The organism is Kitasatospora sp. NPDC056184, assembly GCF_042268405.1.
Lineage (GTDB): Bacteria > Actinomycetota > Actinomycetes > Streptomycetales > Streptomycetaceae > Kitasatospora.
Genome location: NZ_JBHJUI010000002.1, coordinates 611,974 through 654,989 on the forward strand (window position 1 = coordinate 611,974; position 43,016 = coordinate 654,989).

Genomic DNA, 43,016 nt, shown 5'->3' on the forward strand with positions numbered 1-43,016 from the left:
CCGGCCTGCCGGCCCAGCCCGGTGCGGGTGGCGGCTACATGGCGCCGAGCCTGGTCAGCCAGTCGTGGAACGCCTTCAGCGGTTCGCTGAAGGGCCTGATGACCTGGTCGATCAACTGGGACGGCTCGAAGGGCTGGTCCTTCGGCGACAACGTCAAGGCCCTCCAGCGCCGCTGACGACCCGCTGAGGTCCTCGATCGCTCCCCGGCCGGGGAGGGGGCACGCCCGCCCCCTCCCCGGCCGGTTCCCGTGTCGGCCGCCCTCGCCCTCGGCCTGCTCGCCGGGCTCGCCCGACCGGGTGGCAGGGCCGCCCGAACGGCGGCGGCGCGGAGGCCGGGCGGAACGCGATCCCTACGATCCGCTCATGACACAGCACGCACTGTCACTCCTGGCCGACGGTCTGAAGATCGACTGGGCCAGGATGCCGACCTACAACACGATCATGTCGGTGGCCGCCGGCGCCGGACTGCTCCTCGTGGTCGCGCTCGGCCGCAGGTTCCTCACCCCCGGGCCGATCGCGACCCTCGACGGCTGGGCGCTGGCCTTCAGCGCCCTCGGCTTCACCCTCGTCGTCACCGGCCTGCACATGACCCTGACGTGGCCGCTCGCGGGGCAGGGCTTCCCCTTCGACAACATCATCTTCGGCGAACCCGCCCTCGCCTTCGGCGTCTTCCTGCTCTCCGCCGCCTTCTACCTCTGGAAGCGCGGCGCCGAACTGCTCGGCGAGGAGCGGGTGGCCCGCACGGCCCGGATCGCCGGGCCCATCTCGCTGTTCGTCTTCGGCATGGGCCTCGCCTGCTTCGGCATCGCCGCCGCCGGCTGGAAGTACACGCTCTTCGCGGCCCCGCCGGAGGAGCCCATCTCGGGCGAGTTCTCGGACTGGCCATGGCTGGAGGCGAGCTTCATGTCGGGGCTGTACGTGCTGGTCGGCATCGGCGCGCTGCTGTTCCCGTTCGCGCTGCGCCGCCCCGCCGCGTGGCCCGTCCCGGTGGTCGGCGTCGCCTGGGGGCTGTCCGGGCTCGCCTTCCTCGTCTTCGGCGGGCTCAACTACTTCACGCACATCGGCCTGATCGTCAACACCATGTGATCCGCCCGTCAGGAGCCCGCGACTCCTGACGGGGGGACAGGCCCCCGGCCCGCTCCGGCGGCTCGTGCGGCGGCGGGGGCTTGGGGGCCGGTTCCCTGAACCTCTACAGTCCTGTAGATTTCGTCTGGTGGCGGAGGGTGGTGCGGGCCCGACCGAGCCACCCTGGGGTGCTCGATCGCGGGCCGCCCCGCCCGTGGATCCGGTCGCCCGGATCCCGGCCGCCGGCCGTACCGGCAGAGACGACAGAGACGACAGGAGTCACAGTGAGCTCGCGCGTGATGGCGAAGGTCGCCCCCGCCCTCCTCCTGGTCGGGCTGGTGCTGGGCACGCCCGGTGTCGCCCAGGCCGTGCCCGCCGCCGCCCGGGCCGCCGCGGCGGTCGAGGCCGCCGCCCCGGCCGCGGCGCCCGTGGACGCCGTGCGGCCGGCCGAGGACCGCGCCGCCCGTCCCGGTATCCCCGCCGGCTCGCTGGCGTCCGGTGAGAAGAAGGAGAAGAAGGGCGGCTTCTTCAAGAAGCTCGGCATCGCCGCCCTGGTCATCGTCCTGCTGATCGTGCTGTTCTTCATCGGGCTCGTCGTGGCGATCGTGTTCGCCGTCCGCCGGATATTCCGCCGCCGCCGCGAGGCGTGACCCGGCCTCCGGGCGGGGCGGGGTCCGCCCCCGCCCCGCCCGGATTGCGCAGGGCCTGCGGTCAGGCCTCCTTGATGTCCGAGATGAGTTTGGTGCTCAGGTCGCTCTGGACCGCCAGCCGGGTGTGGCGCGCGTCCGGGCCGGTGCCCCAGGTGAGGGTGACCGTGGTGAACAGGTGGCCGGCGCCGGAGTCGTGGTAGCCCACCGCCCAGGCCGTGGGCACGTTCTGGGCGCGCAGGACGCCGTCCGCGTGGTTGGCCTCCTCCCAGGCGGCCAGCCGCCGGCGGAGGTCCTCGGTGAGGTAGTGGGCGCGGAGCTGCTCGCCCAGGTCGTCGGTGCCGTCGGAGACGGCGTCGATGTAGCCGCCGTAGAAGTCGGCCACCCGGTCGACGGCGGAGTCCGGGCTCCCGCCGCGTACCGGGTCGGACGCTGCGGTCTGTCTGTCGGTCATGGATCGTTCTCCGAATCGGCGTGGTCCGATGCCCGCCCCGGATCGCGCACGGGCGGGACCTCCGAGACCTGCCCCGGTCGCCCGCGGGTGACGCGCCGCGCCGCCGCGGCTCACCCGATCGAGCGAGCGCTGTCTCCGGTGGCCGCGCCGCTCCGGGTGTCGGCGCCGACCGGGGCCGGTCGGCTGGCGGGGGTGCTGGGATCCGGCGTGGCTCGTCGGTCCGGAGGGGCGCCGCTCCTATCGTCCGTGTGCGGACAGTGAGCTCCGGGGCGGCGGCGTGATCGACGGGGATACCGGGTCCGGCCGCCCCGCGCTCCCGGTCCGGTCCCGGCCCCGCCCACCCCAGGAGGACCGCGTGTCCCAGCATCCCCATGACCTCGCCCCCGACGCCGCCGCGGCGATGCGGCGGCTGTGGCCCGAGTACCGGCTCACCAGGGACGAGGGAACCACCGAACTCGCCGCCTGGTTCCTCGGCCCGCTGGGCGAGAACGGTCCGGTGCTCAAGGAGCTGGTCCAGGCCGCCCTGGACTCCCACCTCGCCGACCGGCGGGAGGTCTACCCGAACGACCCCCCGTACGTCACGGACGACATGAAGAGCTCCGGCGCCTACCTCGACGCGGTCAAGCGGACGAGGGCGCACCTGGACGACCTGCTCGACCGGCTGCGCGGCTCCGTCCCCCAGTTCAGCTACCGCCACCAGGGGCACATGCTCTGGGACATGACGCTGCCCGGCATCGCCGGCTACTTCGCGGCGATGCTGTACAACCAGAACAACGTGGCCGCCGAGGCCTCCCCGGTGACCACCCTGCTGGAGAAGGCGGTGGGGGAGAGCCTGTGCGAGCTGGCCGGCTACGACCCTGAGACCTCCTGGGGGCACGTCGCCTGCGACGGGAGCATCGCCAACCTCGAAGCGATGTGGTCGGCGCGGAACCTGAAGTACTACCCGGTCGCCCTGGCCCGGGCCGTCGCGAACGACAGCGGGCTCGCCGTGGCCAGGGACGTCACCGTCGTCGACGGCGCGCACCGGCGCCACCGGCTCCTCGACCTCGACGACTGGGCGCTGATCAACCTCCCCGTGGACACCGTGCTGAAGGTCCCCCGCGATCTGGGGGCCGTCCTGGAGGAGCACGGCCTCGGGCTGGACGCGCTCGAATCGATCAACGAGTACACGATCCAGCAGCTCGGCTTCGAGGCCTTCCGGCAGCAGCTGGACGAGACCGTCCTGGCACCGGTGGCGCTCGCCCCGGCCACCATGCACTACTCCTGGCCGAAGGCCGCCTCGATCCTCGGCCTCGGCCAGCAGAGCCTCCTCACCGTCGAGGTGGACCGCGACGCCCGGGCCAGGCTCGACCACCGCAAGGAGATCCTGGACCGGTGCAAGCGCGAGCGGCGGCCGGTCATCATGGACATCGCCGTGCTCGGCAGCACGGAGCTGAGCTCCGTCGACCCGCTGAAGGACATGCTGGCCCTGCGGAACGCGTACGCCGAGCAGGGCGGCTTCTTCTACCCCGTGCACGTCGACGCCGCCTGGGGCGGCTACTTCGCGGCGCTGCTCAGGAAGCGCGGGGGCCCGGACCCGGAGGACCGCGTCCTGCGGGCGACCACCACCCCCGAGCTGATGATGAGCGCGTACGTCAACGAGCAGTACGGCGCGCTGCCGCACGCCGACTCCATGACCATCGACCCGCACAAGGCCGGATTCATCCCGTACCCGGCCGGCGGCCTCTGTTACCGCAACAAGAACCAGCGCGAGATGGTCACCTTCACGCCCCGGTACCTCGTCCACGCCAAGGACGACCCGAGCACCGGCCTCTACAGCGCGGAGGGGTCCAAGCCCGGCGCGTCGGCGGCGGGCGTCTACCTGAGCCACAAGGTCATCACCCCCGACCAGGACGGCTACGGCCGGATCCTCGGGCAGTGCCTGTTCAACAGCAAGCGGCTCTACGCCGGGATCACCACGCTGAACCTCACCAGCGAGCCGACGGGCGGTCCGGGGACCTACCGGGTGACACCCGTCCAGTGGCTCCCCGCCGAGCGCGAGCACGGGGACGTGCGGACGCAGCTGGAGAAGATCCACGACCTGGTCGTCACCCGGACCAACGCCGAACTGGTCGCCGACGCGGAGGCGATGGAGCTGTTCACCGAACTCGGCGCCGACCAGGTCATCATCGGGTACGCCTTCAACCCCTACCTCGGAGGCGGGCTCAACACCGACATCACGGTGGCGAACACCCTCAACGAGGCCGTCTACGCCAAGCTCAAGGTCGACTTCGAGAAGGCCGGCGCCAAGAACGGCTCGACGAAGAAGGCGCCCCCGCTGATCCTGATGCAGTCGAGCTTCGTCGAGGAGACCTACGGGCACGCGTTCATGGCCGAGTTCGGCCGGCGGATGGGCCTGGACGTGTCCGCCGCCCGGCTTCCGCACATCAGCTTCATGATCTCCACCACCATGGACCCGTGGATGAGCGACACCGCCAGGGGCGACTTCACTCCGGAGATCGTCGAGCAGCTGGACGCCACCGTGCGCGAGACGATCGCCGAACTGCCGGGCCGCCTCACCGAGGGGGCGGCCCCGTGACGGGCGGCGGCCCGGCCCGGCTGCGGCGGGGCGTCCCCGACGGTGGTGTTCTCCCCTTCGACGACCAGCGGCTGTACGCCTGACCCCCCTCACCTCACGGAACGGAGCATGCCCATGCGTCTTCGCTCGATGCTCACCGTCTCCCTCGCCTGCGCCCTGCCGTTCACCGGCATCGCGGTCGCCGGAGACGCCGCCGCCCGGCCGGCCGGTACCGGAGCCGTCCGATCCGACGAATGCCCGGGCGGTCCGGTGGACCCACCCCACCCGGAGCTGTACTACTGCGGGCAGGCCCGCCTCGGTCCTGCCGCCCTGCCGAACACGGAGCCGGTCGCCACCATGCTGAGGGGCTATCAGCGCTTCGGCGGGCTCAGCGCCACGCACTTCGTGCAGCTGTACGCCAACACGGACCCGCAGCAGAGCGGCAGGTGGATCTACCCTCCGGACCGGGGCTTCCAAAGGATCAACGACGTGGTCGACAAGACGCGGTGGACGGTGCCGCAGGGCACCAAGCTGGACCGCTTCGGCGCGCTCCACGGCGGCTACTTCTCCGATCCCGGTACACCGTTCAACCAGCGCTCGGTCACGCCGGATTCGCTCAACCCCGACCCGGACCGCGGCAAGGCCTACTTCTGCCTGTCCGTGCTGAAGCCCTTCGACGTCTGGCGCGGACACACCGCGGCCTTCTACGGGATGCCCGGTGGCGGAGTGCAGGAGTGGCTGGACCGGGACCTCAAGCCCGCGGAGCTCGGCGACAAGGACTACAAGATCGACGTCCTCGTCAATGAGAAGTACCTCGCCGTCATCGGCGACGACGAGTGCGCGGTGACACCCACCGGAGCCTGACGGTCGATCGCGTCGGCGGCGCGGACGGCACAGCACCCTCATGCTGTGCCGTCCGCGCCGCGGCGACGTCGGGCCGGGGGCGGTCAGCCGAGCTGGTTCTTGTGGATCCGGCCGCCCTTCATGACGAGGGCGAGGTTCTTCTCCGGATCGGCGAGCAGGCCCAGGTCCTGGAGCGGGTCGCCGTTGACGAGCAGCAGGTCGGCCCAGGCGCCGGGCTCGATCACGCCGAGCCGCGCCGCCTTGTACGGGTCGCGCTCGCCGGAGAGGCGGAACAGTTCGGCGTTGCCCCAGGTCGCCATCCGCAGGGCCTCCGCCGGGCTGAACCCGAAGTGGCTGTTGAGGCGGACGAGCATCTCGATCTGCCGGTGGGTCTCACCGCCGGAGAACACCAGGTCGGTCCCGAAGGCGAGCTTCACTCCGTAGGCACGGGCCCACCGGTAGGTCTGCTTGACGCCCTCGCACACCCGGTGCCACTTCTCCCGGCTCTCCGCGGTGGCGTGGTGGCTGTCCGATTCGAGCCACGGTTGGGTGCTCAGCCACACCCCTCTCCTCGCGAGCAGCGCGATGGTCTCCTCGTTCGCGAGGTGGCCGTGCTCGATCGAGAGGATCCCCGCGTCGACCGCGCGGCGGACGGCGTCGGACCCGTAGACGTGCGCGGCCGCGTAGGTGCCCCAGTCGGCGGCCGCCTCCACCGCGGCCCGCAGCTCGTCGAGCGTGAACTGCCGGGTGTCCAGCGGGTCGTAGGCGGAGGCCACCCCGCCGCCGGCCAGCACCTTGATCTGACTCGCGCCCTTCTTGAGCTGCTCGCGCGCCGCCGCGAGGACCTCGGCCCGCCCGTCGGCGACGCGGAAGTACCCCATCGCCTCGCCCCGCGACCGCGGCCCCCCGAAGGCGGTCGCGGGGTCGTACACCCCGGAGAAGTCGCCGTGTCCGGAGGTCTGGGAGATCATCGCCCCGCTGGGGTAGATCCGGGGCCCCGGGAAGCGGCCGGCGTCGATGGCCTGCCGCAGCGCGCCGGTGTCCCCGCCCACGTCGCGGACGGTCGTGAAGCCGCGCAGGAGCGTCCGCCCGGCCTCGGCCAGCGCGTTGTAGTAGGGCAGGCCGGTGGCGCCGTGGAAGAGCTCCTCCTCCGTGCTCCCGGCCAGGAACAGGTGGGTGTGGGCGTCGCTGAGCCCGGGGATCAGGACCCGGCCGTCGCCGTCGACGACCTTGGTCTCCGGGGCGGGGGAGTCCTCGGCGGCGGCGATCCTGCCGTCCGCCACGTACACCGAACGCGGGTCGCCGACCAGGCCGTTCCGGCTGTCGAAGACCCGTACATCGGTGATCAGGACCGGCTGCGGAGGCTGTGGGGAACTCATGGCTTCCCTCCTGTGCGTATACGCATCGACCACTGGGCACGATAGGGCGGTGCGGGTCGCGACGCAGGGCGTTGGGGCCTGTCGTGCGAACGGCGGTACCGAACGGGCCAGTTTCCGTCGCCACCGCGGGCGGAAGTGCCGTTCGTGTGCGCGGCGGACACCCGGAGCGGCGTCGACCGCGACGAGCGCGGGGCCGGGCGCCTTCCCGTCCGGTCGGCCTGCGGGCCGGAGGTCCAGGACGAGCGGGGCGAGGCTCATGCGTGTGTTCTCCTCGGTGCGGCCGGTGCGGCCGGTGCGGCCGGTGTGCGGCCGGTGTGCGGGCGCGTCATGCGCGGCCGGGGGACGGTGCCGGGGCGGGCAGTGGCGTCCGGTCGTGGCGGGGAAGCAGGAGCGGGCTGGCCAGGATGAGCAGTCCCGCCACCGCGATCGCGGTCCGCGGGCCGGTGGCGTCGGCGAGCAGCCCGCCGAGCGCGGTGAGCGCGGCGATGGCGGCCTGCTGGCCGATCGACCAGGCCGACAGCGTGCGGGCGACGAGTTCCTCGGGCGTGCGTTCTAGCCGGTAGGCGGCGAGCACCGGGTTGAACAGGCTCATGTTGACGATGATCGCCAGCTCGACGGCGATCACGGTGAGGAGGCCGACCGCGCCCGGGCGGACGAGGACCAGGCCGATCAGCCACACCGCGCGCAGCGTGCCGACGGTCCGGAACACCCGGTGGCGGCCGTGGCGGGCCACCACCCTGCGGGCCAGCCGGGAGCCGATCAGCCCACCGAGGCAGGGGACGGCGAAGGCGAGGCCGTACTGCCACGGCGCGAACCCGAGCCGGCCGAGCAGCAGCACGGCCAGCAGCGGCTCGGTGGCCATGATCAGGCCGGACACCAGCACGCTGTTGAGGTACAGCGCCCGCAGCCCGGGGTCGCCCAGGAGGTGCCGCCAGCCGTCGAGCAGGGCGCCCGCCCGGGCCCGGCCGCCGTCGGCCGGGCGCGGCGCCTCCTCCCGGCCCCCGATCGCGCCGATGCCCAGCGCGGACAGCAGATAGCTGCCCGCGTCGGCCAGCACGGTGGTGACCGGCCCGAACAGGCCGATCGCCGCTCCGCCCAGCGGCGGCCCGACGGCGATCGCGCTCCAGTTCGTCGACTCGAACCGCGCGTTGGCCACCAGCAGGTCCTCCGGCCGGACGAGGGCCTTGAGCTGGGCGCCGCTCGCCGCGTTGAACGCGATCCTGGCGGCGGCGACCACGGCGGAGACGGCCAACAGCTGCGCGAACCCGAGCCGGCCCAGGGCGTAGGCGACCGGGATCGACGCCATGGCGGCGCACCGGACCAGGTCCATCGCGATCATGACCGGCCGCTTGCGCCGGAACTCCACCCACGGCGCGAGCGGCACCGCGATCAGCGCGCCGACCGCCGGACCCGCCGCGGACAGCGCGGACACCTCGGCGGGACCGGCGTGCACCACCAGGACGGCGATCAGCGGTAACGCCCCGAACCCCAGCCCGGACCCGTAGGCGCTCGCCGCGTAGGCCGCCCACAGCCAGCCGAACCGCCGGCCCAGCGCTCTCCTGCCCGTCATGCCTCGTACCTCCCCGCACAAACGGCTGTTGACCGGTGAGAGCCAACCGGACCGGAGAAGGCGTGGTCAAACAACCGGACCGCCGGATCTCCACAACCACTGGTTGTTCACTAGGGTGGGTCGGCATGGACCTCGAAGCCGTACGCACCTTCGCCGCCGTCGCCGAGGCGGGCCAGTTCCAGAAGGCCGCCGCCGACCTGTCGATCACCCAGCAGGCCGTCTCCAAGCGCATCGCCGCACTGGAGCGCGACCTCGGTGTGCGGCTGTTCGACCGCACACCCCGCGGCGCCGAGCCCACCATCGACGGGCAGGCGTTCCTGCCGCACGCGCGCGAGCTGCTGCGCGTCGCCGAGCGCGCGGTCGCGTCCGTGCACGCCGGCCGGCGGCCGCTGCGGGTCGACGTGATCAGCTCGCGCGGCGCCGGCTCGGGCCTGCTGCGCGACTTCCACCGGGCCCACCCCGGGACCGAGCTGGACGTGCTGATGCTGCTGGAGATCGACGCCGCCGTGGCCGCCATCCGGTCCGGGGCGATCGACGCCTCCTTCCGGGCCGTCGCCATGCCCGGCCGGCGCCTGCCCGAGGACATCGAGGCCGTCCGGGTGGTCGACGAGCCGCTCCAGCTCCTCACCGGCCCCGGCCACGCGCTGGCGGGCGCCCGGTCGGTGACCCTCGCCCAGCTCGCGGGGCACCGGATCTGGATGCCGGGTCTGCTGCCCGGCAGCGAGTGGGCGGCCTACTACGACGACCTGGTCGCCGAGTTCGGGCTCACCATCGAGGCGACCGGGCCCAACTTCGGCTCCGACGCGCTGCTCGACACCGTCGCCGACACCCCGGCCCTGGCCACCTTCATGGGCGGGCTCACCCGCCTCGTCTGGCCGGCCGGCCACGGGCTGCGCCTCATCCCGGTCACCGACCCCGTGCCCGTCTACCCGCACGCCCTCCTGTGGCACCGCGACAACCCCCACCCGGCCCTGGCCGCCCTGCGCGCCCACCTCGCCGCGGCGGCACCCGCCCCCGACGCCCCCGGCACCTGGCGTCCGGCCTGGGTGGTCGAGCGCTGAGCGGACCGCCGGTCCGCCGGTCCGCCGACCGCCGGGGCTCACTGGCGGCGTATTCTCCGGCCGGTTTCCACCCGTACGGTTGACCGTCGGCCGCCTCCGGCGCTTGGCTCTCCCCGGGCCCGCCGGCACGGGCAGCAGCGGCGGGCAGCACCGACCACCAGGGGAACCGACCGGGGAGGACGCATCACCATGGAACCGACGAACCGAACGGCCCGCACCCGCCGTCTGGCCCGCGCCGCCTGCGGGCTCGCGGTGGCCGCGGCCGTCACCGCCACCGCCGCACCCGCCCAGGCCGCCCCGGCCTGGGGTCCCATCGTCCAGGTCGACCTCGGCCCGGACGGCGCCCGGGCCGACCAGCAGTCGGCGAGCCTGGGCATCAGCGAGAACGGCCGCTACGCGCTGTTCGGCTCGTCCGCGACGAACCTGCTGGCGGGGACCGAGGCCCCCGCCTACGGCCTGTACGTGCGCGACCTGCGCACCGGCCGCACCGAGCTCGTCAGCCGCGCCGAGGACGGCGCCCCGGTGGCCAACACCGGTGAGACGGCGGGGATCAGCGGGGACGGCCGCTACATCGCGTTCTCCGGCGAGGCGAACGGGGTGTTCAACGTCTACGTCCGCGACCGCGTCAGGGGCCGCACCCAGCTCCTCACCGCCGGCACCGCCTCCGGTCCCGGCGAGGGCGACCACGGCGCCTACCAGCCGGCCATCAGCGCCGACGGCCGCCGCGTCGCCTTCATGTCGGCCCGCGCCGACGTCGTGCCGGGCGCCCCCGTCACCCCGGACACCCGGAACGTCTACGTCACGGACCGCGTCACCGGTGCCACCCGGCTGGTCAGCGCCGGAGCCGACGGGCAGGCCGCCGACGGCCCGTCCGAGAACCCGGTGATCAGCGCGGACGGCCGGACGGTCGGCTACAACTCCAAGGCGACGAACCTCCTCCCGCCCGCGGACGGGGGCACCGCCGACCTGCTCCGGCGGCGCTACACCACGCTCTACGCCACCGACCTGCGCCGCGGCACCACCGTCGTGGCGAGCGTCGCACGCGACGGAACGCCCGCAGTCGGCTCGGCGGACCGGGTGTTCACCCTCAGCCCGGACGGCCGCTACGCCGCCTACGCGCTCGGCGCGGCTCCGCTGCCGGGCGGCAAGTCCCGGACCGAGCTCTTCCTCCACGACCTGCGGACGGGACGGGTGACGGCCGTTCGGACGTCCGCCAACCCGGACGCGATCTGCTGGGCGGACCCGTCGGCGGCGATCACCGCCGACGACCGGTGGATCTACTTCTCCGGCGGCTGCTCCGACACGATCATCCGGGCGAGCCAGGCACGCTACGACCTCTACCGCCAGAACCTCGACACCGGCCGCACCGAGCCCGTCAGCACGACCCCCGACGGCACCCCGCAGGACGGCGCCGCGGTGACCCCGTACGTCACCGCCAACGGCCGCACGGTGCTCTTCGCCGACAGCAGCACCAACCTCCTCCCCGGAGACCCCGGCGCCTACGAGTGGCACATCTACCTCCGCTCGCTGACCCGCGGCTGACGGACCACCGGCGGGCCCGACCCGGCGTCGGGCCCGCCGCCCGCCCGGCGGCTACCCCGCCTGCCGGGCGGCGGCGCGGCCCGCCTGGCGGCCGCTGAACAGGCAGCCCCCGAGGAAGGTGCCTTCGAGGGCGTTGTAGCCGTGGAGGCCGCCTCCGCCGAAACCCGCGACCTCCCCGGCGGCGTAGAGGCCCTCGACGGGGCGGCCGTCGGGGCCGAGGGCGCGGGAGTCGAGGTCGGTCTGGATGCCGCCGAGCGTCTTGCGGGTGAGGGTGTGGAGCTTCACCCCGATGAGGGGCCCGTTGGCGGGGTCGAGGACGCGGTGCGGCGCGGCGGCGCGCCCGAGGCGGTCGCCGAGATAGCGGCGGGCGTTGCGGATGCCCTGGATCTGGGCGTCCTTGCTGTAGGGGTTGGCGATCTGCAGGTCGCGGGCCTCGACCTGGGCCCGGATGCGGGCCGGGTCGAGCAGGGGTTCGGCGGTCAGCCGGTTCATCCCGTCGACCAGCTCGTCCAGGGTGCGGGCGACGACGAAGTCCTCGCCGTGGCGCTTGAACGCCTCGACCGGGGCGGGCGCGCCCTTGCCGAGCAGGCGGGTGCGCAGGAAGGCGGCGCGGTCCTTGCCGGTGATGTCGGGGTTCTGCTCGGAGCCGGAGAGGGCGAACTCCTTCTCGATGATCTTCTGGGTGAGGATGAACCAGGAGTGGTCGTGGGCGGCGATGTCCTCGGTGGTGCGCAGGTGGCGCAGGGTGGCGAGGGTGTCGTAGCCGGGCAGGCAGGGCGCGGGCAGGCGGCGGCCGAGGGCGTCGAACCACAGGGGGGAGGGGCCGGGCAGGACGCGGATGCCGTGGCCGGGCCAGATCGGGTCCCAGTTGTGCAGGCCCTCGGTGTAGTGCCACATCCGGTCGCTGTTGACCAGGCGCGCCCCGGCCTCGGCGCTGATGCCGAGCATCCGGCCGTCGACGTAGGCGGGGACGCCGGTGACCATGTGCGCGGGCGGGGTGCCGAGCCGGGCGGGCCAGTGGCGTCGGACGAGGTCGTGGTTGGCGCCGATGCCGCCGGTGGTGAGGACGACGGCCTGCGCGGTGAGCTCGAACCCGCCGGTGACCTCGCGGCTGGTGGCGACTCCGCGCGGGGAGTCGTCCGCCGCGAGCAGTGCGCCGCGGACGCCCTGGACGGTGCCGTCGGTGACCACGAGTTCGTCCACCCGGTGGCGGTGGTGGAAGGTCAGCAGCCCGGCGGCGGCGGCCTGCCGGGCGCGGCGGACGAAGGGGGCCACCACGCCGGGGCCGGTGCCCCAGGCGACGTGGAAGCGGGGCACCGAGTTGCCGTGGCCGTCGGCGCGCAGTCCGCCGCGCTCGGCCCAGCCCACCGTGGGCAGGAGGGAGACGCCGTGTCCGGCCAGCCAGCCGCGCTTCTCGCCGGCGGCGAAGTCGACGTAGGCCTCGGCCCAGCGCACCGCCCAGGCGTCCTCGTCGTCGAGCCGGTCGAACCGCGCGCTGCCGCGCCAGTCGTTCCAGGCCAGGTCGACGGAGTCCTTGACGCCCAGGCGGCGCTGCTCGGGCGAGTCGACGAGGAAGAGACCGCCGAACGACCAGAACGCCTGTCCGCCGAGGTCGGCGGGACCCTCCTGGTCGACGAGGGCCACGCGGCGGCCGCGGGCGGTCAGCTCGTGTGCGGCGACGAGGCCGGCGAGGCCGGCCCCCACGACGATGACGTCGGTGTCCATGGGCGGTGTTCCTTGTGTCGGGGGTGAGGGGGAGTCACGGCCGGTCCCCGTCGTCCGGGCCGTCCACCGGCGGGCGCGGGCCGCCGGGGTGAGGGAGCGGCCTGCCGGGACCCGGCCGTGACGGCCGCGCAGGGGTGTCCCGCTCCTCGGCCCGGCTGGTGAGCTATGTACGTTAGAACATAAGTGCCGAGGGCGATAGACCCAGGCCGACACGAGAGGGACCCGCGCATGACCGACCCCACCGCGCCCGCCCGCTGCTGCATGCCGTCCGGGGGCGGCGCACCCGCACCCGCCCTGCTCCCGGTGCCCGCGCCCTCGCCGCACCGCCCCGGCGACGAGGGGATGGCGCTGCTGCCCGGGGGCGAGTTCCTGATGGGCACCGAGGACGCCGAGGGGTTCCCCGGCGACGGGGAGGGCCCGGTGCGGCCGGTGCGGCTGAGCCCGTTCCGGATCGACACCCGCGCGGTCACCAACGAGCGGTTCGCCGCGTTCGCCGCCGACACCGGGTACCGCACCGACGCGGAGCGCATCGGCTGGTCCTACGTCTTCGCGTCCTTCCTGCCCGCCGCGCTGCGCCGCGGTGCCCCGCGCCCCGAGCGCACCCCCTGGTGGTGCGGGGTGGAGGGGGCCGCGTGGAACCGGCCCGAGGGGCCGGGCAGCGGGCTCGGGGAGCGGGGCGACCACCCGGTGGTGCACGTGTCCTGGAACGACGCGGCGGCGTACGCGGCCTGGGCCGGCAAGCGGCTGCCCACCGAGGCGGAGTGGGAGTACGCGGCGCGCGGCGGCCTGGAGCAGGCGCGCTACCCGTGGGGCGACGAGCTGGACCCGGCGGGGGAGTACCGGTGCAACATCTGGCGCGGCACCTTCCCGGCCCGCAACACCGCCGCCGACGGCTTCCGCGGCACCGCCCCCGTCGACGCCTTCGAGCCCAACGGCTTCGGGCTGTACAACGTGTCGGGCAACGTCTGGGAGTGGTGCGCCGACTGGTGGGCCACCGACCACCCGGCCGACCGTCCGGCGGTCGACCCCGCCGGCCCCGCGGGCGGCACCGACAAGGTCATCCGGGGCGGCTCCCACATGTGCCACCGCTCCTACTGCAACCGCTACCGGGTGGCCGCCCGCACCGCCAACAGCCCGGACAGCTCCAGCGGGCACGCGGGCTTCCGCTGCGCGGCGGACGCGTGAGAAGTCCGGACCGGACCTTGACATCCGCCGAACCGCGGGTGAATCTTTCCGCCATAAGTTCCTCAGAACATAGGTGCCGCCCATGCAGCTCGACTATGTGATCCTCGGGGGGTTGGCACTGCGCCGCCTGTCCGGCTACGACCTGCGCCGGTGGATGGAGGGGCCGGGCCGCTACCTCGGGTACGGCGTCCAACTCCCGCACATCTACCGCCGCCTGGCCAAGCTCGTGGAGCGCGGCTGGGTGGACTTCGAGGTCGATCCGCGCGAGGGCCGGCCGGACGCCAAGGTGTACCGGCTGACGGAGGACGGCCGCACGGCGCTCCTGGAGTGGGCGAAGTCCCCCTTCGTCCCCTCGTCGCGCGCCAGGGACCCCGACTTCACCCTGCGCTTCGTCTTCGCCGGGCAGCTCGACCCGGCGATCGCCCTGGACATCGTCACCACCGAACTGGAGCTCCGGCTCCAGCAGCACGCGGAGCCGGGCGCCCTGCCGTTCCCCGACGCGTACGACCCGCAGATCCCCGAACTCGACGCCGCCTGGGCCGGCGAGGTCCACACCATGGCCCACGAGTACGGCTACGCCTACGGAGCCTCGTACATCGCCTGGCTCCAGCTCACCAAGGCCCGCCTGGAGGCGCGGCTCGGCCGCTGAACCGCGGCCCGCCGCCCCCCCCCGCGGCCTACCCCCACCCCCCTCGCAGTGACCGGTCCGCCCGGCGTCCCCCCGCCGGGCCGGACCGGCGTGCGCCCCTGCCCGGCTCCCCCCTCGGAGTTCCCCCGTGCGCATCATCTACGTCGACGTGGACACCCTCCGCGCCGACCACACCACTCCCTACGGCTACCACCGCCCCACCACCCCCCACCTCCAGGCCCTCGCCGAGAAGTCGGTCACCTTCGACCGCTACTACTGCTCCGACTCGCCCTGCCTGCCGTCCCGAACCGCGCTGACGAGCGGTCAGTTCGGCATCACCAACGGCGTGATCGGCCACTTCGGACCGGCCGCGCAGTTCCGGCTGGACTCCGGCCACGGCCCCGAGCCCGACCGCCCGCTGCTCGGCCAGGTCCTCGGCTTCGCCGGCCACCGCACCGCCGCCGTCTCGGTGTTCGCCGAACGCCACCGCGCCTACTTCTTCCACGCCAACTTCCGGGAGTCGATCCGCGCCACCGCCCGTCTCGGCGACGAGGAGGCCCAGGACGTCAACCGCGCCGCCACCGACTGGATCCGCCGGCACGCGGCGGACGAGAACTGGTACCTGCACCTCACCTACTGGGACCCGCACACCAACTACACCCAGCCCGCCGAGTGGACCGAGCGGATGGCCGCCTCGGGCCCCGTGCAGGAGTGGCCCGACGAGGAGACCATCGCCGCCCACGCCGAGGTCTACGGCCCGCGCAGCGCCCTCGACCTGCACTACGCGCTCACCGGCGACGGCACCTCCCCGGTCCCGCACAACATGCCCGACGCCATCCGCTCCCGCGCCGACTTCGAGCACCTGATCAACGGCTACGACGGCGCGGTCCACTACTGGGACCACCACTTCGGCCACCTCATGGCCACGCTGGAGGAGTTGGGCATAGCCGACGAGACCGCCGTGATCGTCAGCGCCGACCACGGCGAGTCCTTCGGCGAGCAGGGCTCCTACGCGGAGCACGGCCTGGCCAACGAACCGACCCACCGGCTGCCGCTGGTCGTGTACTGGCCCGGCGTCACCGACCGGCTGCCCGCCGAGGCGCGGCGCAATGACGCGCTGCTCTACAACATCGACCTCGCGCCCACCCTCTGCGAGCTCCTCGGCCTGCCGGCGCCGGCCGGCTGGCAGGGCACCTCCTTCGCCCCCGCGGTGCGCGGCGGGGCCATCGAGTCCCGCCCGTACCTGGTCCTCGGCCACGGCGCCCACACCTACCAGCGCGCGGTGCGCACCCGCGACCACCTCTACATCCGCACCTACCACCCCGGGGCCTTCCGGGCCGAGTGGGAGCAGCTCTTCCACGTCACCGAGGACCCGCACCTGACCCGGGACCTGCTCGCCGACGAGCCCGAACTCGCCGCCGTCATGCGCTCCCACCTCGCCGAGTGGTGGAACGAGTACGCCGGCCGACCCGGCTGCCTGCCCGACCCGATGCAGGCGACCCTCCAGACGGGGCCGACGTACTACAGCGACCCCGTGCGGTACGCCCGGCACCTGCGCGACACCGGCCGCGAGCACCTCGCCGAGGACCTCGAAGCCCGCCTCGCCTCCCTGAACGTGCCGGTGTCCTGGCACGCCCCCGACCGCCCGCGCACCGCCGAACTCGCGGCGCGCTGGGCGGCCCTGCTGCAGACCCGTGACGAACGCTCCGTCCGGTCCGACTGACCCGCGGCACACGAAGGGAGTCCACGATGCCCACCGATGCACCGCCGCCGCCCACCGCGGCGACCACCCCGCCCTCCGCTTCCGCGGGAAAGGGCGCACCGGGCCGCTGGCGCCAACTGGGCCTGCTCAGCGCCGCCATGGCCACCGACAACGGCGAGCAGGGCGCCGTCTCGGTGCTGTTCCCCGCGATGCGTTCCGCCCTGAACCTGCCGCTGTCGGCCCTCAGTCTCCTCGTTGCTCTGGGCAAGATCATCGGGGTGGTCTTCGGGCCGTTCTGGGTGAGCCTCGCGCAGCGCTTCCCGCGCAAGTACATCCTCGCCGTCAGCTCCGGCCTGTGGGGCGGGTGGACCATAGCCACCGGATTCGCCCAGAACTACCTGCAGCTCGTGGTGCTCTTCGGGATCGCCGCCGCCGGCGTCGCCGGCAGCGGCCCCCTGATCAACGGCATCCTCGCCGACCTCTTCGACGACCGGTCCCGCGGCCGGGCCGCCGGCGTCCTCTTCGGATCCGTCGCCCTGGTCACCGCCCTCCTGGGCCCGCTGCTCGGGCAGCTGTCCCGGGTCGACGGCGGATGGCGCTACGGGTTCTTCGTCGTCGGCGCCCTGCAGGTGCTGGCGGGCTTCGCCGTCCTGCTGTTCTTCCAGGACCCCGGCGTCGGCGGGGCCGAGCCCCAGCTCGCCGCGCTGAAGGCCGGATCCGGCACGCCGCGCGGCCGCGCCTTCGACCGGGCGAACCTGCGCCGGCTGGCCGGCATCCGCAGCTTCCCGCTGATGTGCCTGCAACGCGTGCTCAGCGCCCAGTTCGTGATGGTCGCCTTCGGCGTGGTGTTCCTGGTCGACGTCCGCGGGTTCAGCAACGCCCAGGCCTCGCTGGTGATCTTCCCCTCCGCGCTGTCGTACCTGATCGGCACCCTCGGCGGCGGGCTGGCCGCGGACCGCGTGCAGCGCCGCTTCCCCGGCTCGGGCCGGATCGCCGTCCTGCAGATCGCGCTCCTCGGGTACGGGGTGGTCGCCTTCGTCGCCACCCAGATCGCCTGGACCCACCTCGGGATCTACGCCGTCCTCCTCTCGGTGCTGGGCCTCCTCCAGGGCCTCCAGCCGTCGGTCAACCGGCCGGTCGTCATGGCCATCACGCCGCCGGAGCTGCGCGGTGCGGCCTTCGCCGTCTTCCTCGGCCTGGAGGGGATCGGCTGGGCCGTGATCACCCTGCTGGTCGGCTTCCTCGGGGACGCCATCGGGCTGCAGGGCACCTTCCTGTGGATGGTGGTCGTGGTCGTCCTCGCGAACGGACTCCTCACCACGCCGCTGTACCGGACCTACGCCCGGGACGTCGCCGCCGTCCAGGCCGGCCTGGACCGTCGCGCCGCCGAGGGCCGACCGCTTCCGAACGCAACGCAGAACTAGGAAACGCACATGACCCACCGTCCCAACTTCGTCATCCTCATGCCCGACCAGCTGCGGGCCGACGCCGTCGGAGCCTTCGGCAACCCGCACGTGCGCACGCCGCACCTGGACGCCCTCGCGGCCCGGGGCACCACCTTCAACCAGGCGTACGTCCAGCACCCCGTCTGCTCCCCGAGCCGGGCGTCCATCCTCACCGGCTGGTACCCGCACACGGCCGGGCACCGGACCCTGACCCACCTGCTCAAGGAGCACGAGCCGAACCTGCTCCGCATACTCAAGGACGCCGGCTACCACGTCGCCTGGGCGGGCGCCCGCGGCGACACCTTCGCCCCGGGCGTCACCGAGGCGAGCGTCCACGAGTACGGCTTCTCGACCATGCCCACGATCGGCTACGGAGGGGAGTACCCCGACGGCGTCTGGTCCCGCCTGTTCTACCGGGGGCCGGTCCCCGACGACGGGCGGATCGACCCCGACGAGGCCGCGGTCCGCTCCGCCGAGCGCTGGCTGGCGAACCCGCCCGAGCAGCCCTGGGTGCTGTTCGTCCCGCTGGTGGCGCCGCACTGCCCGTTCCAGGTCGAGGAGCCCTGGTTCTCCCAGGTCGACCGGGACGCCGTCCCCGACCCCGCCGCCCCGGGCGACCCGTCGGGCGAGCCGCGGTACATGGCGGCCGTCCGCGAACGCTACGGCCTCGGCGAGGTCACCCCGGAGCAGTGGCGCGAGGTGATCGCCACCTACTACGGGATGATCGCCCGCCTCGACGACCAGCTCGGGAGGGTGATGGGCGCGGTCGAGGACGCCGGCGCGGCGGACGACACCGTGACCCTGTTCTTCGCCGACCACGGCGAATACCTCGGCGACTACGGGCTGATCGAGAAGTGGCCGTCGGCGATGCACGACTGCATCACCCGCGACCCCCTGATCATCAGCGGCCCCGGCTTCGGCGGGGGACGGGCCAGCGACGCCATGGTCGAGATGATCGACGTCCTGCCCACCGTGCTGGAGCTGGCCGGCGTCGAGGCGCCGCACCGCCACTTCGGCCGCAGCCTGGTGCCGCTGCTGCGCGACCCGGCCGCCCCGCACCGCGAGTACGCCTTCACCGAGGGCGGCTTCACGGTCGAGGAGGAGCCGCAGATGGAACGCCCGGGCTTCCCGTACGACCGCAAGGGCGCCCTCCAGCACGAGGACCCCGCCCTGGTGGGCAAGGCCGTCGCCGTCCGGGACCGGGAGTGGACGTACGTCTGGCGGCTCTACGAGTCGCCGGAGCTGTACCACCGGGCGGGCGACCCGCGGGAGCGGGTCAACCTGGCGGGCCGGGCGGAGCACGCCGGGGTCGAGCAGCGCATGCGGGAGGCCCTGCTGCGGTGGCTGGTCGAGACCGCCGACGTCATCCCGGCCGAGGCGGACCCCCGGCTCCCGCAGGTCGCGCTCCCCGGGCCCGGGGCCGACGCGCGGTAGCCGGCAGGCCCTTCGCCGGTCCCGGCGCGGAGCGATCGGCTCCCGATCGCTCCGCGCACCCCTCCGCCCGCCCCCGCAGGGAGCCCGCCATGCCCATCGTGTCCCGCACCGACCGCACCCCGCCGTGGTACGAGGAGGGCGAGGAGCCGGACTACCGCTTCTCGCTGGCCAACGAACGGACGTTCCTCGCCTGGTTCAGGACCGGACTCGCCCTGATCGCGGCCGCCCTCGCGGTGGCCCAGTTCGTCCCCCCGCACGCGCGGGGAACGGCGGGCACGGTGCTCGGGGCCGTCCTGGCGGTGGTGGGCTCCCTGCTGTGCGGCACGGCCTACTTCCGCTGGCGCGCCGTCCAGCGGGCCATGCGCCACCGGCGGCCGCTGCCGGTGCCCCGGCTGCTGCCGGTGCTGGCCGCGGGCGCGGCGGTGGCCGGCCTCGGCCTGCTCCCGCTGATCACGAGGACACCGTGAAGCCGCGGCAGGAGGCCGGGCGGGCGGCGGACCCCGGCCTGCAGCCCGAACGCACCGCGCTCGCCCGCCGCCGTACCGCCCTCTCGGCGCTGGTCACGGCCGTCCTCGCGCTGCGCTGCGCACTCACCCACCGGAGCCCGGCCGACACGGCCGCGGGGCTCCTGCTCGTCGCGGTGGCCGCGCTGTGCGTCGCCCCGGGGCTCGGCACCCGCGCCGGGCGGGCGGCGACGGCCGTCTGCGCGGGCGCCGCCGGCCTCCTGATCGCCGTGCAGGGCGCGGTGCGGGCCTGACCGCCGGCCGGTCAGACCGCGTGCAGGCCGTGCGCGGTGAACACCGCGCGGGCCGCGGCGGTCTGCTCGGCGGTCGGGGCCGGGGTGTCGGCGAGCGGGAAGTCGAGGCCGAGGGCGCGCCACTTGGCGGCGCCGAGCTTGTGGAAGGGCAGCACGTCGACCCGGCTGACGTTGCCGAGCGAGGCGGCGAAGGAGGCGACCCCCTCGACGTTCTCGGCGGGGTCGGTGAGGCCGGGGACGAGCACGAAGCGCACCCAGACCTCGGTGCCGAGCCCGGCCAGGCGGCGGGCGAAGTCCAGGGTGGGGGAGAGCCGGCGGCCGGTCACCTGGCGGTAGAGGGCGCGGTCCCAGGACTTGATGTCCAGCAGGACCAGGTCGGTGTCGGCGAGCAGGGCGTCGTCGGCGCGGGCGCCGAGGTAGCCGGAGGTGTCCAGGGCGGTGTGCAGGCCGAGTTCGTGCTTGAAGCGGTGCAGGAGTTCGCCGGTGAGCGCGGGCTGGAGGAGCGGCTCGCCGCCGCTGACGGTCGCGCCGCCGCCGGAGACGCCGATGAAGGCGGCGTACTTGGCGGCCTCCCGCACGATCTCGTCGGCGGTGACCGGGCGGCCGTCGCTCAGGTAGCGGGTGTCGGGGTTGTGGCAGTACTGGCAGCGCAGCGGGCAGCCGGCCAGGAAGGCCACGAAGCGGGTGCCCGGGCCGTCGACGCCGGTGGACAGGTCCCAGGAGTGCAGCATGCCGGTCGCGGGGGCGGCGGGGGCGGGGGCGCCGTCGGTCATCGCGGTTCTTCCTCTCCAGCGGTACGGGGCGCCGCCGGTGCCCGGGGTTCCGGGGCACCGGCGGCGCGGGGGCGGGTGGCGGCGGGCTACAGCGCGTCGTGGAAGGTGCGGTTGATCACGTCGAGCTGCTGCTCGCGGGTGAGCCGGACGAAGTTGACCGCGTAGCCGCTGACCCGGATGGTCAGCTGCGGGTAGTTCTCCGGGTGGGCCATGGCGTCCACCAGGGTGTCCCGGTTCAGGACGTTGACGTTCATGTGGAAGCCGCCGACGGCGGTGTAGCCGTCCAGCACCCCGACCAGGTTGGCGACCCGCTCCTCCGGCGTGCGGCCGAGCGCGTCCGGGGCGACGGTGTGGGTGAGCGAGATGCCGTCCTCGGCCTCCGCGTAGGGGAGCTTGGCGACCGACAGGGCGCTGGCGACGTAGCCGTGGCGGTCGCGGCCGTTCATCGGGTTGGCGCCGGGCGAGAACGGCTCGCCCGCCCGGCGGCCGTCCGGGGTGTTGCCGGTCTTCTTGCCGTACACCACGTTGGAGGTGATGGTGAGGACGGACTGGGTGTGCTCGGCGCCCCGGTAGGTGGGGTGCTTGCGCACCTTGCGCATGAACTCCTCGACCAAGTGGACGGCGATGGCGTCCGCGCGGTCGTCGTTGTTGCCGTACGCCGGGTACTCGCCCTCGATCCGGTAGTCGGTGACCAGCCCCGTGCCGTCCCGCACCGGGGTCACCTTCGCGTACTTGATCGCGGACAGCGAGTCCGCCGCCACCGCGAGGCCGGCGATGCCGCAGGCCATGGTGCGGCGCACGTCCCGGTCGTGCAGCGCCATCTCCAGGCGCTCGTAGGCGTACTTGTCGTGCATGTAGTGGATGACGTTGAGCGCGTGCACGTACGTCCCGGCGAGCCACTCCATCTGCTCGTCGAAGCGCGCCATCACCTCGTCGTGGTCGAGCACCTCCGAGGTGATCGCCGCGGTGGCGGGGCCGACCTGCTCGCCCGACTTCTCGTCCCGGCCGCCGTTGACGGCGTAGAGCAGCGTCTTGGCGAGGTTGACCCGGGCGCCGAAGAACTGCATCTGCTTGCCGACCGCCATCGCCGAGACGCAGCAGGCGATCGCGGTGTCGTCGCCGAAGCGCGGGCGCATCAGCTCGTCCGACTCGTACTGCACCGAGGAGGTGTCGATCGACACCCGGGCGCAGAACTCCTTGAAGCCCTGCGGCAGCCGGGGCGACCAGAGGACGGTCAGGTTGGGCTCGGGCGCCGGGCCGAGGTTGTACAGGGTCTGCAGGTACCGGAAGGAGGTCCGGGTGACCAGGGTGCGGCCGTCCGCGCCCATGCCGCCGATCGACTCGGTGACCCAGGTCGGGTCGCCGGAGAACAGCTCGTCGTACTCCGGGGTGCGCAGGAAGCGGACGATCCGCAGCTTGATGACGAAGTCGTCGATCAGCTCCTGGGCCTGCTCCTCGGTCAGCAGCCCGGCGGCGAGGTCGCGCCGCAGGTAGACGTCGAGGAAGGTCGAGGTGCGGCCGAGCGACATGGCCGCGCCGTTCTGCTCCTTCACCGCCGCCAGGTAGGCGAAGTACAGCCACTGGACGGCCTCCCGGCCGGTCGTGGCCGGCCCGGAGACGTCGTACCCGTAGGCCGAGGCCATCTCCTTGAGCTCGCCCAGCGCGCGGATCTGCTCGGCGAGCTCCTCGCGCAGGCGGATCGTGTCCTCCAGCCGCGCCGGGTCGGTGGGGGCGGCGTCCAGCTCCGCCTTCTCGGCGAGCTTCGCCGCCACCAGCCGGTCCACGCCGTAGAGGGCGACCCGGCGGTAGTCGCCGATGATCCGGCCGCGGCCGTAGGCGTCGGGCAGGCCGGTGACGACGCCGGCCTTGCGGGCGGCCCGGATCTCGGGGGTGTAGGCGTCGAACACCCCGGCGTTGTGGGTCTTGCGGTACTCGGTGAAGACCTTCTCCAGGCCCGGGTCGACCGGGTAGCCGTAGGTCTTCAGCGCGCCCGCGACCATCCGCCAGCCGCCGTTGGGCATGATCGCGCGCTTGAGCGGGGCGTCGGTCTGCAGGCCGACGATCAGCTCCCGCTCGCGGTCGATCCAGCCGGGGGCGTGCGCGGTGATGGTGGAGGGGACGTCGTACGCGACGTCGTGGACGCCCTTGGCGCGCTCCTCGGGGAAGCGCTCGGTGATCCGCCGCCAGACCGCGAGGGTCCGCTCGGTGGGACCGGCCAGGAAGCCGGCGTCGCCCTCGTACGGGGTGTAGTTGCGCTGGACGAAGTCGCGCACGTCGACCGCGTCCTGCCAGGGGCCGCCCGCGAAGCCGTCCCAGGCTCCGGCCGGGGCGGTGGCGGTCCGCGGCTGCGTCTGTGCCTGCGTCTGTGTCTGCTGCGAGGTGGTCATCTCGGGGTGTCCCTTCTCAGGCCCAGGGCTTCTCAGGCCTGGTCGCCGTAGTAGGCCTGGCGCATCAGCCGCTGCATGTCGGCGAGCAGCGGCATCCGGGGGTTGGCGGGGGCGCACTGGTCCTCGTAGGCGTTCATCGCCTGCTGCGGCAGCGCCGCCAGGAAGGCCTCCTCGTCGACCCCGGCGTCCTTGAAGGAGCGCGGGATGCCGACCCGGTCGCGCAGTTCCTCGACCGCCGCCGCGAGCGACTCGACGCCCTGCTCCGGGGTGGCGGCCGGCAGGCCGAGCGTCCGGGCGATCGCCTGGTAGCGCTCCGGGGCCACGTAGCTCTGGTACTTGGGCCAGCCGGTGACCTTCGCCGGGGCCGAGCCGTTCCAGCGGATCACGTGCGGCAGCAGCAGCGCGTTGGTCCGCCCGTGGGCGACGTGGAAGGTGGCGCCCAGGGTGTGCGCCATGGCGTGCACGGCGCCCAGGAAGGCCGAGCCGAAGGCCATGCCGGCGATCGTCCCCGCGTTGTGCATCCGCTCCCGGGCCTCCGGGTCGTCCGGCCCGGCGGTCACCGCCCGCTCCAGGTTCTCGAAGACCAGCCGGATGCCCTGCAGCGCCAGGCCGTCGGTGAAGTCGTTGGCGTAGACCGAGACGTAGGTCTCGATGCAGTGGGTGAGGGCGTCGAAGCCGGTGTCGGCGGTGACGTGCGCGGGCAGTCGGGTGGTGAGCGCCGGGTCGACGATCGCCACGCTCGGGGTGAGCGCGTAGTCGGCGAGCGGGTACTTCTGGCCGGTGGCGGTGTCGGTGATCACCGCGAACGGGGTGACCTCGCTGCCGGTGCCCGAGGTGGTCGGGATGCACACCAGCTTGGCCTTCTCACCCAGGTCGGGGAAGGTGAAGGCGCGCTTGCGGATGTCGAAGAACTTCTCCTTGAGGTCCGCGAACTCCACCTCCGGGTGCTCGTACATCAGCCACATCACCTTGGCCGCGTCCATCGGCGAGCCGCCGCCGAGCGCGATGACGGTGTCCGGCTCGAACTCCCGCATCAGCTCCGCGCCCCGGCGCACCGTGTCGATGCTCGGGTTGGGCTCGACGTAGTCGACGACCCGGACCTCGACCGGCTCCCGGCGCCGGTCCAGCACGCCCCGGATCCGCTCCAGGTGGCCGATCGCCACCATGGTGTGGTCGGTGACCACCACGACGCGGTGCGCGTTCGGCATGCTCGCCAGGTACTTGACGGAGTTGCGCTCGAAGAAGATCTTCGGCGGGACCTTGAACCACTGCATGTTGGTGTTGCGCCGCCCGATCCGCTTGATGTTCACCAGGTTCAGCGCCGACACGTTGCCCGCCACCGAGTTGTGCCCGTAGCTGCCGCAGCCCAGGGTCAGCGAGGGCGTGAAGGCGTTGTAGACGTCGCCGATGCCGCCCTGCGAGCTGGGCGCGTTCCAGATGATCCGGCAGGCCTTGACCGCGTGCCCGAACTCCTCGGTGAACGCCGCGTCCTCGGTGTGCACCGCCGCCGAGTGCCCGAGCCCGTCGAACTCCACCATCGTGGCGGCCAGTTCGACGCCCTCCCGGCGGGATCCCGCGGTCAGCACCGCGAGCACGGGGCAGAGCTTCTCCCGGGTGAGCGGCTCGGCCGGGCCGACCCGCTCGCAGTCGGCCAGGATCACCGAGGTGTCGGCCGGCACCTCGAAGCCGGCCGCCGCGGCGATCTCGGCGGCGGTGCGGCCCACCACCTCGGCGTTCAGCTTCGCACCCGCGCAGGAGACGCCGTCCCCCACACCGAACAGGTGCCGCTCCAGCAGCGCCTTCTCCTCGGCGCTCGCGTGGTGCGCCTTCAGCTTGCGGAACTCCGCGAGCGCGGCGTCGCGGATCTCCGCGTCCAGGATGACGGCCTGCTCGGAGGCGCAGATCATGCCGTTGTCGAAGGTCTTCGACAGCACGATGTCGTTCACCGCCCGGCGCAGGTCCGCGCTGCGCTCGACGTACGCCGGCACGTTGCCCGCGCCGACGCCCAGGGCCGGCTTGCCGCAGCTGTAGGCCGCCCGCACCATGCCGTTGCCGCCGGTGGCGAGGACGGTCGCCACGCCCGGGTGGCGCATCAGCGCCTCGGTGGCCGCCATCGACGGCTCCTCGATCCACTGCACGCAGTGCTCCGGCGCCCCGGCCGCCACCGCGGCGTCGCGCACGATCCGGGCCGCTTCGGCCGAGCAGCGCTGCGCGGCCGGGTGGAAGGCGAAGACGATCGGGTTGCGGGTCTTGAGCGCGAGGAGCGCCTTGAAGATCGTGGTGGAGGTGGGGTTGGTCACCGGCGTGATGCCCGCGACCACGCCGACCGGTTCGGCGATCTCCACGATGCCGTCGATCTCGTCCCGGCGCACCACCCCGACGGTCTTCGTCCGGGCCATCACATGGGTGACGTTCTCGCAGGCGAAGACGTTCTTGACGGCCTTGTCCTCGAACAGGCCCCGCCCGGTCTCCTCCACCGCCAGGACGGCGAGGCCGGTGTGCTGGGCCAGTGCGGCCAGCGAGGCCTTCCTGACGATGTGGTCGATCTGCTCCTGGGTGAAGGAGGCGTACGCCTCCAGGGCGGTGAGGGCGGCGGCGACCAGCCCGTCGACGCTGACGGGTGGGGTGGGGAGAACGCTCGTGGGCGACGGCTGCGCGTCGCGCTGCGGGCGGGTCGTCATGCTGGACTGCCTTTCCGGTCATCGTCCGACATCGGGCGCCGTGGGCGCCTTCGATTCCAGGTTCCTTGCTCGGGGGCCGGCGGGGATCCGCCCAACGGGACCCTGTCCGCGGTCCGAAGGTCCCTGCCGCGGCGGGTGGTTGGTCCCGTGCGGCCGGCTCAGTGGTGCGGTACGACCGCGACCGGGGCGTGCGCGTGGTGCAGCACCGACTGCACCACCGGTCCGAGGTGCGGTCCGGTCAGCGGGACCCTGGCGGTGCGCCGGCCGAGGACCACCAGCGAGGCGCCGCGGGAGGCCTCCACCAGCGCCCGGCTCGCGCTCCAGGGGCACACCTCGACCTCCACCCGGACCTGCGGGAACTTGTCCTGCCAGCGGGCCAGCGCGTCCTGCAGCCGCACCTGCTCGGCGGCGGCCAGCGACTCCCTGATCTCCGCCTGCTCGACCGGCGCCTGCGTGGTGTAGACGTCGTGCGAGGTGGGCCGGCTCTCCAGCGCCCGCAGCCGGGCACCGAGGTCGGCCGCCCGCTCGAAGGCGAACTCCAGCACGGCGTCGCACGGCCGGTCGCCCTCCACGCCCACCACGACGTCGCCCGGCGCGGCGTCGGCCGGTGCGCCATCGGCCGACGTGGCATCGGCCGACGTGGCAGCGGCCGGCGCGTCCGTCCGGCCGGACTCCGCGCGGACCAGGACGACGGGGGCGAGGGAGCGGGCGGCGGTCCGCAGCCCGACCGAGCCGACCAGCAGTCCGGTGAACCCGCCGAGCCCGCGCGAGCCCAGGACCAGCAGCTCCGCCCGCCCGCTCGCGGCGGCCAGGGTGTAGGCCGGGTGCCCGGGCTGGACCTCGCAGGTGACGTCCAGTCCGGGCCAGGCCGCGGCGATCCCGTCGCAGATCTCGGCCACCCGCCCGGGCAGCTCGGCGCCGCCGCCGAGCTCGCGCTCCAGGGCGTCGGCCTCCGTCCCCGCCACATGGATCATCCGCAGGGCGAGCCCGCGCCGGTGCGCCTCGCGCGCGGCCCACTCGGCCGCCGCCGCGCTCTGCACCGAACCGTCGATCCCCACCGTCACGTGCTGCGTCATCTCCGCGACCTCCCCGCTCCAAGGCGGCCCGCGTCACCGGTTGTGAGCGATCCCGTCCGGCCTCCAGCCTCCCGCTCCGGCGGCGGCCCGCCCCAGGGACCGAGCAGCCCCATCCGGCCGCCGAAGGTCCCAGGGCGGGTGCGTCCTTCGGGCCGCGCCGCGGGCGCCCGCCGAGGCGGCGAGCGGCCGGGACGGGCCACCCGGGACCCTCGGGCGGTCCGCACCGGGACCGGTGGCGGCCGGGAGAGGGTCCTCCGGCCCTGCCTCCCCGGCGCCCGCCCCGGGAGGATCGGTGCCGTGAACACGGCGACGCGGTCGGCGTGTTCACGTCCCGGCTCCTTCCGGAAAGGACGTTCCGATGACCCAGCTCCAGAGCCCGCCCACCGTCGGGATCACCGTGGCCACCCGCGGTCCGGTCTCGCTGGCCGCGCCCGACTACGCCCGGGCGAAGGTGGAGGCCGTGCTCCGCCGGATCCACGAGCCGGTCCTCGCGGTGCGGGTGAAGCTGACCCAGGAGCCGCACCACTCGGTGGTCCGCCCCTCCGTCGCCCAGGCCGTCGTGGACCTGAACGGCCGTCCGGTCCGGGCCCAGGTCGCGGCCGCCACCATGCAGGAGGCCGTCGACCGGCTCCAGGACCGCCTGGGCGCCAAGCTCGCCAAGGTGGGCCGCCGCCACCACACCGGCGCCTGGGTCGGCCGCGGCGGCGAGGAGCACAGCCCGCAGCACGTCGAGCGGGCGGCGGAGGAGCGGCGGATCGTCCGGCACAAGACCTACGGCCTGGCCCGGCAGAGCGCCTGGGCCGCCGTACTCGACCTGGAGGCGATGGACTACGCGTTCCACCTGTTCACCGACGCCGGGAGCGGGGCCGACAGCGTGGTCTACCACGACGCCCGCACCGGCAGCCACCGGCTCGCCTCGGCCGGCGCGGCCGCCGAGCCCGTCCCCGGACTGACGGTGAGCCCGGCCGCCGTACCGGAGCTGACGACGGACGGGGCGGCGGAGCGCCTCGACCTGTCGGGCCTGCCGTTCGTCTTCTTCACCGACGCGGCCACCGGACGCGGAAACGTCCTCTACCACCGCTACGACGGCCACTACGGGCTCATCACGCCCGCCCGCGACTGAGCGGTCCCGACGTTCCACGCGTCCACGGCCCGGCCCCGCGCACCCGCGGGGCCGGGCCGTGGACGCGCCGGGCCATAGCCGCTGCTTATGGCTCCATTGGCCATGATCCTCTACCGGCGCCCGCGGGGTGCGGCCTACGGTGGGGGCTGCCCCGGCGGCGACCCCGTCCCCGCCGGTCGGCAGCCCCACCGTCGCACCCGAAAGCAGAACCGCCCCCGTGACCAGCACCGGCCCGGCCGCCCCCGTCGGCATACCCACCCGCTCCGAGGCGCAGCGCCGCATCCTCACCGTGCTGGTCACCAGCCAGATCCTCAGCGGCGCCGGCCTGGCCGCCGGCATCACCGTCGGCGCCCTGCTCGCCCAGGACATGCTCGGCTCCACCGACCTCGCCGGGCTGCCCAGCGCGCTGTTCACCGCCGGATCGGCCCTCGCCGCCGTCGCGGTCGGCCGCGTCTCCCAGGCCAGGGGCCGCCGGCCGGGCCTGGCCGCGGGCTACCTGGCCGGCGCCGTCGGCAGCGCCGGCGTCATCGCCGCCGCCGCGCTCGACAGCCCCGTCCTGCTGTTCATCGCCCTGTTCGTCTACGGCGCCGGCACGGCCACCAACCTCCAGGCCCGCTACGCCGGCGCCGACCTCGCCGCACCCGCCCACCGCGCCCGCGCCGTCTCCACCGTGCTGGTCGCCACCACCCTCGGCGGCGTCGTCGGCCCCAACCTCGCCGCCCCCACCGGAACCCTCGCCGGCCACCTCGGCCTGCCCGCCCTCGCCGGACCGTTCCTCCTCGCCGGCGCCGCGTACGCCCTGGCCGCCGCCGTCCTCGCCGGCCGACTGCGCCCCGACCCGCTGCTGCTCGCCCGCGAGCTGCAGCGCGCGGAGGGCGCGGCAGCCCCCGGGGCGGCGGCCGCCGCCGGACCGGACCGGCTGCGCCGTCCGACGCTCCTGCTGGGCGCGGTGACGATGATCCTCACCCAGCTCGTGATGGTCGCGATCATGACGATGACGCCCGTCCACATGCACGACCACGGCCACGGGACCGCCGCCTCCGGCCTCGTCATCGCCATCCACGTCGGCGCCATGTACCTCCCCTCCCCGCTGACCGGCTGGCTCGTCGACCGGCACGGCCCGACCGCCGTCGCCGCCGCCTCCGGCCTCACCCTGCTGGCCGCCGGGCTCGTCGCCGCCGCGGCACCCGCCGACTCCGTCGGCCTCCTCGCGCTCGCGCTCGCCCTGCTCGGCCTCGGCTGGAACCTCGGCCTGGTCTCCGGCACCGCGATGATCACCGACGCCGCGCCGCTCGCCACCCGCGCCAGGACGCAGGGCACGGTCGACGTCGCCATCGCCGTCGCGGGCGCGACCGGCGGCCTGGCCTCCGGCCTGGTCGTCTCCGCCGGCGGCTACGCCGTCCTCTCGCTGGCCGGGGGCCTGCTCGCCCTCGCCGTCCTGCCCGCCGTCGCCGCCACCGCGAAGAGTCGCTGACGACGGGGCCTGTCGTCGAGGCTGTCGCAGGCCCGTGACAGAGTGGGGCGATGCTGCCTCCTGCCGGGGCCGTCGACGCGGTGGTGTCGGCGCCCGATTCCTTCGACGTCCCCGTCTTCGTGCGCCGCAGCGCGCCGTTGGATCCGGCCGAGCGCCCGAAGCCGGTCACGGTGGCGCAGGTGAAGGAGCCGTGGCCGTCGCCGGGAGCCGTTCCGCCGGACGGCGCCTACCTGGTGACCACGACCTGGCGCGACCTGCTGGACGCGGCGACGACCGTCGGCCGGGACATCGCGCCGTGGCTGGTGGCGGTGCCCCGCCTGGCGCGCCGGGAGATCATGGCGCGGCGCCACCCGCTGGGGGCCTATCTGGTCCGGCAGGCGGCGGCGAGCCACCCGACCCTCGGCACCGGCATGGAGGTCGTGCCCAGCGTGGTCTACACGCACGGCACCGAGGCCTCGATGCGGACGGCCTTCGGGTACCACGTCGGCATGACGATGGCGGAGTGGGCCTGCCGGAGCCTGATGGGACTCGGTCCCACGACGCACGCGGAGAGCGCCGTCCCGCCGGGGGCCGTGCAGAAGTGGAAGAAGACCAAGAGCCTGCCCGACCTGTTCGGTACGCACCCCTCGTCCGCCGAGCTGTGGCTGGTGGAGGCGAAGGGCGGCAGGTGGCTCCCCGACAGGAGCCGGCAGAGGGGCGCTCGCCAGCTGGACGTCGGCGCCCTGATGACCGAGCCCTACCGGAAGGTCCTCTGCGGCACGAGCCTGGAGAAGCGCCTCTTCATGATGATCGACGTCGAGGACGAGCCGTCCTCCCCCGACGGCCCGTCCGCCGGCGCGGCGTCGGAGGACCTCGGCGAGGACCTGGCGCAGGACGACGACGAGGCGCTCCTCGCCCTCGCCCAGGCGAGGATGCTGACCTACCTCGCCCTGGTGTCGATGCCCCGGAGCGGCCTGCGGGCGGTGGCGGTCGGACGTCCGCAGGCCGGCGCCGCGCGGCGGCGGAGCGGACTGGTCACCCTGCTGGAGGGCGACGAGGGGACGGCGGCCCTGCGGCGGGACCTGGGCGTCGGGGCCACGGTGGACGCGATCGGGCGGCGCCAGGGGGTGGACATGCTGGTGGGCCGGCTGCCCGGCACCGATCTGATGCTCGGCATGTCCCGCCGGCTCTTCGGCGCCTGCCGGGAACTCGCCGGGGAGGACCGGCGGCTGGCCGCCGCCGTCGACGACGTGCTGCCGACCGTTCGAGGGGTGTCCGGGTGGGGCACGGAGGCGGGCAGCGAGCGCCGGACCCGCGAACGGGCGGAGGCCCTCCAGGAGGGCCGGGACCGCGAACGGGGAATCCGCCGCGGCGCGGTCCGGCGCGGGTTCTCCCGGGGCCGCGCGGAGTCCTGGGCGCAGCTCGCGGACGTGTCCCCCCGGGTGGTGGTGCCCGCGGAGGAGGGTTTCCTGGAGGCGGCGACGCGCGACACCTATCTCGCGGTGGAGGAGCACGCGCTCGATCTTGACCCGATCTGACGGCGCCTCGGCCGTCCCGGGCAATTTCCGCCCGGTTCTGCGGCCGGTCGCGCGCGGGCGGGCCCGGGGATGTGGCAGGTAGGAGGGCGGCGGTCCCGCGCCCGTGCCCGTCGCGGGCGGGGTGGCCGACCGCCCCGCCCTGCGACCGAACGGAGCCCCGCCATGCGCCGACGCCGCGGCGTCCTGCTGACCGCCGCCCTCCTGGCCCAGCTCGCCGCCGGGCCGTCCCACGCGGTGACGTCCGTCCCGCCGGCGTGGGATCCGGTCGACCAGTGCGGGGTGGTGCGCAGCGGTGACACCCCGCTCGGGGGCGCCGAGGTGACGCTCTACCGGGCGGGGGACGGCCAGGGCGGCGCGCCGCAGGTGCTGGCCCGCGCCCGCAGCGGGGCGGACGGGCGGTTCAGCCTCGGCTACCGCCGTCCGGACGACCCGCGCGCCGTGCTCTACGTGCTCGCCGACCTGCCCCGGTCCGGGGAGCGGGGGGTCCAGGACGGGCCGGTGGTGCTCGCGGCGGTGCTCAGCGGGGCCGAAGCCCCGCCCGAACTCGTCGTCAACGAGCGCACCACCGTCGCCGTCGCCTACGCGCTGGCCCGCTTCACCGGCCCGGCCGGCATCTCCGGCACCGGGCCCGGGCTGCGCAACGCGGCCGCCGTCGCGCACAACCTCGCCGACACCGGCACGGGCGGCATCGCCGCGACGCTCGCCGCCCCGCCCAACGGTGACCGCACCTCCACCCTGGCCGCGTTCAACACCCTCGCCGACCTGCTCGCCGCCTGCGTCACCGGCGGCGCCTGCGACCAGCTGTTCGACCTGGCCCGCCGCCCCGGCCGGGAACGGCCCCGCGACACCCTGCGGGCCGCCGTGGACATCGCCCACGACCCCGGCCACAACGCCGCCGCCCTCTACGACCTGGCCGCCACCACCCCGAGCTACCTCCCCGCGCTGCCCGCCGCCCCGGAGGCCTGGACCGTCGCCCTGCGCTACGACGGCAACGGCCGGGAACTCGACGGCCCCGGCAACATCGCCTTCGACCGGGACGGCAACGCCTGGGTCACCAACAACTACGAGTACGGCGCCGACCCCGCCGTCCCGGTCTGCGGCGGCCGCGCGGTGCTCAGGTTCACCCCCACCGGCCGTGACGTCCCCGGTGGGCCCTTCCGGGGCGGCGGCCTCTACGGTGCCGGCTTCGGCGTCACCGTCGACGCGCGGGGCAGCGCCTGGGTCGCCAACTTCGGCTTCCAGGGCTCCGGCTGCCCGATCGACCCGACGCCGCTGGAGCGCAGCGTCTCGCAGTTCGCCCCGGACGGCGCCCCGCTGTCCCCGCCGGAGGGCTGGCGCCGGGGCGGCATCGCCCAGCCCCAGGGCATGGCCGCCGACCGGGCCGGGACCGTCTGGGTGGCCAACTGCGGCGGGGACAGCGTGACCAGGATCCCGGACGGCGACGCCACCCGCGCCCAGGAGGTCCCCACCCCCGGGCTGCAGAAGCCCTTCGGCGCCGCCGTGGATCCGGCCGGGCGGCTGTGGGCCACCGGCAACGGCAGCGACAGCGTCCAGGTCCTGGCCCCCGACGGCACCCCGGAGCGGACGGTCACCGGCGGCGGCCTGCGCCGTCCGCTCGCCGTCGCCACCGACAGCCGGGGCAACGCCTGGGTGAGCAACAGCGGCATCCTGCCGGTCCCGTGCGGGGACACCACGGCGCGGGAGCTGGCGGACGCCGCCGTCGGCGGCGACGACGGCCCGCGCCCGGGCGCCTCGGTCACCCTGATCGGGGCCGACGGCACCCCGGCCCCGGAACCCTTCGTCAACGGCGGCCTGTTCCTGCCCTGGGGCATCGCCGTCGACGGCGAGGACACGGTCTGGGTCGCGAACTTCGGCGGCCACCGCGTCGCCCGGCTGTGCGGGACCGACCTCACCGCCTGCCCGCCCGGCTTCCGCACCGGACAGCCGATCTCCCCGCCCGACACCGGCTATCCGAGCGACGGTCTGGAGCGGAACACCGGCCTGCAGATCGACCCCTCGGGCAACGTCTGGCTGGTCAACAACTGGCGCACCGTCCCGGTGCAGACCAACCCCGGCGGTCATGAGCTCGTGGTCCTGGTCGGCGCCGCCGCGCCCGTCCCGACCCCGGTGCTCGGCGGGCCCGGCAGGCCCTGAACGCCCGACCGCCCGAACAGCCCACGCCCCTCGCCGCCCGGGCCGGGGCCGGGGATCCTGCGAGGGGAGCGTTCGAAGGACGGGCGTGACGAGGAGACCGTGAGCCGAGGAGCCGAACCGTGAACCGCATGCCCGACCTCGACGCCGTCCGGCGGGCGGACCCCGCCGAGGCGGCCCGCCGGATCGCCGAGCGCCGTGACCGGCTCGGCCTGGACGACCACGACCTGGCCCACCGGGCCGGCATGGCGCCCGCCTACTTCCGCTACCTGCTGGCGGCGGGCCCCGCCTTCGACCCGGCCGGCTTCGTCCGGATCGCGGCCGCCCTCCGGATGACCTGGGCGGAGCTCCTGGACGACCGGACGGACGCCCCGCCGGGGCAGACCCTGCCCCCGGCGGAGGTGCCGAGGCCCCGGCTGGTGCCCCTCTCCGAGCCGGAGTGCTGGGTCCTGGTGGGCACCCACGGCGTCGGCCGGGTGGGCCTGCCGAGTGCCGCGGCGCCGGTCGTCCTCCCGGTGAACTACCTCGCCGACGGCCGGACGATCGTCTACCACACCTCGCCCCGGGGCGCGGCCGCGGCGGTGGACGGCTCCCCGGTCTCCTTCCAGGCCGACCACATCGACGACCGGCTGAGCGAGGGCTGGAGCGTGCTGATGCTCGGTACGGCGCACCACGTCGACGACCCGGAGGAGGAGCGGCGCCTCGCCCACCTGCCCGGCGCGACGCCCTGGGCGGGTGGCGACCGCCCGCTGTGGCTGCGGATCACCCCGGACGAGGTGACCGGCCGCCGCCTCGGCGACGGCTGAGGTGGGGTCCGTTCCGGCCCGGCGGGGCGGGCGCCGAGCCGGAAAGGGGCCTTCGGGAGCGGTCGGCTGTGCTGGTTCTCCGTTCCGACGGTCGTCACGCAGGGGCCGAGGACACCGGCGCCGAGCGCGTCGGCCCGCCGGTTCCCGGGTGGCGGCCGTGTGCCCGGCGCCGGCCGCCGCGCGGGTGGCGGCCGGCGCCTCGGGCTGCTCGTCAGACGCCCAGGGCCTGGAGGATCGGGCGGCCCAGGGTGCCGAGCCAGCCGGCCAGGGCGGAGATCGGTCCGATCAGGCCGGTGCCCGCGGCCACCAGGGCGCCGGCCGAGGTGAGCAGGTGGGTGACCCGGGTGAGCCGGCCCGCCACCGCTTCGCGGTCCGGCTCCGGGCGGGCGACCTCGGTGTCCAGTGCCTCGATCTCGGAGCGGACCTCGGGTGCCACCGCCGGGGGCAGCGGCGCCCGGTCCACGGCCGCGCGCAGCTCGCCGACCAGCTCCCGGACGTCGCGGCCGTCGGCCGTGAGGTGGCCGCTCTGGCCGCCGTGGACGGTCTGGTTCCCCGCGACGTTGTTGACGACGCCGCCCTGCTGGCTGCCGATGTTGAAGACCATGACGGTCCTTTCGCCAGGGGCCCGGGCCGCCTCAGCCGGACGGCGACGGGTCCGGGTTCAGCCGGCGCTCCTCCTCCCTCTCGTACCGGCGCTGCCGGATCACCGTCCGGATCAGCACCGCGCAGCCGAAGAGCACCCCGAGCACGCCGACCACCCCGAGCACGACGCTGGCGCTGTGCGCGATTCCCTGGATCCGGTTGCCGAGCACGTCCGGGTTCGAACCCTCCCACCCGAGGAACGCGCTGCCGAGCAGGGCGAGGGCCAGTCCCGCGACCAGCACGTGCCGGGCCCAGATCCTGGTGGTGGCGATCTTGCGGAAGAAGGTCTCGCGGCGGGCCAGTTGCAGGTGGTCGTCCTGCCAGATGTAGTTGACCTGGTCCCGGCCGATGTTGCTGAGGTTGCCCCTGGCCCGCTGCTGGTTGACGTCGAACCGCGGTGCGTCCGGCGGTGGGACGTCCAGCCGCGGCAGCGAGGCCTGCGGGGCCTGCGAGGCCTGTGGGGCCCGCGTGCGGTGCCGGGGAGGTGCGGAGTACGGCGGCGTGGACGGCTTCGGCGGGCCGGCGGGCCCGGGCGGGGGCTTCACCCTCGGGGGCTCCTCGGGCCGGGCCTGCTCCGGCGGGGCGGTCTTCCCCTGCGCCGTCGCGAGCTGTGGCTGAGGCTGTGGCCGCAGTGGCGGCGCGGCCCCGGAGACGAGCCGGGGAACCGGCCGTCCGTCGCCGGTGAGGAGGGCCGACACCTCGGGGACCTTCTCGGCGACCTTGGTCGCCGCGGCCGTCGGCTCCTCGTAGTGGACCTCCAGTGGGCCGAAGCTCAGGACGTCCCCGCTGCGCAGAATCTGCTGGCCGAGCACCCGGTGGCCGTTCAGCCGGGTGCCGTTGGTGGAACTCAGGTCCTCCACGGTGGTGTGCCCGCCGGCCCACCACACCACGGCGTGGCGCCGGCTGAGCAGCGGGTCGATCAGCTGGAGCCCGCAGGTGGAGTCCCGGCCGACCACCAAGGGGTCATGGTCGAGCACGTACGACCGACCGCGGATCCGGTCGGGATTGTCGACGATCAGGCGCGGTAAGACCTGATCCTGTGAGGGCGGGCTCATGGCGCGGCCTCCTGCCGGGTGTCACCGGTCGAACCGGTGGGCCGCAGGGGCGGTGAAACGCCTCCCGGCCCGCCGGCTCGAATGCGTTCACTTCCAGTAAAGGCCACTTCGGGCCCGCCGCACAGCCCCGCCGGGACATCCCCGGTCGGACGGCCCGGTGACGGGACGGAGCGATACGCTGTGAACACCCTGCGTGATGTTCGGGAGGTCCTCATGAGCGTGACGAACCGGTACCGGGACTCCTGGGAGGGCTTCTGGCGCGACGCGCCCGAGGACGAGGGGGCGGTGATCTGGGACGCGGAGCCGGCCCTCACCGCCGAACGCCACCTCGCGCTGTTCGAGCCGTACCTGGCCGACCCCGGGCTGCCGGTCGTCGACCTCGGCTGCGGCAACGGCACCCAGACCCGCTTCCTGGCCGGCCGCTTCCCCCGCGTCCTCGGCGCCGACCTGTCCGCCGCCGCCGTCGCACTGGCCCGGCGCTCGGACCCGGGGGAGCGCGCCGACTACCTCCAGCTGGACGCCACCGACCGGGCGGCCGTCCGGGCCCTGCACGAGCGCCTCGGCGACGCCAACGTCTATCTGCGCGGCGTGATCCACCAGAGCGAGCCGGCCGACCGCCGTCCGGTCGCCGAGGCCGTCGCCGCGCTGCTCGGCGCGCACGGCCGGGCCTTCCTCGTCGAGCTCTCCGAGGCGGCCAAGCGCGTCCTGGGCGACCTCGCCGGCGCTCCGGACGGCCCGCCCCCGAAGCTGCGCCCGGTGTTCTCCCACGGGCTGGCTCCCGCCGAGGTCGCCGACGAGGCCTTCGGCGAGCTCCTCCGGGCGGCCGGTCTCACCGTCCTCGCATCCGGTGAACTCCCGCTGTCCACCACGGAGTTCACCCCGGGCGGCGAGCGGATCGAGCTGCCGGCGCACTGGGCGGCGGTGGCCCCGGACGGCGCGCGGCCGTCCTGAGCCGCCCGCCGCCGGCGCCCCGTGCGCGTGGTCCGGTGAACCGGGCGGGGGTGTCGGCGCGTCCTTCCTGGCATGACCGTTCCGCTGCTCGTTCCCCCGTTCCGCGCCTCCGCGCCGCCCGCGGGCGCCGCGATACCCGGCGCCCGCGCCCGGTGGTGCGGGTGAGGGCGCCGGGCCTCGGCGCCCTCGGCGGGCGGGCGGGGTACGCGGCGGTCGCGCTGGCGGTGGCGGCCGCCGTGACGGCGGGGCTGCTGTGGTGGAAGCCGTGGGCCGAGGACGCGCCGAAGCCGTTGGCGTTCACCACGGCGACCGGCGGCTCCGCCCGGTTCGGGACCGGCGAGAAGCTCTACCACTACAAGGTGCGGGCCGAGAACGGGCTGAAGGTGAGCCCGGAGCAGTTCGCCGCCGAGGTGGACAAGGTCCTCGGGGACACCGGGCGCGGCTGGGCGGCGGGCGGCGGCTGGTCGTTCCAGCGGGTGGACGCCGACCCGGTGGACTTCACGGTCTACCTGGCCACCCCGAAGTCCACCGACCGGATCTGCGGCCAGTACGGGCTGGACACCGGCGGCTGGGTCAACTGCGCCGCGAACCGCCAGGTCGTCATCAACCTCAAGCGGTGGACCGAGCTGTCGGAGTTCTACGTCGGACAGCCGGAGGAGTACCACGCCCTCGCCGTCAACCACGAGGTCGGCCACATCCTCGGGCAGGGCCACGTCGAGTGCCCCGGCCCGGGGGCGCCCGCGCCGGTGATGATGCAGCAGATCAAGGGCCTGCACGGCTGCGTGCCGAACGGCCGGCCGTACGGCGCGGACGGCACCCTGCTCACCGGCCCGCTGCTCCCGCCGGCCACGACCGCGCCGTGAGCGTGCCGCGCGTGCGCCGTGAGCAGTGCGCCATGAGTAGTGCGCCATGAGTAGTGCGCCGTGACCGCGCCATGACCGCGCCGTGATCCTCCGGAGGTCCGCCGGGCCGATGCCCCGCCCGGCGGACCGTCCGTCCCGCGCCGGCGGCCGGCGCTACACCCCGGCCCGGTCGGCGGCCGGGGCCGTGCCCGCCGGGAGTTCCGCGTCCAGGGCGCGCAGGATGTCCTCGACGCTCTGCTTGGCGTCTCCGAACAGCATGGCGCTGTTCTCCCGGAAGAACAGCGGGTTCTGCACCCCCGCGTAGCCGGAGGCCATCGACCGCTTGAACACGATCACCTGCTCCGCCTCCCAGACCCGCAGCACCGGCATGCCCGCGATCGGGCTGGCGGGGTCGTCCATGGCCGCCGGGTTGACGGTGTCGTTGGCGCCGATCACCAGGACGACGCCGGTGGCGGCGAGGTCGTCGTTGATCTCGTCCATCTCCAGGACGATGTCGTAGGGCACCTTCGCCTCGGCCAGCAGCACGTTCATATGACCGGGCAGCCGCCCGGCGACCGGGTGGACGCCGAAGCGCACCTCCACCCCGCGCTCGCGCAGCCGCCGGGTGAGCTCCGCGACCGGGTGCTGCGCCTGCGCCACCGCCATGCCGTAACCCGGCGTGATGACGACCGACTTGGCCCGCGCCAGCTGCCGGGCCGCCTCCTCGGCGCGGACCTCCCGGTGCTCGCCCTGCTCCCCGCCGCCGCCCGACGGGGCCTCGATGCCGAAGCCGCCGGCGATGACGGACAGGAAGGAGCGGTTCATCGCCCGGCACATGATGTACGACAGATAGGCGCCCGAGGAGCCGACCAGCGCGCCGGTGACGATGAGCAGGTTGTTGTCCAGCAGGAACCCGGCGGCCGCCGCGGCCCAGCCGGAGTAGCTGTTGAGCATCGAGACGACCACGGGCATGTCGCCGCCGCCGATCGAGGCGACCAGGTGCCAGCCCAGCGCGAGGGCGAGCACCGTCACCGCGATCATCAGGCCGAGGCCGGGGCCGGCCGTGAACCAGGCCGTCAGCGCCACGAACGCGCCCAGCGCGCCGAGGTTCAGCGCGTTCTTGCCGGGCAGCGTCAACGGGCGCGAGGCGATCCGCGCGGACAGTTTGAGGAAGGCGACGATCGAGCCGGTGAAGGTGACCGCGCCGATGAAGATGCCGATGACCACCTCGGCGTGGTGGATGCGCAGCAGGTCCCCGGAGACGGCGGTCTGGGCCGCGCCGTGCGCCTCGACCTCCAGGTAGCTGCTCCAGCCGACCAGCACCGCGGCCAGGCCGACGAAGCTGTGCAGCACGGCGATCAGCTCCGGCATCCGGGTCATCTCGACCTGCCGCGCCCGGAGCAGGCCGATCGCGCCGCCCAGCGCCATCGCGACGACGATCAGGGCGACGGCGCCGGCCGTGATGCTCCGCGCCGCCACCACGACGGTGGCGACCAGGGCGAGGGCCATGCCGGCGATGCCGTAGACGACGCCGGCCCGGGAGGTGCGGTGCTGGGAGAGCCCGGCCAGGCTGAGGATGAACAGCAGCGCGGCGACCAGGTCCGCGGCGTGGGCGGCCGTTGTGGAGGTCATCGGGCCTCAGCGCCTTTCGGGGGAGGTCGAGAACATGCCGAGCATGCGGCGGGTGACGGCGAAGCCGCCGAAGATGTTGACGCTGGTCAGCAGGATCGCCACGAAGGACAGCACGGTGACGAGCGTGCTCTCGTGCCCGATCTGCAGCAGCGCGCCGATCACCACGATCCCGGAGATCGCGTTGGTGACCGACATCAGCGGGGTGTGCAGCGCGTGGTGCACCTTGCCGATCACGTAGTAGCCGATCACCACGGCGAGCGCGAACACCGTGAAGTTCTGGGCGAGTTGGGCAGGGGCGAAGCCGACCAGCAGGAACATCGCCAGCATCCCGGCGCCGATCAGGCCGAACCGGGCCGCCGGGGTGATCCCGGGCCGCTTCGGCTCGGCGGCCGCGCCGGCCGGTGCGGCGGGCGCCGCCGCGGGGGCGGGCGCGGCGGAGACGGCGACGGGCGGCGGCGGCCAGGTGACCTCGCCCGCGCGGGCCACCGTCACCGCCCGCTGCACCACGTCCTCGAAGTCCAGCACCAGCCGGCCGTCCTGGCCCGGCGTCAGCAGCTTCAGCAGGTTCACCAGGTTGGTGCCGAACAGCTGCGAGGCCTGGGCCGGCAGCCGCGAGGCGAGGTCGGTGTAGCCGATGAGGGTGACGCCGTTGTCGGTGACCACCGTCCGGCCGGCGACCGTGCCCTCGACGTTGCCGCCCTGCGCGGCGGCCATGTCGACGATGACGCTGCCCGGTTTCATCGCCGCCACGTCCGCCGCCGTGAGCAGCCGCGGGGCCGGCCGGCCGGGGATCAGCGCGGTGGTGACCACAATGTCCACGTCCTGCGCCTGCGCGTGGTACAGCGCGGCCGCCGCGCGGTCGTAGTCGGCCGAGGTCGCCTTGGCGTAGCCGTCGGTGCCCGCCTCCTGGGCGACGTCCACCGCCAGGTACTCGCCGCCCAGCGACCTGACCTGGTCGGCCACCTCGGGCCGCGGGTCGGTGGCGCGGACGACGGCCCCCAGGCTGGAGGCGGCGCCGATCGCGGCGAGCCCCGCCACGCCGGCCCCCGCCACCAGCACCTTCGCCGGGGGCACCTTGCCGGCGGCCGTCACCTGGCCGGTGAAGAACCGCCCGAACACGTGGGCCGCCTCGATCACCGCCCGGTACCCGGCGATGTTCGCCATGGAGCTGAGCACGTCCATCGACTGGGCGCGGGAGATCCGCGGCACCGCGTCCAGCGCGAGCGCGGTGACCGGGCGCTCCGCCAGCGCCGCCAGCAGCTCGGGCCGCTGCGCCGGGGCCAGCAGTCCGATCAGGGTCGCGCCGCCGCGGAGCCGGGCGAGCTCGGCGGGGGAGGGGGCGTTGACCTTGAGGACGACGTCGGCCGCCCAGGCGTCGCCGGTCTCCGCGCCGGCCTCGGCGTAGGCCTCGTCGGTGAAGCCGGAGGCCGTGCCCGCCCCGGAGTCGACCACGACCTGGTAGCCGAGGGCCAGGATGCCGCGGACCGTCGAGGGTGTCGCGGCGACCCGGGTCTCGCCGGCGGTCGACTCGGCGACCACACCGATGCGCTGCGGCGGGTGGTGCGTGGAGCCCTGTGCAGTCATCACTCGTGCCTCTCTGATCGGAGGAACCGTTGACGGCGGGATCCGCCATGTCCGAGGAGTCTCGCCCCTCGGAGGCAGGAACCTACCCGCCACGGCCCCGGGAGGCGACGGGGCGTGGCCGTGACGTCCTTCACCGGTTCGTGTCCGGCCGGGCCCGGGGCTCAGAATCCGCGGGCGGCGGCCCCGTCGCGCAGCAGGCCGAAGGCGGTGGCGGTCTCGGCGGCGGCGGTCCGGCCGACCTCCTCGGGGTCCTCCCCGGCGGCGAGCCGGGTCCAGACGGCGTGCGCGAGCACCTGGCGGACGGCCACGTACTGGGCGGCGACCAGGCGGGCGGCCGTGCCGCCGTCCGGGTCCAGGGCCTCGGTGAGCGCGCGGGCGTCGGTGGCGAGGTAGTCGACCAGGTGGGCGGAGAGGCTGGGGGTCTCGTAGACCAGCCGGAGGAAGGCGAGCGCCGCGGGATCGGTGGTCATCCCGGTACTGGGGTCGTGGGCCGCCAGCCCCTCCAGGCGGTGGCGTTCCAGCGCGTCCAGCGGGGTGGCCCCGGCGGGACGGTCGCGCACCACCCGTCCGGCCTCGCCGAGGTGGTCGGCGAAGCGGTGCAGCACCAGCTCCTCCTTGCTGGCGAAGTACCGGAACAGGGTGGGCTTGGAGACCTCGGCCGCGGCGGCGATCTCGGCCACCGAGACCTGCTCGAAGCCCCGGGCCAGGAAGAGGGCGATGGCGGTGTCGGCGATGGCCCGGCGGGTGCGCTGCTTCTTCAGGGTCCGCAGGCCCGCGTCCGGCTCGTTGGGGTTCATGGGGGAATCATAACCCGGGCACTTTCGTTACTCGGTTGTGTTTGTTACCGAGTTGCTGTTTCATGGAGCGCATCGACAACCGGAAGGGGCGAGACACATGACGACCGTGGTGATCGTGGGGGCGGGGCCGACCGGACTGACCCTGGCGTGCGGGCTGGCCCGGCAGGGCGTGGCGGTCCGGGTGATCGACCGGGCGCCGGATTTCCCCACCGGCTCGCGCGGCAAGACGCTCAACCCGCGCAGCCTGGAGATCCTCGCCGACCTCGGCCTGGGCGAGCGGCTGGCGACCGCCGGCCGCACCCACCTGCCGTTCCGCAAGTACTTCGACGGCGAGTTCGTCAACGAGACCGAGCCGTTCGCCGGCGCCGCACCGACCGCCACCGCCCCGTACGCGGCGAGCCTGTGGCTGCCGCAGGCCCGGGTGGAGCGGCTGCTGCGCGAGCGGCTGGCCGAGTTCGGGGTCCGGGTCGAACCCGCCACCGAACTGGTGGACCTGCGGCAGGACGGCGCCGGGGCGGAGGTCCGGCTCGCCGACGGCGGGCGGATCACCGCCGAGTACCTGGTCGCCTGCGACGGCGGGCGCTCCACGGTGCGCAAGCTGCTCGGCATCCCGTTCGTGGGCGACGGCGACCCGGAGCCGGTGATGGTCTGCGGCGACGTCGAGGTGGAGGGCCTGGACCCGGCGGCCTGGCACCAGTGGTTCGGGTCGCGGGGCGTGTTCATGCTCTGCCCGTTCCCCGGCACCCGCCGCTGGCAGCTCCAGGCGAGCCCGGAGACGGACGCCGACGGCCGGCCGGTCGCCCCGTCGCTGGAGAGCTTCCGGCGGCTGGCCGCCCTGCACACGGGGCGCACCGACCTCGGCCTGGGCAACGCGACCTGGCTGTCCACCTGGCGGGTCAACGTCCGGATGGCCGAGCGCTACCGCGAGGGGCGGGCCTTCCTGGCCGGCGACTGCGCGCACGTCCACCCGACGGCGGGCGGGCTCGGCATGAACACCGGGATCCAGGACGCCTGGAACCTCGCCTGGAAGCTCGGCTACGTGCTGCGCGGCCTCGCCGGACCGGCCCTGCTGGACACCTACCAGGAGGAGCGGCTGCCGATCGCCGCCTGGACCCTCGACGTCACCAGCGCCGGGATGGCCGCCGTCACCGAGGGCATCGCCACCCCCGGGATCGGCGTCGAGGTCGGCGGGGTGGGCGACCTCACCGGCCTCGCGATGACCTACCGGTGGAGCAGCCTGGCCGCCGGCGCCGACGTCGCCGCCGGCCCCGTCCGGGCGGGCGACCGGGCGCCCGACAGCCCCTGCCCCGCCCCCGACGGCGGCCCGGCCCGCCTCTTCGAGCACTTCGCCGGCGACCACTTCACCCTGCTCGGTCTCGGACCGGACGCCCGCCCCGCCCTCGCCGGCCTCCCCGCCCACGTCCACCCGGTCCCGCTCGCCGACCCCGACGGCACGATCCGCCGGGCGTACGGCATCACCGGCGACGCCCTGGTCCTCGTCCGACCGGACAACCACATCGCCCACCCCCCC

General features: G+C 74.5%; 35 protein-coding genes (1 of these 35 running past the window's edge). 22 read left to right on the forward strand and 13 right to left on the reverse strand.

Annotated elements, in window-relative coordinates:
- From ACFC0B_RS07545 to ACFC0B_RS07555, 3 genes are all read left to right on the forward strand, one after another.
- Window positions 1-176: the end of a carbohydrate binding domain-containing protein gene (locus ACFC0B_RS07545; RefSeq protein WP_376083524.1), read on the forward strand. 1,459 nt of this gene lie to the left of the window's left edge; 176 of the gene's 1,635 nt are visible here — the last part of the coding sequence; the start codon falls outside the window, past its left edge; the stop codon is at window positions 174-176.
- Between the two features lie 187 nt (window positions 177-363).
- Complete coding sequence (locus tag ACFC0B_RS07550; protein ID WP_376083525.1) at window positions 364-1,086, forward strand: DUF981 family protein; 723 nt, start codon at window positions 364-366, stop codon at window positions 1,084-1,086.
- A gap of 263 nt (window positions 1,087-1,349) precedes the next feature.
- Complete coding sequence (locus tag ACFC0B_RS07555) at window positions 1,350-1,715, forward strand: hypothetical protein (protein ID WP_376083527.1); 366 nt, start codon at window positions 1,350-1,352, stop codon at window positions 1,713-1,715.
- Window positions 1,716-1,776: 61 nt separating this feature from the next.
- Here the strand turns inward: ACFC0B_RS07555 and ACFC0B_RS07560 are convergent, their stop codons facing one another.
- A complete protein-coding gene (locus ACFC0B_RS07560) occupies window positions 1,777-2,166 on the reverse strand; it encodes a hypothetical protein (RefSeq protein WP_376083529.1) in 390 nt (129 codons plus the stop codon).
- 355 nt (window positions 2,167-2,521) lie between these two features.
- Between ACFC0B_RS07560 and ACFC0B_RS07565 the strand changes: the two genes are divergently transcribed.
- Together ACFC0B_RS07565 and ACFC0B_RS07570 are read left to right on the forward strand one after the other, a co-directional pair.
- Window positions 2,522-4,744 (forward strand): pyridoxal phosphate-dependent decarboxylase family protein, encoded by a 2,223-nt coding sequence (locus ACFC0B_RS07565; RefSeq protein ID WP_376083531.1) that lies wholly within the window; start codon window positions 2,522-2,524, stop codon window positions 4,742-4,744.
- A 108-nt stretch (window positions 4,745-4,852) separates the two neighbouring features.
- Complete coding sequence (locus tag ACFC0B_RS07570) at window positions 4,853-5,587, forward strand: TNT domain-containing protein (RefSeq protein WP_376083533.1); 735 nt, start codon at window positions 4,853-4,855, stop codon at window positions 5,585-5,587.
- An 83-nt stretch (window positions 5,588-5,670) separates the two neighbouring features.
- Here the strand turns inward: ACFC0B_RS07570 and ACFC0B_RS07575 are convergent, their stop codons facing one another.
- Together ACFC0B_RS07575 and ACFC0B_RS07580 are read right to left on the reverse strand one after the other, a co-directional pair.
- The gene (locus ACFC0B_RS07575) at window positions 5,671-6,945 is read right to left on the reverse strand and encodes an amidohydrolase family protein (protein ID WP_376083534.1); all 1,275 of its coding nucleotides are present in this window, start codon (window positions 6,943-6,945) and stop codon (window positions 5,671-5,673) included.
- 325 nt (window positions 6,946-7,270) lie between these two features.
- The gene (locus ACFC0B_RS07580) at window positions 7,271-8,515 is read right to left on the reverse strand and encodes an MFS transporter (protein ID WP_376083536.1); all 1,245 of its coding nucleotides are present in this window, start codon (window positions 8,513-8,515) and stop codon (window positions 7,271-7,273) included.
- 125 nt (window positions 8,516-8,640) lie between these two features.
- Here ACFC0B_RS07580 and ACFC0B_RS07585 point away from each other — a divergent pair, with 125 nt between their 5' ends.
- Window positions 8,641-9,576 carry a LysR family transcriptional regulator gene (locus ACFC0B_RS07585; protein WP_376083537.1) on the forward strand — a complete coding sequence of 312 codons (936 nt, stop codon included), beginning with the start codon at window positions 8,641-8,643 and terminating at the stop codon, window positions 9,574-9,576.
- 189 nt (window positions 9,577-9,765) lie between these two features.
- A complete protein-coding gene (locus tag ACFC0B_RS07590) occupies window positions 9,766-11,118 on the forward strand; it encodes a hypothetical protein (protein WP_376083539.1) in 1,353 nt (450 codons plus the stop codon).
- A gap of 51 nt (window positions 11,119-11,169) precedes the next feature.
- On the opposite strand, the gene ACFC0B_RS07595 is transcribed toward ACFC0B_RS07590, so the two are convergent.
- Complete coding sequence (locus ACFC0B_RS07595) at window positions 11,170-12,843, reverse strand: FAD-binding dehydrogenase (RefSeq protein ID WP_376083541.1); 1,674 nt, start codon at window positions 12,841-12,843, stop codon at window positions 11,170-11,172.
- A 228-nt stretch (window positions 12,844-13,071) separates the two neighbouring features.
- On the opposite strand from ACFC0B_RS07595, the gene ACFC0B_RS07600 reads away from it, so the two are divergent.
- The 7 genes from ACFC0B_RS07600 (at window position 13,072) to ACFC0B_RS07630 (ending at window position 19,994) form a co-directional block, all read left to right on the forward strand.
- Window positions 13,072-14,028 carry a formylglycine-generating enzyme family protein gene (locus ACFC0B_RS07600; RefSeq protein ID WP_376083542.1) on the forward strand — a complete coding sequence of 319 codons (957 nt, stop codon included), beginning with the start codon at window positions 13,072-13,074 and terminating at the stop codon, window positions 14,026-14,028.
- 82 nt (window positions 14,029-14,110) lie between these two features.
- A complete protein-coding gene (locus ACFC0B_RS07605; protein ID WP_376083544.1) occupies window positions 14,111-14,677 on the forward strand; it encodes a PadR family transcriptional regulator in 567 nt (188 codons plus the stop codon).
- Window positions 14,678-14,804: 127 nt separating this feature from the next.
- Window positions 14,805-16,379 carry a sulfatase gene (locus tag ACFC0B_RS07610; protein WP_376083546.1) on the forward strand — a complete coding sequence of 525 codons (1,575 nt, stop codon included), beginning with the start codon at window positions 14,805-14,807 and terminating at the stop codon, window positions 16,377-16,379.
- Window positions 16,380-16,405: 26 nt separating this feature from the next.
- Window positions 16,406-17,782, forward strand: a complete 1,377-nt coding sequence (locus ACFC0B_RS07615; RefSeq protein WP_376083548.1) for an MFS transporter — start codon at window positions 16,406-16,408, stop codon at window positions 17,780-17,782.
- A 9-nt stretch (window positions 17,783-17,791) separates the two neighbouring features.
- Window positions 17,792-19,237: a sulfatase-like hydrolase/transferase gene (locus tag ACFC0B_RS07620; RefSeq protein ID WP_376083549.1), complete on the forward strand. Its 1,446-nt coding sequence runs from the start codon at window positions 17,792-17,794 to the stop codon at window positions 19,235-19,237.
- A gap of 89 nt (window positions 19,238-19,326) precedes the next feature.
- Window positions 19,327-19,704, forward strand: coding sequence for a YidH family protein (locus ACFC0B_RS07625; RefSeq protein ID WP_376083551.1), 378 nt, complete (start codon window positions 19,327-19,329; stop codon window positions 19,702-19,704).
- Window positions 19,701-19,994 (forward strand): DUF202 domain-containing protein, encoded by a 294-nt coding sequence (locus ACFC0B_RS07630; protein ID WP_376083553.1) that lies wholly within the window; start codon window positions 19,701-19,703, stop codon window positions 19,992-19,994. Before ACFC0B_RS07625 ends, ACFC0B_RS07630 begins: the two co-directional genes overlap by 4 nt.
- Before the next feature lie 11 nt (window positions 19,995-20,005).
- Here the strand turns inward: ACFC0B_RS07630 and pflA are convergent, their stop codons facing one another.
- The 4 genes from pflA to ACFC0B_RS07650 all read right to left on the reverse strand — a co-directional run bounded on the left by pflA (window position 20,006) and on the right by ACFC0B_RS07650 (window position 26,911).
- Window positions 20,006-20,767 (reverse strand): pyruvate formate-lyase-activating protein, encoded by a 762-nt coding sequence (gene pflA, locus ACFC0B_RS07635; RefSeq protein WP_376083555.1) that lies wholly within the window; start codon window positions 20,765-20,767, stop codon window positions 20,006-20,008.
- Window positions 20,768-20,853: 86 nt separating this feature from the next.
- Window positions 20,854-23,154 (reverse strand): formate C-acetyltransferase, encoded by a 2,301-nt coding sequence (pflB, locus tag ACFC0B_RS07640; protein WP_376083557.1) that lies wholly within the window; start codon window positions 23,152-23,154, stop codon window positions 20,854-20,856.
- Window positions 23,155-23,186: 32 nt separating this feature from the next.
- A complete protein-coding gene (gene adhE / locus ACFC0B_RS07645; protein WP_376083558.1) occupies window positions 23,187-25,835 on the reverse strand; it encodes a bifunctional acetaldehyde-CoA/alcohol dehydrogenase in 2,649 nt (882 codons plus the stop codon).
- Window positions 25,836-25,993: 158 nt separating this feature from the next.
- On the reverse strand, window positions 25,994-26,911 hold the full coding sequence (locus ACFC0B_RS07650) for a universal stress protein (protein ID WP_376083559.1): 918 nt from the start codon (window positions 26,909-26,911) through the stop codon (window positions 25,994-25,996).
- 358 nt (window positions 26,912-27,269) lie between these two features.
- On the opposite strand from ACFC0B_RS07650, the gene ACFC0B_RS07655 reads away from it, so the two are divergent.
- The 5 genes from ACFC0B_RS07655 to ACFC0B_RS07675 all read left to right on the forward strand — a co-directional run bounded on the left by ACFC0B_RS07655 (window position 27,270) and on the right by ACFC0B_RS07675 (window position 33,982).
- On the forward strand, window positions 27,270-28,034 hold the full coding sequence (locus ACFC0B_RS07655) for an HPF/RaiA family ribosome-associated protein (RefSeq protein WP_376083561.1): 765 nt from the start codon (window positions 27,270-27,272) through the stop codon (window positions 28,032-28,034).
- Between the two features lie 217 nt (window positions 28,035-28,251).
- Entirely contained in the window at window positions 28,252-29,508 is a 1,257-nt protein-coding gene (locus ACFC0B_RS07660; protein ID WP_376083563.1) for an MFS transporter, read from the forward strand.
- Window positions 29,509-29,558: 50 nt separating this feature from the next.
- Window positions 29,559-31,025, forward strand: coding sequence for a hypothetical protein (locus ACFC0B_RS07665; protein WP_376083565.1), 1,467 nt, complete (start codon window positions 29,559-29,561; stop codon window positions 31,023-31,025).
- A gap of 162 nt (window positions 31,026-31,187) precedes the next feature.
- Window positions 31,188-33,179 (forward strand): NHL repeat-containing protein, encoded by a 1,992-nt coding sequence (locus tag ACFC0B_RS07670; protein ID WP_376083567.1) that lies wholly within the window; start codon window positions 31,188-31,190, stop codon window positions 33,177-33,179.
- Window positions 33,180-33,307: 128 nt separating this feature from the next.
- The gene (locus tag ACFC0B_RS07675; protein WP_376083604.1) at window positions 33,308-33,982 is read left to right on the forward strand and encodes a helix-turn-helix domain-containing protein; all 675 of its coding nucleotides are present in this window, start codon (window positions 33,308-33,310) and stop codon (window positions 33,980-33,982) included.
- Between the two features lie 211 nt (window positions 33,983-34,193).
- Here the strand turns inward: ACFC0B_RS07675 and ACFC0B_RS07680 are convergent, their stop codons facing one another.
- Complete coding sequence (locus ACFC0B_RS07680; RefSeq protein ID WP_376083568.1) at window positions 34,194-34,586, reverse strand: hypothetical protein; 393 nt, start codon at window positions 34,584-34,586, stop codon at window positions 34,194-34,196.
- A gap of 31 nt (window positions 34,587-34,617) precedes the next feature.
- On the reverse strand, window positions 34,618-35,679 hold the full coding sequence (locus ACFC0B_RS07685; RefSeq protein ID WP_376083570.1) for an FHA domain-containing protein: 1,062 nt from the start codon (window positions 35,677-35,679) through the stop codon (window positions 34,618-34,620).
- Between the two features lie 213 nt (window positions 35,680-35,892).
- Between ACFC0B_RS07685 and ACFC0B_RS07690 the strand changes: the two genes are divergently transcribed.
- On the forward strand, window positions 35,893-36,630 hold the full coding sequence (locus ACFC0B_RS07690; RefSeq protein WP_376083571.1) for a class I SAM-dependent methyltransferase: 738 nt from the start codon (window positions 35,893-35,895) through the stop codon (window positions 36,628-36,630).
- Between the two features lie 161 nt (window positions 36,631-36,791).
- The gene (locus ACFC0B_RS07695; RefSeq protein ID WP_376083573.1) at window positions 36,792-37,493 is read left to right on the forward strand and encodes a DUF3152 domain-containing protein; all 702 of its coding nucleotides are present in this window, start codon (window positions 36,792-36,794) and stop codon (window positions 37,491-37,493) included.
- Between the two features lie 153 nt (window positions 37,494-37,646).
- Here ACFC0B_RS07695 and pntB read toward each other — a convergent pair whose 3' ends face one another.
- The 3 genes from pntB to ACFC0B_RS07710 form a co-directional block, all read right to left on the reverse strand.
- The gene (gene pntB / locus ACFC0B_RS07700) at window positions 37,647-39,104 is read right to left on the reverse strand and encodes a Re/Si-specific NAD(P)(+) transhydrogenase subunit beta (protein ID WP_376083575.1); all 1,458 of its coding nucleotides are present in this window, start codon (window positions 39,102-39,104) and stop codon (window positions 37,647-37,649) included.
- 6 nt (window positions 39,105-39,110) lie between these two features.
- The gene (locus ACFC0B_RS07705; RefSeq protein ID WP_376083577.1) at window positions 39,111-40,688 is read right to left on the reverse strand and encodes a Re/Si-specific NAD(P)(+) transhydrogenase subunit alpha; all 1,578 of its coding nucleotides are present in this window, start codon (window positions 40,686-40,688) and stop codon (window positions 39,111-39,113) included.
- 161 nt (window positions 40,689-40,849) lie between these two features.
- Window positions 40,850-41,485 (reverse strand): TetR family transcriptional regulator, encoded by a 636-nt coding sequence (locus ACFC0B_RS07710; RefSeq protein WP_376083579.1) that lies wholly within the window; start codon window positions 41,483-41,485, stop codon window positions 40,850-40,852.
- A gap of 97 nt (window positions 41,486-41,582) precedes the next feature.
- Between ACFC0B_RS07710 and ACFC0B_RS07715 the strand changes: the two genes are divergently transcribed.
- Window positions 41,583-43,016, forward strand: a 1,434-nt coding sequence (locus ACFC0B_RS07715) for an FAD-dependent monooxygenase (RefSeq protein ID WP_376083581.1), incomplete at its 3' end; no start/stop codon positions are given.

What these genes read in the sequence shown, in the direction of transcription:
- ACFC0B_RS07650 (WP_376083559.1), bottom strand. Translation starts at nt 26,911, where the DNA reads ATGACGCAGCACGTGACGGTGGGGATCGACGGTTCGGTGCAGAGCGCG.
- ACFC0B_RS07575 (WP_376083534.1), bottom strand. Translation starts at nt 6,945, where the DNA reads ATGAGTTCCCCACAGCCTCCGCAGCCGGTCCTGATCACCGATGTACGG.
- ACFC0B_RS07655 (WP_376083561.1), top strand. Translation starts at nt 27,270, where the DNA reads ATGACCCAGCTCCAGAGCCCGCCCACCGTCGGGATCACCGTGGCCACC.
- ACFC0B_RS07675 (WP_376083604.1), top strand. Translation starts at nt 33,308, where the DNA reads ATGCCCGACCTCGACGCCGTCCGGCGGGCGGACCCCGCCGAGGCGGCC.
- adhE (WP_376083558.1), bottom strand. Translation starts at nt 25,835, where the DNA reads ATGACGACCCGCCCGCAGCGCGACGCGCAGCCGTCGCCCACGAGCGTT.
- pflA (WP_376083555.1), bottom strand. Translation starts at nt 20,767, where the DNA reads ATGACCGACGGCGCCCCCGCCCCCGCCGCCCCCGCGACCGGCATGCTG.
- ACFC0B_RS07625 (WP_376083551.1), top strand. Translation starts at nt 19,327, where the DNA reads ATGCCCATCGTGTCCCGCACCGACCGCACCCCGCCGTGGTACGAGGAG.
- ACFC0B_RS07605 (WP_376083544.1), top strand. Translation starts at nt 14,111, where the DNA reads ATGCAGCTCGACTATGTGATCCTCGGGGGGTTGGCACTGCGCCGCCTG.
- ACFC0B_RS07710 (WP_376083579.1), bottom strand. Translation starts at nt 41,485, where the DNA reads ATGAACCCCAACGAGCCGGACGCGGGCCTGCGGACCCTGAAGAAGCAG.
- ACFC0B_RS07560 (WP_376083529.1), bottom strand. Translation starts at nt 2,166, where the DNA reads ATGACCGACAGACAGACCGCAGCGTCCGACCCGGTACGCGGCGGGAGC.
- ACFC0B_RS07665 (WP_376083565.1), top strand. Translation starts at nt 29,559, where the DNA reads ATGCTGCCTCCTGCCGGGGCCGTCGACGCGGTGGTGTCGGCGCCCGAT.
- ACFC0B_RS07600 (WP_376083542.1), top strand. Translation starts at nt 13,072, where the DNA reads ATGACCGACCCCACCGCGCCCGCCCGCTGCTGCATGCCGTCCGGGGGC.
- ACFC0B_RS07615 (WP_376083548.1), top strand. Translation starts at nt 16,406, where the DNA reads ATGCCCACCGATGCACCGCCGCCGCCCACCGCGGCGACCACCCCGCCC.
- ACFC0B_RS07580 (WP_376083536.1), bottom strand. Translation starts at nt 8,515, where the DNA reads ATGACGGGCAGGAGAGCGCTGGGCCGGCGGTTCGGCTGGCTGTGGGCG.
- ACFC0B_RS07690 (WP_376083571.1), top strand. Translation starts at nt 35,893, where the DNA reads ATGAGCGTGACGAACCGGTACCGGGACTCCTGGGAGGGCTTCTGGCGC.
- ACFC0B_RS07570 (WP_376083533.1), top strand. Translation starts at nt 4,853, where the DNA reads ATGCCCATGCGTCTTCGCTCGATGCTCACCGTCTCCCTCGCCTGCGCC.
- ACFC0B_RS07685 (WP_376083570.1), bottom strand. Translation starts at nt 35,679, where the DNA reads ATGAGCCCGCCCTCACAGGATCAGGTCTTACCGCGCCTGATCGTCGAC.
- pflB (WP_376083557.1), bottom strand. Translation starts at nt 23,154, where the DNA reads ATGACCACCTCGCAGCAGACACAGACGCAGGCACAGACGCAGCCGCGG.
- ACFC0B_RS07550 (WP_376083525.1), top strand. Translation starts at nt 364, where the DNA reads ATGACACAGCACGCACTGTCACTCCTGGCCGACGGTCTGAAGATCGAC.
- ACFC0B_RS07680 (WP_376083568.1), bottom strand. Translation starts at nt 34,586, where the DNA reads ATGGTCTTCAACATCGGCAGCCAGCAGGGCGGCGTCGTCAACAACGTC.
- ACFC0B_RS07670 (WP_376083567.1), top strand. Translation starts at nt 31,188, where the DNA reads ATGCGCCGACGCCGCGGCGTCCTGCTGACCGCCGCCCTCCTGGCCCAG.
- ACFC0B_RS07705 (WP_376083577.1), bottom strand. Translation starts at nt 40,688, where the DNA reads ATGACTGCACAGGGCTCCACGCACCACCCGCCGCAGCGCATCGGTGTG.
- ACFC0B_RS07590 (WP_376083539.1), top strand. Translation starts at nt 9,766, where the DNA reads ATGGAACCGACGAACCGAACGGCCCGCACCCGCCGTCTGGCCCGCGCC.
- ACFC0B_RS07585 (WP_376083537.1), top strand. Translation starts at nt 8,641, where the DNA reads ATGGACCTCGAAGCCGTACGCACCTTCGCCGCCGTCGCCGAGGCGGGC.
- pntB (WP_376083575.1), bottom strand. Translation starts at nt 39,104, where the DNA reads ATGACCTCCACAACGGCCGCCCACGCCGCGGACCTGGTCGCCGCGCTG.
- ACFC0B_RS07620 (WP_376083549.1), top strand. Translation starts at nt 17,792, where the DNA reads ATGACCCACCGTCCCAACTTCGTCATCCTCATGCCCGACCAGCTGCGG.
- ACFC0B_RS07595 (WP_376083541.1), bottom strand. Translation starts at nt 12,843, where the DNA reads ATGGACACCGACGTCATCGTCGTGGGGGCCGGCCTCGCCGGCCTCGTC.